We start from the raw sequence: 44474 nt of genomic DNA, 5'->3' as shown, positions 1-44474 counted from the left end.
CGCCGAGCCCGGGCGCGGCCGCATCGCCGGTCAGAGGTGTGCGTTCCATTCGTCCAAGACTGCCCAGAGCGCTCGGTCATAGCGTTGTCGCATGACAACAACACGAACTTCCCCCGGACGCGCGGAAGCTGACCAGCTCCTGGCCGTTCTCGACGAGTGGCAGGTGGCGATCGTCGCCAACGACGCGGACCAAATCGGTTCCTACATGGCCGACGAGTGGATCATGGTCTCCGAGAACGGCATAACCACCGCCGAACAGTTCCTGGCCTTCGTCCGGTCGGGCGATCTCACGCACTCGGCGATGGAGCGCGTCGGCGAGCCCCGAATCCGCTACCACGGCGAACTCGCCCTCCTGAGTACCCGGGTCACCAATACCGCCCATTACCAAGGCATTCGATTCGACGCCGACGAATGGACCACCGACGCCTTCATCCACACCGACGGCCGGTGGCGCTGTCTGCTGACCCAGATCACCGCCACCAAGAAGTAGTGTTCGCGCGGGAGATCAGGCGGGCGGGGTGGCCATGAGGGCTCGGACGTGGCCGAGGACGTCGGGGTATCTGCGCAGGTGCGCGCCGCCGTTGAGGTCGATGGTCGAGCCGGTCATCCAGGTGGCCTTGTCCGATGCGAGGAAGGCGGCCATGTCGGCGATCTCCTCGGGACGGCCGCTGCGGCCGAGCGGGGTGTTCTCCAGATAGTCCTCGGTCAGGCCGGGGACGAAGGCGATGCCGGCAACCAGGGGAGTGTCGACGAGGCCGGGGGAGATGGCGTTCACGCGGACCCGGCGATCGGCCAGCTCCAGCGCCGCGACCTCCACCAGCATCAGCACGCCTGCCTTCGCGGCGCAGTACGCGGCCATGCCGGTGCCGGGCTGGCGTCCGTTGAGCGAGGCGATGCAGGTGATGCTGCCGCCGTCGGCGATGCGGCGGGCCGCGTGCTTGAGCACGAGAAAGGTTCCGGTCAGGCAGACGTCGAGGGTGAGCTGCCAGTTCGCGAGCTCGAGGTCTGTGATCGGGCCGGTCATCGACAGGCCCGCGCAGCTGACCACGGCGTGCACGTCGTCCAGGTCCGCGACTCCGGCCGCGACGGACGCTTCGTCGGTGACGTCCATCCGGATGCTGGAGGCGGACCCGCCGATGGCTGTCGCGGCCTCGGCGGCCGCACTGTCGTCGATGTCGGCGACGATCACCCGGAAACCGTCGGCGGTGAGGGCGTGCGCGGTGGCCAGGCCGATGCCCGACGCGCCACCGATCACGATGGCGGTGCGCTGGTCTGTGGTCATGGTGCTCCTCGCGGCTGCGGACCTGCCCAGTAGACAGATTCTGGAAACTGTCCAGCGATCGTAGACACATTCTCGAAGATGTCTACTCCGTTGGTAGGATCCGTCCGTACCAGGACTGATCAGCCGTTCGGGAGGTGGGCCACGTGGTCGAAACGCAGGCGGTGACCGTCGGGGACAGGCTGATCGATGCGGCCCAGAAGATGCTGGCTCGCAAAGGGATTCGATCCACGACGATGATCGAGATCGCCGAGGAAGCGGGGGTGTCGCGCGCCTGGCTCTACCGGCACTTTCCCGACAAGACCGCGCTGCTCGGCGCCGCGATCGTTCGGCTCAACGACGCGCTGTGGACCGGGTCCCGCGCCGAACTCGACGTTCTCGGCACCTTCGGCGAACAACTCGCGGCAGGCGTGCGCATCGGCCGGGGCGCCTACGACGCCCCCGGTGCGCTGATCATGCGTCTGCGGCGCGACGAACCAGACGAATTCGCGCTGTGCACCGGTGCCGGCGTTTCGGGCCTCGTCCCCGATCTGGCCGACTTCTGGCTGCCCTACGTCGAAGCGGCCCTCGCGCGCGGCGAGATCCATCCCGGCCACGACCGCACCGAGGTCGCCGAATGGGTTGCGCGTGTACTGATCAGCCTCGGGACCGTCCCCGGTGAAACCGTCGACGTCGACGACAACGCCGCGGTTCTGCGCTACCTCCGTCGCTACCTACTCCCTGGTCTGACCGCCGATCCGATTGCGGGATAAGCCGTTTCACGCGCGTCGATGGCGCTCAGGCTCGGTCGGGGGTTCCAGGTGGAGACGGCCCAGATGACGATGAGGTCGATGACGATGATGATCACCGACCACCACGGGTAGTACGGCAGCGACAGGAAATTGGCGATGATCGACAGGACGGCCAGGCAGTAGGCGAAGATTCGGGCCCAGGTCGCGGTCAGCATCATGCCGATGGCTACCGCCACGAGGAATACCCCCAGCGCCAGGTGGATCCAGCCCCAGCTGCTGACGTCGAGCTCGTAGCTGTATTCGCTCGGGATCAGGAACAGCTCGTCCTTGGTGACGCCGGCGATACCGCGCAGGATGCTCAGCGTGCCTGCCACCAGGAGCATGATCGCCGCGAGCATGGTGATGCCTGCCGCGAGACCCTGGCGGACGGGATGCGAGGTGATCGTCATGGATTCGACGGTAGGGTTGTCGGGGACGATCCGGATCCCCCGTTCTGGGTGAGGTCGAGCGGCTCGGACGGATTCACCCGATTCGGATGATGTGGACGGCCGGGGTTCTTCGCGACCATGGCGGCAAGGGTCGAACCGTGACCGCCGCCCGGTGGACACGCATCACAGAAGTGAGGGTCGAATCATGTCGTCGGTGTGGGACGTTCTCTGGGTCATCATTGTGAGCTTCTGCTTTGTCGCCTACCTGATGTTGATGTTCTACCTGCTCACCGATCTTTTCCGCGACCGGTCCACCTCGGGCTGGGTGAAAGCGGTGTGGGTGGTGTGTTTGATCCTGTTCCCGCTGCTCACCGGACTGGTGTATCTGATCTTCCGCGGTAGCGGCATGGCGGAACGGACCGCCGAAGCGCAGAAGCAGGCGCGCACGGAGGCCGACGATTACATCAGGCAGGCCGCGGGCACCAACTCCGCCGCCCAGATCGCCGACGGGAAGAAGCTGCTCGACGCCGGGGCCATCACCGAGGCGGAATTCCAGCAACTCAAGGCCAAGGCCCTCGCCTGACATCCGCGCACGACTGCGCGATCCGGCGTCGCTCACAGACAGGAACACCATCTGATGACCAGTCAGCAGGAAGCCTCGGCCAGCGTCGAAGCCGACAACGAGACGTTGCTGGGCTCGCTACCGTTCGATGACACCCAGGATTTCGCCGATGCCGAGCGCGGGTTCGTCGCGGCGCTGACGCCGGGGGTGGTGAAGAACGCCGCGGGCAAGGTGGTGTGGGACATCGACGCCTACTCGTTCCTCGACGGCGAGTGCCCGCCCACGGTGAACCCGAGTCTGTGGCGGCAGTCGCAACTGTGTGTGAAGCAAGGCCTGTACGAGGTCACCGACGGCATCTTCCAGATCCGCGCATTCGATCTGTCCAACATGACGCTGGTCGAAGGTGACGCCGGCGTGATCGTGATCGATCCCCTGATCTCGGAGGAGACCGCCGCCGCCGGACTCGCGCTGTACCGCGAGCATCGTGGCGACCGCCCGGTGGCCGGGGTGATCTATTCGCATTCCCACATCGACCATTTCGGCGGCGTGAAAGGGGTGACCACCGAAGCAGAGGTCGCGGCGGGGCGTTGCCCGATCATCGCGCCGGTCGGCTTCACCGAACACGCGGTCGAGGAGAACGTGTACGCGGGCACCGCGATGGCGCGCCGCTCGGCGTACATGTACGGCGCCGCGCTTCCTCGTGGGCCGAAGGGGGCGGTCGGTGCCGGTCTCGGGCCGACCAATTCGCTCGGCACCCCGACCTTGATCTCGCCGACGGTCTACATCGACCACACCGGGCAGACCGTGACGGTGGACGGGGTGAGCATCGAATTCCAGATGACGCCGGGCACGGAGGCGCCCTCGGAGATGAACTTCTACTTCCCCGATCGGCGGGCGCTGTGCATGGCCGAGAACGCCACCCACACCCTGCACAATCTGCTGACATTGCGTGGTGCGCTGGTTCGCGATCCGCACGTGTGGTCGAAATACCTCACACAGGCGATCAACCGATACGCCGCCCGCACCGATGTCGTGTTCGCCTCGCACCATTGGCCGACCTGGGGAACCGACCGGCTGACCGAGTTCCTCTCGGTCCAGCGTGATCTCTACGGCTACCTCCACGACCAGACGTTGCGGGCATTGAACAAGGGCTCCACCGGCATCGAGATCGCCGAGGACCTGCCCTTGCCGCCGGCCGTCGTGAACTCGTGGTCGACCCACGGCTATTACGGGTCGGTGAGCCACAATGTCAAAGCGATCTACCAGCGATACATGGGCTGGTTCGACGGCAATCCCGCCACGCTGTGGCAGCATCCGCCGGTCGCGAACGCCCGCCGCCATGTCGAATTCATGGGCGGTGCCGACGAAGCCGTCGCCAAGGCGCGAAAGTCCTACGACGAGGGCGACTTCCGCTGGGTGGCCCAGGTGCTCAACTACGTCATCTTCGCCGACCCCGACAATGCCGAGGCGAAAGCGCTACAGGCCGACACGCTCGAACAGCTCGGCTTCGGCGCGGAGAACGGCACCTGGCGCAACTTCTTCCTGATGGGCGCCTACGAATTACGCAACGGCAATGTCGGTACTCCGCTGGCGACGTCCTCGGCCGACATTTCCGCGGCCCTGTCCGTGGAGCAGGTGTTCGACGCGATGGCGCTGCGCGTCGACGGCCCGCGCGCGTGGGATGCGACGATCGTCATCGACTGGCGCACCACCGATTCCGGTACGGTGCACCGCACCGAACTGCGCAACGGACTGCTCGTGCACTTCGACGTCGAAGGCGAGCCCCCGCCCGCCCAGGCGACGTTCACGCTTACCGAAGCGGACCTGCGCGCGGCACTGCTCGGTGGCCAGGATCTGGCGACGATGATCGGCGACGGTCGCGTCACCGCCGAGGGTGATCCCGCCAAGCTGGCCGAACTGGTCGGCTACCTCGACGCCCCCGACCCGGATTTCGCGATCGTAACCCCCTGATCCACCGGTCCGCCGTCGAAGGAGCCGCGCACCGAGAGCGGAGGTCGTGACGTATGCCTGCCATGCTGAGCTTTCTTGTCCCGCAGGAGCAACGTCGATCGCTGGACGAGCTGACCGACAAACTGGATCTGTCGGTGGGCCAGGTCGCGTCGAAGCGGTCGGCGTTCTGGATCATGCTGGTGATGTCGGCGGTGATCGCCATTTCGGGCGTCATCGGCGATTCCACCGCGACGGTGATCGGCGCGATGATCGTCGCGCCGCTGTCGATACCGATCCTGGGTGTCGCGTTGGGCGTGGTGACCGGTCGCGGGCCGTTGCTCGGCCGGAGTCTGCTGCTGGTCCTGTCGGGGATCGTGGTGGTGGTCGCGCTGGGGTTCCTTTTCGCGCAGGTGCTGCCCAATCCGGTGAATGTGCTGTCCAACGCCCAGGTCGTCGGGCGGACCTCGCCGAAATTGATGGACCTGACCGCGGCGATAGCGACCGGCATCGTCGCGGCGATCGCGATCACCCGGCGTGACGTGGGCGATGTGCTGCCCGGGGTGGCGATCGCGATCTCGCTGGTGCCGCCGCTCGGGGTGGTGGGGGTGTGCCTGGGATCGCATGCGCCCGCGCTCGCCGGTGGCGCGTTCGTGCTGTTCGCGTCGAATGTGGTCGCGATGATCATCACGTCGACGATCGTGCTGCTCATCGCCGGGTACGCGGGCGAGGCCGATCCGGCGACGATGCGGCGGGGCCGGGCCTACCTGGTGCTCGGCGCGGCGCTGGTGCTGGTGGCGATCCCGATGATGCTCAACTCGCTGTCGACTCTGTGGGCCGGTCAGATCGCCGACGCGGCCGGTGACTGGCTCCGGGACACACCGGACGCACAGGTCATGGACGTCACCCTGCACAGCGATGTCGCGACCGTCTCGGTGCTCGGCCCCGCGCAGTTGCCGCCGCGCGAGGAGCTGCAGCGCAAGGTGGACGAGCTCGTGCCGTGGGACCCGAAGCTGGTCATCATCCACACGGTGGGCGGTCGCGTGCAGTGAGCACAGCGCGACGCCCCCGGCACCGTGGCCGGGGGCGTCGTTCACCGGAAACTCAGCTGAGCAGTTTGGCTTTCGCGGCGGCGAATTCGGCGTCCGACAACGCGCCCGCGGAATGCAGCTCGGCCAATTTGCTGAGCTGGGCGACGGTGTCGTTGCCCGCACTCGGCGCGGGGGGCGGCGGGGGAGCCTGTTGCTGCGGCGGAGGCGGCGCCTGCTGTTGGGCGTAGGCCTGTTGTTCGGCGGCCCGTTGCGCGCCGCGCCGGTTCATCGCGTTCGAGGTGGCGGTCGCGGTTCCCGCGACGACCGCGGTTCTGGCGATGGTGCCGATCAGTCCCGGTCGCCCGACGCGACCCCTGCGAAGTGGCATATCGATTCCTTCCTAGGCGAGGGCGAGCGCGGCGTCGACGGCATCGCGCGGTACCTGCACGTGCAGCGCGACCTCGCCGTCGGCCGCGCGCACGGCGCTTGCCAGGCGCAGTGCCCACGTTTCCTCGAAAACGATGACGACAGCGGTCGTTCCCGGTTCCATCGACGCGCGGACCACATCGAGGTCGTCGTCGCTGACGAGGTCGATGTCGGCGGCCGTCAGACCCGTCAGACCCACCGCGGCGATGTCGTCGTCGATCTCGCGTTCGGTGATCGCGCCCGCCTCGTCCATGGACAGCACGATCAAATCGAGCAGCGTGACCGTGCCTTTCGCGACGATCTCGGCCAGTGCCGCGGACACGGATTCGTCGATCTCGGTGCCGGGAAAAGTGAGCACGAGGAATTCGACCGGTCCGAGCGTTGCTGGTGATCCCATGGGGCGAATCATGCCGTCGGTGAGCGCCCGGCTGCTTCACCCGAATCGGATGAAAACAGGCGCGCGCAGTTCACCCGGAAAGTGTGAGGCGCGCCGGGACCGGCCCGCTTAGCGTCGTGGCATGGGCTCAGTAATCGGCGGTCTTCTGCCACTGGCGGTGGGTGTGGCGGTTTCGCCGATCCCGATCATCGCCGCCATTCTGATGATCTTGTCGAAGAACGCGGGCGGTGCCGCGAAGGGCTTCGCCGTGGGGTGGGTGGCCGGCATCCTCGTCGTGACCGGCGTGATGACCTTGCTCGCCGGGACACTGGGCGGCACGGACAGCGAACCGTCGACCGGCGCCTCGATCGTGAAGATCATTCTCGGCGTCGCGCTGGTGGTCCTGGCGGTGATCCAGTGGCAGGAACGGTCGCAGACCGAGGTGCCCGGCTGGATGAAGGCGATCGACACGCTCACGCCGGTGAAGGCGCTGGGGCTGGGGGCGCTGCTGTCGGGCGTCAATCCGAAGAATCTGCTGCTGTGTGTGTCGGCGGGTGTCGCGATCGGGGCAGGCGGTCTGAGCGCGGGGGGCGACCTGGTCGCGATCGTGGTGTTCACCTTGCTCGCCTCGGTCACCGTGCTGGCGGTGGTCGTGGGGTACATGCTCGCGGCCGACAAACTCGGTCCGATGCTCGACAGCCTGCGGGAGTGGTTGCAGCTCAACAACCATGCGGTGATGGCGATCGTGCTGTTGATCATGGGCTCCGTGGTCGTCGGCAAGGGCATCGGCGGGCTGTAGCGAGGAGGAATCGTGGCGCTGTCGATACCGGTGTTCGAGTCACTGCACGGCTATCGGCGGGCCTGGCTGCGACCGGATGTGATCGCCGGTCTCACGGTGTGGGCGGTGCTCGTGCCCGAAGCGCTGGCCTACGCGTCGATCGCCGGGGTGCCGCCGGTGGTCGGGCTCTACGCGGCGGTGCCGTCACTGGTGCTCTACGCGCTGGCAGGCAGTTCGCGGCACCTGGTGGTCGGCCCGATGTCGGCGACCGCGGCACTGTCGGCGGCGATCATCGCCCCGCTCGCGGGTGCCGACAACGGCCGCTACATCGCGTTGACGGCCGCACTCGCCATCGCGACCGGCCTGGTCGGTCTGCTCGCCGGTCTCATCCGGCTCGGCTTCATCGCCGCGTTCATCTCCGAACCGGTGCTCAAGGGCTTCATCGTCGGACTCGCCCTGGTCATCATCATCGGGCAGGTGCCCAAGTTACTCGGCGTCGACAAACACGACGGCAACTTCTTCCGGCAGGCGTGGGGCATCATCACCGAGCTGGGCCATGCCCAGTGGCGCACTGTGACGGTCGGCCTGATCAGCCTCGCGCTGGTGCTCGCATTGCGCCGCTGGCTGCCGTTCGTTCCCGGCGCGCTGGTGGCTGTGGGGTTCGGCATCGTGGTCGTGACCTTGTTCGGACTCGACGACAAGGGTGTCTCGATCGTCGGTCATATCGACTCGGGACTGCCCGCGTTCGGCCTGCCGTCGGGGGTGTCGTTCGGTGACTACCTCGATCTGCTCGGACCCGCCGTCGGGGTATTGCTGATCGGCTTCGCCGAGGGCCTCGGCGCCGCGAAAACCTATGCGGCCAAAGCGGGTTACACCATCGACCCGAATCGGGAGCTGCTCGGATTCGGTGTCGCCAATCTCGGCTCGGGGCTGAGTTCGGGGATGGTCGTCAACGGCAGCCTGTCGAAGACGGCGGTCAATGGCGGCGCCGGCGCGAAGACCCAGCTCAGCGGGCTTGTCGTGGCCGGGCTCACCATCGTCACCCTGCTGTTGCTCACCGGGCTGTTCGAGAAACTGCCGGAGGCCACGTTGGCGGCGGTCGTGATCGCGGCCGTGATCGAGCTGGTCGATATCGCCGCCCTGCGCCGCCTCTACCGGGTCTGGACCCACATGCTCGGCAGCATCTACGGAAAGGCGGCGCGCGTCGACTTCCTCGGCGCGATGGCCGCGATGCTGGGTGTGCTGGTCTTCGATACGCTGCCGGGCCTGCTCATCGGCATCGGCGTGTCGATGCTGCTGCTGGTGTACCGAGCCTCGCAACCGCATGTGGCCGAGCTCGGCAAGGAAGGGTCGTTGTGGGTGGCCGCCATCCGGCACCCGGACGCGGCGACGCGACCCGATCTGCTGGTCGTCCGGGTCGAATCGGGGTTGTTTTTCGCCAACTCCGATTATGTGAAGGATCAGATCGAAGGGCTGTGCACCGACCGCACCCGGATGGTCGTCCTCGACGCGGAGACCTCGCCCTCGGTCGACGTGACCGCCGCGACGATGCTGCTCGCCCTGCGAGACACGCTGGCCTCCCGGCGCATCGGGTTCGCCGTCGCGCGACCGATCGCCCAGTTCGGTGACGCACTCGGCTCGGCCGAGCACGGTGACGTCCCGGTCCCGATCTATCCCACCGTCGCCGCCGCGACCGCCGCACTGTCCGGGTCGTGATCGTGCTCGCCCGTCGAAAGGAACGCAGATGAACGGCATTCTGGTCGCCCTCGTCGGAGCGCTGTTGTGCTTCTACGGGATTCGCTCGGTCCACTTGGGCCTGCTCGCGATCGGGTTCGGTCTCGGCTGGCTGATCGCCGACCTGTTCAACGCCAGCTTCTGGTGGCTGTTGCTGGCCGCGCTGATCGGCGCGGTGTCGGTCTGGGCGGTCACCTCGCTGGTGTTCCGTTTCGCCTCCTATTTCATCGGCGGTCTCACCGGCGTGATGATCGGCACTAAGCTGGCGACGGTGTTGCAGCCCGGTGACAAGAACGTCGCCTTGAGCATGATCGTCGCGCTCGCGGTGGGTGTGTCGGGCGCGTTCCTGGCGCAGAAGTTCCATGCTCGCGCACTGCTGTGGTTGACCTCGATCGGTGGCGCGAGCATGGTGTGCAGCGGTGTCGCGCTGTTCAGCGACTCGCTGTCGTTCCTGCGCGACCCCGAGCCAGGCTGGCAGCAGGTCACCGCCACCCTGGCCTGGGTGGGTCTGTCGATCCTCGGCTGGATCACCCAGCGCCACTTGTTCGCCGAGCAGCTCGGCATCCAGCACCTGGTCGGTGACGACGACGAGCCGGACATGCGAGACCGCAACGGCGGCTGGCCGACGAAGTGACCAGCCGGCGGTCGACACCGCCGGCTGGTCAGTTTCGGATCAGTGGGCGGTGCCGCCCGTGGCCGGGGTGCGGCCGTGCTTCATCACCAGGGCGAGGGTGAGGGCGACGGCCGAGGCCACCGCGCAGACCCAGAAGCCCAGTTGGTACCCACGATCACCGAACAGGTCGGGCAGCGGGGTGGTCGGTTGGTCCTGGCCGCCGACGCTCACCAGGGCGCTCATGCCGTTGCTGTGCAGGAACGCGGTGACGATCGCGAGACCGATCGCGACACCCATGGACTGCATCACACCGAGCATGCCCATGCTGACGCCCTGCTGTTCCTGCGGAACCGCCTCCACCAGCAGGATCGGCATACAGGCGTAGTACATGCCGAAGCCGATGCTGAAGATCGAGTTCACGATCAGGAAGTTGGTGGTGGTCAGTGGCAGGACCGCGAAGGCGACGGCCGCGGTGGCGAAGATGACAAGTGCCGCGACGAGCGGCAACCGGGCACCGACCCGCCTGGCGAGCAGACCGGCGACCGCGCCGAAGATCATCGTGATCACCGAACCGAGCAGTGCGATCCGGACGGCGAACTCGAGCAGGGTGTATCCGCTGCCGTAGGTGTAGCCGGGATCGAGCGTGACCTGCACGGCCTCGATCGGCAGTGCCTGACCTGTCAGCTGCTGGATCTGGGCCAGGGTGCCCTGCGCAACACCGTCGACGACGGTCGACTCCGGCGGGGTCTGGGACATGTAGGCGATGGCGTAGGACACGATGCCGATCTGCAGGGACGCGAAGAGCGCACCGGCCAGCACCAGCGCCACGCGGGGGTGGAACAGCAGCTGCATGTCCATGATCGGTGTGGTGGCCCGCTTCTCGACGAGGACGAACAGCACGAGCAGCACCAGGCCCGCGATCAGCCAGGCCAGCGTGGTCGGCTTCGACCAACCCCAGTCGTGGCCCTTGTCGACATAGATCAGGGTGAGTGCGGCACCACCAGCGAGCAGCGCGGCGCCGACGATGTCGATGCGCTCGGTGACCCGCAGCTTGGACTCGGGCACGATGAACCACACCAGCGGCAACATCACCACAGTGAACGCCCCCAGTACCCAGAAGATGGCACGCCAGCTGTGGTTGTCGACGAGGTAGCCGCCGAGCAGGGGGCCCGCGATGGAGGCGACGCCGAAGCCGGTCGCGGTGAGACCGAGGGCGAGCGGAACCATCTTGCGCGGCATCAGATCCCGGATGAGACCGTAGGCGATCACCGCAGTCGCGATGGCGGTGGCTTGCAGGCAGCGACCGAACAGGAACACACCCCAGTTCGAGGTGGTCGCGTCGAGTACGCAGCCGATCACGAACAGGGCGCCGCAGATGAGGAACATCCGCTTCTTGCCCCAGACATCACTCATCTTGCCGATCAACGGAGACGCGGCCGCGCCGATCAAACCGAAAACGATGATGGCCCAGTTGATGTTGGCCCCGACGCCGGGGAAGCTCGGTGCGATCTTCTGTAGGGCCGCCGCGACGATCGTGTACTGCATCGGGGCGATCTCGGAGAAGAGCACGATCACGGCTAGGACCGTGAAAATTCTTGCGCGCGACGCGCCTTCGAGTCTTCCGGTGTCATTGGTGTCGTCTGGCTTGATGGTACTGGTGGACATGGCCACGCTCCGTTGTTCGAGCTGATAGAAATTTCGAGCTAGTAGATGTAGGCGGTGTGGGGAAGGTCGGTGACGGAAGTTCCGGCCCGCACGATGAATTCGCCGGGTTCGCTCTCCCAGCCGCTCGTGCCCCAGTGCTGGAAGGCGCGAGCGGGTAGGTCGATCGACACCGTGTGAGTCTCGCCGGGGGCGAGGCTGATGGTGGTGAAACCGGCGAGCCAGCGAACCGGACGGTCGATTGCGCTGTCCGGGCGCGAGAGATACACCTGGACAACCTGTTTGCCGGTTCGCTCACCGGTATTGGTCACCGTCAGCGCGACGGTGCGGCCCTCGACGGTGAGATCGCTGGTCTCCCAGGTGGTGTAGCCCAGACCGTGACCGAACGGGTAGGCGGGTTCGATGTCTGCCTTCAGCCACGCGCGGTAGCCGATGTGGATGCCCTCGGCGTAGTCGAGCACGCCGTCGACGGGGGTGGTGTCGAGCACGGGGACGTCGGCCATGGTCTTCGGCCACGTGGTCGGCAGCCGGCCGCCGGGTTCGACGGAGCCGGTGAGGACATCGGCCAGCGCCGCGCCGAACTCCTGGCCGGGGAACCAGGCGAGCAGCACGGCGGCGACCTCGTCGCGCCACGGCATCTCCACCGGCGCACCGGAGTTCACCACGACCACCGTGCGGGGGTTCACGGTGGCGATCGCCGAGACCAGCTCGTCCTGACGGCCGGGCAGCCGCAGCGAGGTGCGATCGACGCCTTCGCTCTCGATCTGCTCGGTGGTGCCGACCACGACAACGGCCACCTCGGCGGCCGCAGCCTGTGCGACCGCGGCCGCGAACTCCTCGTCGTCGGCGCGCTGGGGACGGCGGATACCGAGCGTCGCGCCGAGGATGATGCCGAGGCCGGGCATCGCTTCCTCGATGCTGGTCACCACCCGGACATCGATCTCCTCGCCGACGGCGAGCGTGCGCGTGACGTGGCGTTGCGGCGGGTTGAGCAGTGCGGCGGCCGGGTCGCCACCGTCGAGCACCATGTTCTCGTCGAGGACGGTCTCGCCGTCGAGGTCCAGCCGGATATGACCGACCCCGCCGAAACCGATCTGCCATTCTCCGGCCATGTCGGCGCGCAGGCGCGTGTGCAGCTCGATCGTGTTCGACCGCGCCGCGAGCTCATCGCCGAGTAGGACGAGTCGGCTCGTGGTCCGGTGTTGGGTACCGAGCTCGGTCTCGTCCTTGAAATAGCGGGCCGACAAGCCGGGCTCGCCGGATTCGGGGTCGGTCATGAGGGCGAGCGGGGCCGGGATCAGCGCCTCGGACAGGTGGACGCCCGCGGTGTGTGTCAGCGGTCGTCGGCCGGTGAGACCTTCGACGGGCGTCGTCGTATGACCCGGGATGACGGTGGCGCTACCGCCGCCGAGGAACCGGGGTTCCCCCGCCGACGGGCCGAGCAGGGCGACCGTGGTTTCCGGTGCGAGCGGGAGGATTCCGTCGTTGCGCACCAGGACCATCGCCTCGGCGGCGACCCGGCGAACCAGGTCCTGTGCTTGCTCGTCCCTGAAAACCGCTGTGGGCTGGGGTGTTCCGTCGAGCGCGCCGACGCGATGTGCGAATCGCAGGATGCGATGGACTTTGTCGTCGATCACGGATTCGGCGATCTCGCCTGAGCGAACCTTCTCGGCCAGCGGCTCACCCCACAGGTACCAGGGCCCCGGCATACACAGATCGGTGCCGTTGGCCGCGCTCTCGGTGCTGCGGACCGCGGTCCAGTCCGAGACGACGACACCGTCGAATCCCCACGCGCCCTTGAGCGGTTCGTCGAGCAGCGGGTTCTCGGTCATGGTCGTGCCGTTGACCGAGTTGTAGGCGTCCATGAGCATCCACGCGCCCGCTGCCACGGTGCGTTCGAAGGGGTAGAGGTACAGCTCGTGCAGCGCGCGGTCGCCGACCCGCACGTCGACGGTGAAGCGGTCGGTCTCGGAGTCGTTGGCCACGTAGTGCTTCGGGCACGCGCTGACCCCGTGCGCCTGCACGGACCGCACATAGGCCTCGGCCATCTCGGCGGTGAGCAGCGGGTCCTCGGAAAAGCACTCGAAATGCCTGCCGCCCAACGGCGAACGATGCAGGTTCATCGTCGGGCCGAGGACCGCGTAGACGTCCTTGCGGCGCGCTTCGGCGGCGATGAGGGCCCCGATCTCGGTGAGGAGTCCGGGATCCCAGGTCGCGGCGACCGCGGTACCGGAAGGCAGGCTGACCGAGGGGTCGCGTTCGTCCCAGTTCTCGCCGCGCACCCCGGAGGGACCGTCGGACACCGGCATCTCGGCGAGTCCGATCGCGGGGTCACCGGCCATCCGGAACAGGCCCGCGCCGGAGATCAGCCGGAGCTTGCCGTCCAGATCCAGCTCGGCGAGTAGCTCCTTGATGCGGTCTTCCATGAAGAGGCAGCCTTTCTTCGATCAGCGGGTGAGGGTGCTGGCCTGCTCGGACCAGTACGGGTTGTGCAGGAATTCGCCGGTGCCCGCGACGAATGCGCCACGGGCGGCCGGATCGTCGCGCAATTGGCCACGGAACCACGCCGCCAAGTAGCCGAGGTAGCGATAGACGCCTTCGGTGCAGCTGTAGTTGGTGCAGTCGGGCTGGCCCTGGATGTCGTTGTGCTGGGCGCCGATCAGCGCGGCGCGGGCCTTGGGCACCTGCGCGGGCAGGGCGTCGTAGTACGCCTGCATGGACTGCTGGCCGATCAGCGCGGGTGGCAGCTGCTGGGTCCCCGGCGAGATGCCGTCGGCCGAACCGTTGACCAGCAGCACCGAGCCCGAGGTGATCGCACTGGTGTCGACACAGGCGCTCTGGCCGTCGACCGTCGGCAGCGACGAACACACCGCGGCCAGCGGCATCTCGAGCGTCACGGCGGTGTCGACCAGGCCGGACCCACGCGCGAGCGCGTTCAGCGCACCCAGACCGCCTTGAGAATGACCCGCCGCGCCCACCGCATCGAGATCGATCTTGCCGTGAAAGACGCTGCTCGGGTCGTTGTTCTGCTCGGCGAGGTAGCGCACGGCGTCGAGCATCTGCACGCCGGTTCCGGTGTCGGTCCGGTCGGCGGCGATCACGACGAATCCCCACGACGCGAGGTGTGCGAGCAGGTACGCGTATTCGCGTGGGTGCGCCATCGTGCCGTTGCCCCAGGTGATGACCGGGTGGGCGCCCGCGTCGAGATCCGCCGGGTACCAGATGTCGTAGGTATCGCCGGTCGAGGTGCAGCAGTCGGCACCGGATCGTTCGGCCACCGCCCATGGCCCCAGGCCGTAGTAGGTCGCCTCGACCGGCGCGGCCGGTTGGTAGGACGGTGCGGCCGAGACCGGTGCCGTCGAGACGGCCGCGGTCAGCGCGACGGCGGCCAGGGCGATGCGGGCGCCTCGATGCACCCGCTGGACAGTTCTGTTGCTCACGATCTCCGACGTTAAGCAGGTGAACAGGCATAGAGGCCTCGCCACGTCGTCTTGCAGACATGTTGCAGACACCCACGCGCGGGGCTGCCCGCGACGTATTCTCGAACTGATGAACGAGTCGACCCGCACCGGCGCGGACCTCGGATGACCGAGGTCGGCTCGGCCCTGCGCGCGGCCCGAACAGCGGCGGGTATCAGCCTGCAGGGCATGTCCGCGCGCACGAACTATTCGAAGCCGTATCTGGGTCAGCTCGAGACCGGCGCCCGGATGGTGCGCGCCGAGCACGTGGCCGCGTACGCGTCGGCGCTGCACACTCCGCTGGATCATCTGCGCGACCGGCTCACCGTCGATTCGGTCAGCGAACTCGACGATCTGCCCACGCAGCTTTCGTCGCTGCTGCTGCCGCCCATCGCGCACTCGCGCGGCGATCACCCCACCTTCGCCGCGACGGAGCTGGCGGACGCCGAGCAGCTCGCCACCTGGGCGCGCGCCCGGCAGTGGGACGACGGACCGGCGCCGCGCCGCGCGGTGACGGCCTGGCTGTCGGTGAATCTGCCGCGTTTGCAGCAGCTCTCGGCCGGGGGCGGGCATGGGCGCGCCTTCCGGGCCGGTGCCGAGCTGGCCGATATCGCGGCCGCCATGAGCTGGGACGTGGAAGACGTTGTCGCCGGTCGCCGGTACTCGGTCGCCGCGGCACGGCTGTCGCATGCCGCGGGCGAGGAGGTGCTCACCGCCGCGATCCTCGCCGAGGCATCCTGGCAGCTCCTCGACAGTGGTAGGCCGGCCGAAGGGCTCGAGGTGGCCCAGCTCGCCCAGTATCTGGCGCGGCGCACCGCGACGCCCGTGCTGCGGGTCGCCCTGGCCGAATTGGAGGCCTACGCGCACGGAATTCTCGGCGAACACGCCGCCTTCCAGCGAGCGATCGTGGTCGCTGCCGAGTGCCGGAGCGAAGCCGCCGAGACCGCGTCGAGCAGGGCCGAAGCCACCGAGACGGCCACCGGGGACCGCGCCGCCGACCGGACTCTGACCGCGGTCACCATGAGCATGCTCCTCGGACCGCGCAGGGATTGGCCGGGGCCGGGGCAGCAGTCGCGGCTGCTCGGCAAGAGCTACCGCCACCTCATCGCCACCCGCCCCGACCTGGCTCGCATCGCCTTCGATGACATGCACGCGCCGCTGCCGGCGGAATTCGTCACGCCGGCGATGGCCGCCATCTCCTCGGCTCGCCTGCAGTTGATGCTCGGCGAGCCCGAGCAGGCCGCCGAACAGGTCGGTCAGGCGTTGTCGTTGGACGGTGGCCCGACCGGGCGCACCGCCGCCCGACTGTCGGATTTCTGGCACGAGTCGGTCGAATTCGCCGCGGTCCCGGCGGTCGGCGAGGTGCGCGCCACGATCGGCGAGCTGGTCGGGCACCCCGACTTCAGACCCGAGTCCGTCATCGAGCTGTAGGACCGAGGTCGTCGACCATGCGGAAGCGCTCGGTGCACGTGCGCTTGCGCCGTCCGGTCCTCAGCCGGTCGTGGCGCGCTGGGACATCAGCAAGCCGATGATCCCGGACTCCTGGCTCTGCGTGCTCACCATGTCACGGGCCGCCTGTTCGACCGGCCCGCCCTCGGACAGCTCGTCGAACGCTTGAGCCATGGCGACCCCGCCCTGGTGATGGCGATACATCAGCCGCAGGAACATCGTCTCCGCGTCGGCGCCGTGTGCCTGCGCGAGCGCGTCGAGGTCGGCGCGAGTGGCCATGCCGGGCATGGTCATCGACGAGGACGCGGCGGTGTGGTGACCGGTGGGCATCCACGACATCGGGTGCGGGTTGGTCGGGGTCGCCGCGGCCAGCCGGAGCCAGCCGAGCATCATGCCGATCTCGAGGCGCTGGGCATCGGCGATCTGGTCGGCCAGCCGCCGCACGGTGGGATCGGCATCGACGGCCAGGCGCTCGACCATGATGAGCGCCTGCTGATGGTGACCCGTCATGTCCTGCACGAAGCCGATCTCGGTAGGCGTCAATACCGGTGTGACGGTGTCGGTCTCGGAGAAGAAGAGCGGTCGGACGGCCGCGCCGACCACCAGCAGCAGCAGTACCGTCGCCGCACCCGCGGCGCCGAGCAGCACCCGCCGGGTCATGAGCCGACCGTCGACCGCTGATCGGTGGGCGGGGTGTACACCTCGGGCGACAGCTCCAAGGTGAGCAACCCGTTGTCGGCGCAGGCGGCCCAGAGCTGGTTGCCGCGCCACTCGGGAGCGGAGAAGCACCAGTCGGTGGAGAGGTCACCGAAGGCCACGTCACCGGTGCGCGAACTCCGCGCCTGCTCGGGATCGAGAACGCCCGCGTCGACGGCCTGCATCACCGATTGCACGCTGAGCAGCGGCACTCCGATGATCGAGGCGAGCGCGTGCGGGGAGTTCCACAGTTCGCTGTTCTGACCGGTGCGCGCGGGCGGGTTGTAGTAGGCGATCTCGCGTACCCGGAGCGGGTCGCGGACGTCGAAAACCCGGATGCCGGAGGCGATCCAGCCACATGCGAGCGCGGTGGGATTCACCGGGCGATCGGCGGAGCAGTAGTGGGCGTCGTAGGTGAAGATCGACCCACCCATCCCGGAGGCGAGCGCGCTGTCGCGATGTTGCTGCAGGTTGATCTCCAACTTGATGGAGTTCACGATGCGCGGGTTGGTGTCGTCGGAGATGTCGATGAGTTTGACGCCGCCGGATCCGGCCTCGTCGGCGGTGAACAGGTAGGGCACGCCGTTGTAGGTGACGGGCACGTTCTGCTGCGTCGCCCAGCCATCGGTCCAGGTCAGCTGGGAGATGATCGGCACCTGCGGGTCGGGGTCGCGCCGCTGCACCGCACTGGTGTCGAGGATGGTGAGCCCGCCCATGTTGTTGGCCAGGTAGAGGCGGTTGCCGTCGGCGCGCAGGCCCATGCCGTGCATGGACTGCCCCGGCATGCCCTGCCAGATCACGCGGGGGTCGGCCGGATCGGTCAGGTCGACGGCGCTGACGATGCCGGGGATGACCCCTGATGCCCAGTACGTGCGGCCGTCGGGGGAGAAGCCGCCCTCGTGCGCCGTGATCGGGACCGGCAGGCTCACGTCGGTGCCGGGTCCCGGGTTGAGCAGGCGCGGGTGCGCGCAGTCGGAGATGTCGTAGATCGAGATCAGTCCCGCACCGGTGAACGCGGGAGCTCCGGTGCCGACCAGCAGCTTTCGCGCGGCGTTGACCTTGAGGCTCTCCCAGGTACCCGCCAGCATCGCGGGTTCGGTGAGCGTGGCGGTGAGCACCGGGTTCGCCGGATCGGCGACATCGATCACCTGCACGCCCTGCGCGGGATTGAGCAGGTTGCCGGGAAAGAAGCTGCCGAGGTAGACGCAGTGATCGAACTGCGTCGAGGTGATGCCGGCGCCGCGGCCCGCGTATCCGCCGATGCGGCTGATGTTGCAGCGGTAGCCCTGGGTGCTGCGGCCGCTGTCGCGTTCGGCGGCGGGTACGTCGCCCTGGAGGCCTGGTTCGGGGATCGCGTCGCCCGCACAGTTCGCGCGGGCGACGGCGGTATCGGCGAGGCCGCGGTCCTCCTGAACGACGGCGGGTGAGTCCGGTTGCGCGGTGCCGACGGCGTTGGGGACCACGAGCACGGCCGCGACGGCGATCAACAAACAGTAACGCGTTCTCATGGCTGACTCTCGTGCTCGGTGGCCAGGGTGACCAGTGCCGCCGCGGTCTGACGGCAGAAGCGCTCGCCGTCCTCATCACCGCGGGTGAGCGCGCGCAAGAGGGTTGCGCCGCGCAGGAATTCGAAGATCAGGTCGGGATCGCAGGCGGGTTTGACCTGTCCGTTCGCGATCGCCGCGTCGATGGTCGCGCGGATGGCGACCCTGGCCAGGCCTTCGCCGCGTTCCCGCAGGCGCTGGTAGCTCTGTTCGTCGTCGTGGTAGGCCGAGAGCAGACCGGGGATGCCGGAGCGGGCCGCGGGATGGGTGGCCGCGGCGAAGAACAGTTGTGTCCAGGCCAGCAGGTCAGCGGCGATATCGCCGGTCGGCCGCGGGATGGCACCGGTGTCGAGGGCGAAGATCGCGTCCTCGACGAGGTGGATCTTGTTGGGCCACCGACGGTAGATCGAGGTGGCGACCACCCCGGCTCGGCGCGCCACACCCTGGATGGTCGTGGCCTGGAAACCCTGCTCCACCAACAACTCCTGAGTGGCTCGCAGCACCTGCTCGTCCAGCTGTGGGTCGCGCGGTCGGCCGGGCCCCTGTCGGGCCTCGCTCTTGTCGGTCACCGGTTGATTCCTCCTTCGACGTGGGCTGAGCGTAGCCGAGGTCGAGCATTTTTCAAAAACGCTTCATGGTGTATTCAAATTAGCTAATTTGAAACGTGTTCTACACCCTCTCTCGAAGGAAAAGTCCATGCTGACTCCCCAGGACGAACTGCTCTGCCACCAACTGCCGACGACCTTCGACCACGTCGCCCAGAGCGATCTGCGCTGGACCGAACGCATCGTGCTCTACGGCTTCGACACCACCGGCCGGGTCAGCGTCATGACCGGCATGGCGCGCTACCCCAACCGCAATGTGATGGACGCCTACGCGATGGTCACCATCGACGGCACGGCGCACGTGGCACGGCTCTCGCGCGAGATCAGCGGCAAGTACGACGATCTCGGCGCCTGGCAGATCGGTCCCTACCGCTACGAGATCACCGAGCCCCTGCGCGGCGTGCGCGCGACCCTCGGCGACAACGACCACGGCCTGCGCCTGGAACTGAACTTCGCCGGCCAGTTCCCCGCCTACGAGCAGGAACCCGCCTTCTTCCGCACCCGCGGCCGGGTGCGCGAGGACGCCCGCCGCTACTACCAGAACGGCGAGATCTCCGGGTGGCTCGAGGTCGACGGCGAACGCATCGAGATCGATCCCAGCACGTGGTGGTTCGGCCGCGACCACTCGTGGGGCACTCGTCACGGCGGCGGTGGCGGCAGCCTCGGTGAGGGCGGCGGCCTGCAGCCCTCGGAGATCCCCGACGGCGTGCTGTACTTCATGGGCATCTTCCAGTTCGACGACGAGCTGGTGCATTTCGCGCAGCGCGAGACCGCCGACGGGCAGCGCTGGCACTTCGAAGGGTCGATCCAGCGCCCGATCGAGGCGGAAGTACCGACCGTGCCGATCGTCAGCGTGACCCATGACCTGAAGTTCCGTAACGACTTCCGGATCGTGTCGGAGGGCTCGTTCACCACCGACGCCGCCGACGGCAGCGTGCGCACCTTCGCCGTCACCGCGCTGCACGATTTCTGGCCCGGTCTGGCCGGCTACGACATGTATCGCGGCTACGCGTCGGGGATCTGGAAGGGCGAGTCCTACAGCGACGGCTACACCGTGGATCTGTCCGACACCGCCGAACTGCGCCCGGTGAGCATGCTCACCGAGACTTTCGTCAAGGTCGAGTCCAGCGACGGCAAGGTGGGCTACGGCCTGGTCGAGATGGTGTTCATGGGCCGCAATGCCCGGTACGGGTACGAGGGGTACTGATGACTACTCGCCCCACCGCCGAGGACCTGCCGAGCGCTGTCGTTCCCGTGTTGCGCCATGGTTTTCCCGACGCCGAGTCCGCGCGGGTGACGAACTGGTCCGCCAGCCCGCGCGGTCTCGCCACCGAGACCTTCCTGTTCGACCTCGAACGCGAGGACACCGAGCCGGTCTCTCTGGTGCTGCGCCGCCCGCCCGAGGTGGCGCTGTTCCCCGACTACGACCTGCTGCGTCAGGTCCTGGTCATGCGCCGCCTGGCCGATACTCCGATCGCCGTTCCGGCGGTGCGGTGGCTCGAACGCGACGACACGACGCTGGGTAGCCCGTACTTCGTCATGGACCGCATCGACGGCTCCGCCCCGGGCGACCTGCCGTCCTACCACTCGGCGGGTCTGTACTTCGAGGCCGAACCCGCCGATCGCGCCAAGATGTGGTGGGGCTGCGTCGACACCATCGCCGAGATCCACCAACTCGACTGGCGCACGCTGAACTTGGACTTCCTGTCCTTCCCGAAGTTCGGCGCGGCACCGCTGGAGCAGATGATCGGCTACGTCGATTCGGCGTTGGCCTGGGCGACCACCACCCAGCCGCCCGCGCTGCGGCGGGCCGTCGAATGGCTGCGCGCCAACCTCTACGAACCCGAACACGTCACCCTCTGCTGGGGCGACGCGCGTATGTCGAACATCCTCTACGACACAGAATTCCGTGTCGCGGGCGTGCTCGACTGGGAGATCGCCTACATCGGCGACCACGAGGCGGGCCTCGCCTGGATGCTGTTCCTGGACTGGGCCTGCTCGGAATTCCAGGGAACCGAACGGCTTCCGGGTACTCCCACCCGTGAGGAGTCGATCGCCCGCTACGAGGAACGCAGCGGCATGAAGGTCCGCAACCTGCGCTACAACGAGGTGCTGGCCGCCGTCCTGCTCAGTATTCCGTTGCTGCGCATGGCCCACCGCCTGAACTTGCCGTCGGACATCGACATCACCGCATTCTGCACACAGCGGGTAGCGGAGTTGCTCGGCGACGAGTAGAAACGGTGCCGACTCGAACACGGGTCCGCACGATTCGTGTTCGAGCGTCGGTCAGGTGAGCACGCGCTGGTGGCGGTCCTGGTCGAAGGTGGGCAGGGGAGCGCCGGTGCGCAGCACGCGGGCGATCGCGGGCTCGGCGAGATGCAGGCGGCCGATGGCCACCGACGCGCTGTCCACGTGAATTATGTAACAGGTTACTATGTAATGATGCCCTCGGAAATCTCGCCCCGCCCCGGCAGGCCCCGCGACGCCGACAAGGACCTCGCGGTACTCATCGCCGCCAGGCAGCTGCTCGCCGAGGTCGGCTACGCGCAGGCGACGGTCGTCGCGATCGCCAAGCGCGCCGGGGTCAACACCCCCGCCATCTATCGCCGGTGGCCGACTCGGCAAGCGCTGCTCGAAGAGGCTGTTCACGGCCCCGGTGGGCACTCGCTGCCGGAGCCGACCGGCGATCTCCGGGCCGATCTGGCGACCTGGGTGCACATCTTCCTGGCTCGCGCCGACAGTCCCGCCGCCCGTGCGGGCGTGCCGGGCCTGCTCGCCGATTCGCAGACCGAGGAGGCTCGCCGCAGGTTGCTCGCGATCGGCACTCCCGTGCGTGAGGCCTTCGCCGAGTTGCTGGGTAGCGCGGTCGACGACGGCCGGATCGCCCCCGGCGCCGATGTGGCCCTGATCTTCGAGATCCTCTCGGGTACCACGACATTCCATGCGCTGCTGCGTGACGCCGAGGAGGGGGAAGCCTTCGTCGCGCGCCTGGCCGACGCACTGTATGTCCTGGCGTCCGCGGGGCGCTGAGGCGGCTGATCGTCGTTACTCAGGCCACGTTTCCAATAACGTTACATGCTAGTATGTAATTGTGAGTCGGAAGCCCCGTGGAGTGCGCGCATGAAGGTCGACCTGCAGTTGGACGCGCGCCCGGAGCAGGTGATCGCGCGGTCCGCCGAGCTGATCGCCTGTGGAGTCGACGGCCTGTTCACCTTCGAAGGCGCCCACGATGTCTTCCTCCCGCTGACCCTGGCCGCCGCGGGCCCCGAGCCGGTCGACCTGATGACGAACGTCGCCATCGCCCTTCCGCGTAGCCCGGTCCACCTGGCGCACGCCGCCTACGACCTGCATCTGCTCAGCGGTGGCCGGTTCCGCCTCGGGCTCGGTTCGCAGACCCGCGCGCACATCGAAAAGCGGTACGGCGGTGAGTGGTCGCGCCCGGCCGCGCGCATGCGGGACATGGTGCTCGCCATCAAAGCCGTGCTCGGCTCCTGGCAGGAGGGCACCCCGCTGCGCTACGACGGCCAGTTCACCCGGCACACCCTGATGCCGCCGACCTTCGATCCCGGCCCGAATCCCTGTGGGCTGCCGCAGATCTGCCTCGGCGCGCTCGGCCCGATCTTGACCAGGACCGCGGCCGAAGTGGCCGACGGGCTGCTGGTCATGCCGTTCAGCAGCGCCCGGCATTTCACCGAACACACCATGCCCGCCATCGAGGAGGGGCTCGACCGCGCCAGGCGCGATGCCGCCGATCTGCACATCTATCCACAGGTGATCGTCGCGATGGGCCGCACGCCGGGTGAGCTGGCGGCCGCGGCCGTCGGTGCGCGTCGGCTGCTCGGCTTCTACGGGTCGACGCCCGCGTACCGCGCGGTCCTCGACGCCGAGGGCTGGGGTGAGCTGCAACCGGAATTGAACGCGCTGTCCAAGCGCGGCGAGGTCGCGGCGATGACCGACCTCATCGATCAGACGATGCTCGACACCTTGGCTGTGCACGGGACACCGGAGCAGTGCGCCGCGGCGATCATCGAACGCTTCGGTGCGTACGGCGACCGGATCTGTTGCTATTTCCCGGGTTACGACGTGTCCGACGAGTACATCAAGGACCTCGTCACCGCATTGCAGGTGCCGTGAGCATCCGGATCGAGGTCACCGACGGTGTCGCGGTGCTGACGCTGGATCGGCCAGAACGCCGCAACGCCTTCACGGGCGCGATGGGCCGGGCGATCGGCACGGCCTACCGCGACCTGGACGCCGACGACGCGGTGCGCGTCATCGTGCTCACCGGCGCGCCCCCGGCATTCTGCGCCGGCGCGGACATCGGTCGGGGTGACGGAACCTTCGACAAGCCCGACAGCGCGACGTTTTCCGCGTCTCCCGTCGACCCACCCGCCTTCGCCCTGCGCAAACCGGTGATCGCCGCGGTGAACGGGCATGCGATCGGCATCGGCCTGACCATCGCCATGCAGGCCGACATTCGCATCGTCGCCGAGGACGCGCGCTACGCCATTCCCCAAGTGCGGCTGGGTGTTCTGCCCGACGCGATGGCCCATTGGACGGTGGCCAAGGTCGCTGGAATGTCGGTCGCGGCCGACATCCTCCTGTCGGGTCGTACCTTCGACGGTCACGAAGCGGCCCGGCTCGGGCTCGCCGGCCGCTGTCTCCCGGCGGCCGAAGTATTGCCCGCGGCCCTCGCGATGGCACGCGATATGGCGGTGAATGTGGCGCCGATGTCTGCCGCTCTCAGTAAGAGGCTGTTGTGGGACACCGCGATCCACGGCTACGAACCCGCCCGGGTCGCCGAACTGGAAACCGAGGCGCACCTGCGTGTCATGGGTGGACCCGATGCGGGCGAGGGCATGCGTGCCCGCGCCGATCGGCGCCAACCGGTCTGGTCGGCGCGGTTGTCGCGCGATTGGCGGGGATTCCGACCATCGATGTGGTAGCTGCCTTCGCCCGTGAATCGTCGCGCGGCGGGTGCTGAGCCTGTTTCGCGAGTTGGTCGATTGCGGTGGCACCGCAATCGGTTTCAGCGCCGGGTGTCGGCCTCGCGTTGCCGCCACCGGCGGGGTCTGGTCAAAGGGATGAGCGGGGCGATGGACCTGGTCCACGGCGCCCGCCGCGTGCTCGTGGTGATGACCCACACCGACAAGGCGGGCACCCCGAAATCGTGCCGACCTGTACCTTGCCGCTCACCGGGGCGGGCGTCTTGCATCGGATCATCACCGCTTTGGCTGTCATCGACGTCGAGCCGACGGGTCTGATCCTGCGCGAATGCGCACCGGGCGTGCGGGAGGAACACGTCCGCGCCGTTACCGCGGCACCGCTCACGTCGGGCTGATCACCTTCTTGCGCAGGTGCCCGTAGACGACCGAGGTGCGGACGTTGGCGAGTTCCGGACGCGTTGTCAGCTTGTCCAGGACGACCCCGTGCAGATGATCGGTGTCGCGGACGGCCACGTGCACGAGGAAATCGTCGTTGCCGGTGAGCACGAACAGCGAGATCACCTCGGGCATCTGCTCCAGGAACGCCTGGAAGCCCTCGATCACCGCGCGGGTCGGCGGGTGGACGCGCACGGCGATCACCGCCTGCAACCCGCGCCCGATCGCCGCGAGGTCCGCCTCCGCGTGGAACCCGGTCAGGATGCCGCGTTCGCGCAGCGATCTGATCCGCTCCAGACAGGTCGAGGGGGCGATGTCGAGCGCTTGGGCCATGTCGCGATTGGTGCGCCGACCATCCTGTTGGAGCATCCGTACCAACGCCGAATCTAGTTCGTCCACGCTCGCCTCTCTCTAGGAATTTCCGAATCTAGTTCGGAGTGTACGCATCGTTGCTGACTATGTTGCTAGCGTCTCGCCGGTCAGCTGATTTTCGTTCGGCTGCGATACTTCGGAGAGAGGTGCCTTCCGGTGCGTGAACGAGGGCCGAGCGTGGGGGCAGTGGGCGCGGTGGTGGCGGCCGCACTGTTGTGGAGCAGTTCCTACGCGGTGACGAAAGTGCTGTTGGCCGACCTCGGCCCGCTCAGTATCGGGGCCGTCCGATTCACCGTGGCGGCGTTGCTGCTCGCCGCGATGGTGCGACTGGACCGCCACCGCGGCGACCGGCCCGATGCCAGGCAGCGACGCCGGCTCTACCTGTGCGGATTGCTCGGCATCACCGTGTATTTCGTCCTCGAGAACGTCGGCGTGGATCTGTCCACAGCCTCCGACGCGGCTCTCATCGTGGCCACATACCCGCTGATGACGATGCTGCTGGAGCTGGCCGTCCTGCGCGTACGGCTGCCGCCGCTGCGGGTGGCGGGTGTACTGCTGGCCACCGCCGGCGCGGTTCTCGTTGTCCACGACGGTGCCCGGATCGGCGGCAGCGCACGGTGGCTCGGCGACATCATCCTGCTGCTCGGCGGACTGGCCTGGGCGGGCTACAACGTGCTCGGCAAGCGGGCGAGCGCCGGACACAGCGCCCTGACCGTCACCTTTTACCAGACCATGGCAGGGGCAGGCGGATTCCTCCTGATCGCGCTCCTGGAAGCCGACAGCTGGCGCATGCCGGACGTGACCACGTCGTCGCTGCTCGTCTACCTGGCCGTGGCGTGCTCGGTCGGCGGGTTCCTGCTCTACAACTACGGCCTGCGCAGGATGGCGCCGAGCGTCGCGGTGAACATCCTCAACCTGGTCCCGGTCTTCGGTGTGCTCAGCGCCGTGATCATCAACGGCGAACCGTTCCGGCTCGCCCAGGTGGCGGGCGGCGCGGTCATCGTCGCCGGCGTCGCACTGGGTTTGATCGAACGGCAATCGTCCTCCCCGGCCGAGCGGCCGAGCGAACTCACCGCGAGTCGTTGACAGTGGATGGCGGTACTGCGGTTACCTGGAAGGGCCGTCACTCCCGCGAGCGCGGGAGTCGGCGTGTACTGGAAACAGAGGCCAGGCGAGAACCGAATCAGACAGGAGACTGCTCATGCGAGCGACCTACATGTACGGCCCCGGCGATGTCCGCGTCATCGAGGTCGCCGACCCGGTGATCGTCGACCCGACGGACGCGGTGGTTCGGATCGTCCGCAGCTGCATCTGTGGTTCGGACCTGCATCCGTATCACTCCATGGCGCCGTCGTCACAGGGCAGCCCGATGGGTCACGAATGCGTCGGTGTCGTCGAAGACGTCGGGCGTGAAGTGCGCACGGTCAAGAAGGGGGACCTGGTGATCACGCCGTTCGCGTGGTCGGACGGCACCTGCGAGTTCTGTCGTGAGGGCTTGCAGACTTCGTGCAAGCACGGCGGTTTCTGGGGTGGCGGAAAAGTCGGTGGGTTGCAGGCCGAAGCGGTGCGCGTGCCCCTGGCCGACGGCACGCTCGTGGCGGTGCCGGTGGAGGAGACCTCGCCGCTGATCCCGTCGCTGCTGACGCTGTCCGATGTCTACGGCACCGGCCATCACGCCGCGGTCAAGGCCCGCGTCACCTCGGACACCACGGTCACCGTCATCGGGGACGGGGCTGTCGGGCTGATGGCCGTGTTGTCCGCCCGTCGGCTCGGCGCCGAGCGGATCATTCTGATGGGCAGGCACAAGCAGCGCACCGACCTGGGGCGCGAGTTCGGCGCGACCGAGGTCGTGGCCGAACGTGGTGACGACGGCATCGCCGCGGTGCGCGAACTGACCGGCGGCGACGGTACGCACGTCGTCATCGAGGCGGTCGGCCACATGCCCGCCTATGAGCAGGCCATCGGTGTGGTGCGGCCGGGTGGCGTGATCAGCCGTGTCGGTGTTCCCCAGTATTCGAAGGCTCCCATCGGATTCGGTACCTTGTTCGGCCCGAACATCACCCTCACCGGTGGCCCGGCCCCGGCCCGCGCCTACATCGACACCCTGCTGCCGGGTGTCCTCGACGGCAGTGTCGATCCGGGCAAGGTGTTCGACCGCGAGATCGGCCTCGACGAGGTTCCCTCGGGCTACCGCGCGATGGACAACCGCGAAGCTCTCAAAGTCCTGGTCCGCCCCTGACCTCGTGAAACCCCGGTCAGCGGAGGTCGTCGGGGTGCGGGCCGGTGCCGAACGGGTTCGGCTCGTCCTCGGCGAGGATGCCCACAAAGGGTTCGCCCTCGTCGGCGAAGGTGTACGCGCCGCCTTCGATGCGGTCGATCAGGCCGTGCGTCCAGGCTGCTTCGCTGTCGGCGGAGTGCACCCACATGTTCATGATCTCGCCGATGTGGCCGAGCTGCCCCGGACCCTGCTCCGGTGTGTAGTACTCGGTGACCGAGGCGCGCCACTGCTCGAGGCCGATCATTCGTTGCTTCAGGAGTGCGACGGCCTCGGCACGCGGTAGGTCGACGATGAAACCGATGGCGGCCGAGATCATGTCCATCTGCTGGTCGTAGGAGGTCAGGGCCTCGCGGAGCAGCGTGAGGAACTCCTCGGTGCCCTTGTCGGTGATCTCGTACTCGACGCGGGGCGGACCGCCGACGGTGCTCGGGGCGATCTCGTGCGCGAGGAGCAGTCCCTGCTTGGCCATCTGCTTGAGCGCGTGGTAGATCGAGCCGGGCTTGGCGTTGGACCATTCGTGCGCGCCCCAGAATTCCAGGTCGTTGCGCACCTGATAACCGTGCGCTCGTCCGTGCTGACGGACCGCGCCGAGGACCAGCAGCCGGATCGCTGACATGGACGTCTCCCTTCCGAGCGAGTGCGATCAAAATAGCAGTATTCAAGTTTGACTAACCGAACCGGGCCCGGTACCTTGGCCATCTAGTCAAATTTGATCACTGGTGATGGAGGGTGTTTTGACTGACCACGATCTCTCGATCGTCGTCGAAGGCCTGCGCAAGAAATACGGGGCGAAGCAGGCCCTCGACGGACTCGATCTCGCTGTTCGAGCCGGGACCGTACACGCGGTACTCGGCCCGAACGGCGCGGGAAAGACCACGGCCGTGCGCATCATGTCCACATTGCTCCGGCCGGAGGCAGGGCGAGTCGAGGTGGCGGGCATCGACGTGCGCACGCGAGCCGACGAGGTGCGTTCGCGCATCGGCCTGCTCGGCCAGAGCGCGGCTGTCGACGAGGAACTCAGCGGTCGGCAGAACCTGGAGATGTTCGGGCGTCTCTACCATCTGGGCGCGCGGCGCGCGGGTGTCAGGGCCGACGAACTCCTCGCGCGATTCGGTCTCGCGGACACCGGCAAGAAGGCGGTCAAGCAGTACAGCGGCGGTATGCGGCGCCGGCTCGACCTCGCGGCGTCCCTCATCTCCCAACCGCAGGTGCTGTTCCTGGACGAACCCACGACCGGGCTCGATCCCCGTGGCCGCGCCGAGGTGTGGAGTTCGGTGCGTTCCCTGGTCGACGGCGGCACCACCGTGCTGCTGACCACGCAATACCTGGAGGAGGCCGATCAATTGGCCGATCAGATCTCGGTGATCGACCACGGGAAGGTCATCGCGGAGGGCACCGCCGACCAGCTGAAATCCAAGACCGGCGGCGACCGCATCGACGTGGTCCTGCACGACTCCACCCAACTGGCGCTCGCGGCCGCGCTCATCCCCGGCGAGGCGGTGGTGGACGAGGACCGGCGGATGGTCAGTGCCGCGGTCGGTGACCGGATGGCGGCGCTCACCGAGACGGTCCGGGCGCTGGAGACCAACGGCATCGAGGCCGAGGACATCGCGATCAGACGGCCGACGCTCGACGAAGTCTTCATGCAGCTGACCAAGGAGGACGCGGCGTGAGCGCGACATATTCGACGAACCGGACCCTGGGCACGGCGCTCACCGATTCCTGGACGATGACCAGACGCGAGCTGGCGCACTGGGCCCGCCAGCCCGTTCAGGTGGTCGTCGGTCTGGTGTTCCCGGTGATGCTGTTGCTGATGTTCAGCTACCTGATCGGCGGCGGGCGCGGCATCGACGGTGACTTCAAGGACTACCTGGTCCCCGGAATCCTCACCATGACCATGGCTTTCGGCCTCGAGGCGACCATGCTCGCGGTGACCCAGGACCTCGGCAAAGGGGTCATCGATCGATTCCGCTCGATGCCGATGAACTCGGCCGCGGTCCTGGTGGGTCGCAGTGTCGCCGACATGCTGCAGTCGGCGGTCGGGCTGATCGTGATGATCGCGGTCGGGTACGCGATCGGCTGGCGATGGCACGACGGTGCCGCGTCGTTCCTGGCGGCGGTGGGGCTGTTGTTGCTGTTCCGGTTCGCGATGTTGTGGATCGGCATCTACCTGGCGATGGTCGCGGGCAAGCCTGAACTGGTGCAGGCGGTGCAGATCCTGGTCTGGCCGATCAGCTTCCTCTCCAATGCCATCGCCTCGCCCGAGTCGATGCCGTCCTGGCTGGGTGCGGTCGTCGAGTGGAACCCGATGTCGGCGACGGCCACGGCGGTGCGCGGTCTGCTGGGCAATCCGGGTGCGGTCGGCGACTCCTGGGCCGGGGCACACGCCGAGATGCTGGCGGTGGCGTGGCCGCTCGGTTTGATCGCGGTGTTCTTCCCGCTGGCGGTGAAGCGGTTCCGAGATCTGAGTCGCTAGCTCAGCGCAGCATCTCGGTGCTGACCACGGAGAGCAACCGCAACCTCTCGTAGCTCTCGGTGCCGGGTGTCGCGGTGTAGACCAGCAGCAGATGGGACTGTTCGGGGTCGAGCAGGGTGTGGCAGTTCAGGTCCATGGCGCCGACCTCGGGATGCAGGAAACGCTTCACATCCCGGGGCCGGACGCCGATCTCGTGGGTCTGCCACAGGGTTCGGAACTCCTCGCAATCGGCCAGGAGCAGGGTCGCGTAGTGCGCGGCGCGGGAATCGGGACCGTGCCTGGTCACGGCTTCGCGGAGTCCGGAGACGAACATCCGGGACAGGAACGGGTGGTCGTCGGGTGCGTAACGGTCGCGTTCGGCGGGGTCGGTGAACCAGCGGTAGCCGATGCTGCGAGCGGGGCCGGTGTAGCGGGTGGTGTCGCCGGTGAGGGCTGTCCCGAGCGGAGTCTGGCGCAGCGTCTCGCCGATCTCGGTGACGATCTCGGCGGGCGTGTCGTAGAGGCGGTCGAGGATCCGCAGCAGACCGGGACTGATGTGCTCGCTGATCGCGCCGCGCAGGGGCGGGCTGTGGCCCGCGAGGCGGAACACGTGGTCGCGTTCGTCGAGGGACAGGTGTAGTCCCTGGGCGATGGAGGCGATCATCTGTTCCGATGGGTGCGGTCCGCGTTCCTGCTCCAGCCGGGCGTAATAGTCGGTCGACATGTGACACAGGACGGCGACCTCTTCGCGCCGCAACCCGGTCGTCCTGCGCCGCCGCCCGCGCGCCAGACCGACGTCCTCGGGTTGCAACGACTCCCGGCGTCGTCGGAGGAACTCCGCCAGCCCCGCACGATCGATCACCAGAGATCTCCTTCGGTGTGACTGATTCGGTTCTACCGCCGAGGCCCGCGGGTATCCACTGATCGACAGTCCCTGGATGTCACCACTCGATCCGGCGATCGTGGATATCGACACCACCAGCTCAGCACACCGAGACACAGGAGACGCGACATGCCACGTCGGCAACCCGACATCACTGTTCCTGACCTCACCGGTCACCGCGCTGTCGTCACCGGCGCCAGCGATGGCATGGGCGTCGGGATCGCGTCGCGCCTGGCGGCGGCCGGAGCCGAAGTCGTTCTCCCGGTACGCAATCAGGCCAAAGGCGAGGTAGCGCTCGCCACCGTCCGGCAGACGAGCCGTGATGCGAAGGTCTCGCTGCGCGAACTCGACCTGTCCTCCTTGGCATCGGTGGCGGCGCTCGGCAAGACCTTGCTGGCGGAGGACCGCCCGATCCATCTGCTGATCAACAACGCGGGCGTGATGACCCCACCGGATCGTCAGGTCACCGCCGACGGTGTCGAATTGCAGTTCGGCACCAACCACCTCGGGCACTTCGCACTGGTCGGACACCTCATGCCCCTGCTCCGCGCGGGGCGTGCGCGCGTCACCTCCCAGGTCAGCGTCGCGGCCAACCAGAACCGGATCAACTGGGACGACCTGAACTGGGAACGCTCCTACCACGGCAGGGCCGCCTACAGTCAGTCCAAGATCGCGCTCGGTCTCTTCGGGCTCGAACTCGGCAGACGTAGCCGCGCACACGGATGGGGCATCACCAGCAATCTCGCCCACCCCGGCGTCGCACCGACGAATCTGCTCGCCGCCCGGCCCGAGGTCGGGCGCACCGAGGACACCACGGGGGTCAAGCTCATCCGGTGGCTGTCGGCCCGCGGCATCCTGCTCGGCACCGTCGAGTCGGCGAAACTTCCCGCCCTCTACGCCGCCACCTCGCCCGATGCCGAGACCGAACGCTTCTACGGACCCAGCGGACCGGGACATCTCGGCGGCCCACCGGCCGAGCAGAAGCTCTACAGCCGGCTGCGCGACCACGACGACGCCCAGCGCATCTGGCAGATCTCCGAAGAGCTCACCGACGTCCGGGTGTCGGCCTGACGGGTTCGGGCGCCTACGGACGAGCCGGGTAGCCCCATTCTCGGCACGCCGACCTCAGCGCGTCCGGGATCGTCTCGTCGGCGGGCAGTAGCCGGGCAGGCTGGATGGCGCCGGAGCGGATGGTGTCGCTCCAGTCGCCGATGCCGCGAACGTAGCTGCCGTGGTCGAAACGGCCGTAGTCCAGCATCGAGGGTTGCCACTCGACGTCGAGGAACTGGCACAGGCCGCGCACGGTTTCCTCGGGGCGGTGGGTCAGGTCCTCGTAGCGGATCTCGTGGCCGTCCAGGGCCGCCCTTGCCTCGTTCATCGCCGCGACGAACTCCAGCGTCCGCCGCACCGGGTCGATCTCCCGGCGATCCGCCCAGGCGCGGCCCAGGGAGTCGGCGATCTGCACCGGGTGGCGCAACAGGAACACGTAGCGGGCGTCGGGCCAGCACGCGGCGATCCGTGGCCAGGTCAGCACGCTGCTCGTCGTCTTGTTGACCATCCGGTCCTTCCCGCTGCGTTCCAGCTCGTGGTGCAGGAGGCGGTCCCAGAGGAGATGTTCGAGCTCGCGGATCGTCAGGCCGAGCGCGTCCAGCGAGATGCTCGCGTAGCGCTCGGTGATGTCGTCGGCGGCCCAGTCGAGTTCCTGGACGGTGAGCAGGTTCAGGTGTAGTTCGTGCGGGGCGTGGATGCGTGCGTGGCTGTCGAGGACCGACCGCAGCAGGGTCGACCCGGATCGGGGCGCGGACAGGATGAAGATCGGCGCGGGCACGAGGCGGTTCGCGGTCGCCTGCTTCACGGTCGTGGGCTCGGCAGCGCAGCGGTGATCAGGCCCCGGCGGAGGAGGAGATCGACGACGTGAGCGGCGGATTCGGCGACCGGCTCGGCGGTGGTGTCTATCCGCAGAGCGGGGAGCAGCGGTTCCTCGTAGGCCGCGTCGACCCCGGTGAGCTGGGTGAGTTCGCCTCGGGACCGGCGCCCGTACAGGCCCTTGACGTCGCGTTGTGCGCAGGTCGAGAGCGCGGTAGCGACGTGGACTTCGGCGAAGTCGAGGCCGGCGTCTTCGTGGCGCACCCGCATCAGCGCGCGATCGGCGGCGTACGGCGCGATGGCTGCCACGAGAACGAGCACGCCGTGCCCGGCCAGCATCAGCGCGAGGGTGGTGATCCGGCCGAGATTCTGTGTGCGGTCGTCGGGGGACAGGCCGAGTTCGGGCCACAGCCGCCCGCGCACGTCGTCGCCGTCGAGTACCTCGACCCGATGCCCGGCGGCCGCCACCCGATGCCGGGTGGCGGCGGCGATGGTGGATTTTCCCGAACTGGGCAGCCCGGTCAGCAGAACTGTCCCGCCCGGTCTGCCGGGCCCGTCATTCATCAGACATTTCTGACAGGGCGAAATTATGCGGGGGTATCGATTGTGCGATCGACGCGTAAACGACTGCTGCCCAAAAGAATTCGTCCTGGCGCGATAAGGGAAACGGTGCCACTGATAATGATTCGGCGCATCTCTCGCCTAGTTTCCGAAGACGAGACTGCGCAGAACCAGGAACCGCAAACCGCCGACGGCGGCCATGACGGCGATCACCGCACCCGCCTGCGCGACCTCCCCGAGATCCGGCGCCAGGAAATCCAGCCCGGCCAGCGCCGCCGTGCTGATGGCGAGGCCGAGCAGCGCCAGCCCGCCACCCTCCCATTGCGCGGTGAATCCGCCGACCCTGCTTCCCGCCCGGAAGGTGAGCTGACGGTGCAATTCGTTGGCGATCACGGTGCTCACGATCGATCCGGCGACATTGGCGACCAGTGGACCGCTGTCGTGCATGGTCATGAACAGCAGCACATAGGCGATGTTGCTGGCGCCGCCGACCAGGGCGAACCGGATGAGCTGAGCGAGGGCGTGGTCGCCGCGCAGGAATCGCAGCACGCCCGCGGGATCGATGTGCGACGCAGAGCCGACCCACGGTGCGTAGGTGCTGGTGGGCAGCATTCCCGGGCGGGTGATCTGCGAGACGGTCATGTTCGTTCCGATCGAGCGTGCGGACCCGGCGGTGCTGCCGGACAACGCTTGTGACTATACGTAGAAGTATACGTATAAACAAGTGTCGCGGCGGCACGGCAACCGTCATCGGCGAGATCGGCATTGGCACCCGCGGCGCAGTGGGCGGACACTGGAGGAATGGTTGACAGGGAGCAACGCACACCCTTCTACGGGGTGGTGCTGATTCTCGCAGCGTTGGGCGCGTCGATGGCGGTCAGTTACTACGGGCCGACCTGGTTTCGCGTCACCGTCTACATCCTCACGGTGGTGGTAGTCCTGGTCGGCGGTGTCATGACCTTCCGCGACTACTCGCACTGACGCAGCGAATTCGCGCGTCGCGCCCTGGCCTGTCAGGGGGCGCGATGGGTTGTGCTGGTGCAGTATGGGTCCCGGCCAGCTCGCCGGGCTGCACCCGGCCGTACCCGCTGAGGAGTTCGCCGTGGCATACATCGTGGATTTCGCGACCGTTTCGGCCCAGGGATTGGAGTCGTCGCCGGTCGCGGACGCGCTCGCGGGATTGCGGGCGAACGAGGCCAGGTATTTCAAGAACAAATACGACCACGTCTTCACCGTGGAGCCCGCCGACGAGGCTAAGCAGGCCGTCGACTGGGTGAGCCGGATACTCGCGGAAGAACGTGACATCGTCATCGCCTCGCGCCCGCTCGAAGCTACCGCTTTCCAGGTCGAGAACATTCGTATGGCCTATGTCTTCTACGAAAGCGGCCTGTCGATCAACGTGATGTACTCGATCGACGATGCGAAGAAACGGGCGGTCGGGTTCAAGCTGAGCGACGGAATGGAAGTACCCGCGGAGCTCGACTCGTTCAAGTTCGCACGGCAGAAGTCGAAGCTCGCGGGCACTATTCGCGGTTCCTACTTCGTCATCAAGGGCGAGTACTGACCGCTCCGGTGCTGGATTCATCGTGCGGCAAACCCTGTTGGGAGTGCGGCCGTAGCGAGGACCCTGTGGTGGTTCGAGTATTCCCGCTCGCTGCCCCAAGGAGACTCTCATGACCGTCGAAGCCAATACCCGACTCAACAACGTGGATATCGACGCCGTCGGTGGTCTCGTGGCGGCTGTCGGAGCCGATCCGGCCAAGGGGCAGACAACCTGGGCGGCGCATGTCGGGTGGAAGGGCGGGTTCGCCTCGGAGGCGCGCGTCCGCAAGTTCGCGGCGATCCCGTCGGACGAACCGTCGGCTCTCGGCGGCGCCGACACCGCCCCCAACCCCGTCGAACAACTTCTCGCGGCCCTCGGCAACTGCCTCGCGGTCGGCTACGCGGCCAACGCCACGATCGCCGGTATCCGAATCGACGATCTGCGCATCGATGTGAAGGGCGACCTCGACCTGCACGTGTTCCTCGGGCTCGCCCAGGGACACGCGGGCTTCGAATCCATCACCGCGACGGTGTCGATCGATTCGGACGCCACCCGGGAGCAGCTCGAGGACCTGCACACGAAGGTGCAGTCCAGCTCGCCGGTAGGGCACACATTGCGCACCGCGGTGCCCGTCGACATCACTCTTGCCTAGGCGAGGGTCTCCCCACGGCGACGTCGTTCGAATGCGTTGCATTGCCGAGAAAATCGGCCGTGAACAGAACAGTCCCCGGTAGTCTCCATCGAATCCGTGAGCTCAGTCGTCGCTGACGACTCCGGTGTTCGATTGGCTTGCCGGGGGCTTAGCCAGATCCTGAAATGACGTCACTACAGTCGACGAACGTCTTCATCGGCAGTGCGGCTCATTCCGGTGTTCCGGTATGTGTCCAGTCTTCTCCGGATCTGCTCGATGTCAATACCTTCGCGCTGTCGAATATTGCCTGATTTCGACCGTCGTGCCGAGAATTCATCGCATTGTGTGGATGGCCTTTTCGGAGGACAGTGGATATGTCCGGTGGCGCCCACCGGGGCGCCGCCCTTCCTGGAGTAGGAGGTGGCCCGTGTACGCACGTTCCAGCACATTCGCTGCCCAGCGGTCGTCGATCGACCGTGGTATCGCATACCTCCACAATGCGGTGATGCCGAACATGCCCGAAATCGATGGGTGGGTCGGCATGTCACTGATGGTGGACAGGGCGACAGGCCGATGCATCGCCACGACCGCGTGGGAATCCGAGGACGCCCTGCACGACAGCAGGATGCGCGTCCGATCGCTGCGCGACGGCTTGGCCGAAGCGCTCAACGGTCAGGTCGAGCACATCGAGGAATGGGAAGTCGCGGTCATGCACCGCGATCACCTGGCCGGCGCGAGTGCCTGCACCCGATGCACCTGGATCCAGGTCGACCCGACGGCAGTCGACTTGGCGATTCACACGTTCAAGTCCAGCTTGCTGCCGGAATTCGAGAAGATCGAAGGATTCCGCAGCGCCAGCCTGTTCGTCGACCGCGACACCGGCCGAGGGGTGGGATCCACGGTCTGGGCAAGCCGAGAGGAATTGGACAACAGCCGCCCCCTGGTGGATCGCATGCGAGCCGAAGCGGTCCGCACCATGGGAGCCGAAGTCCTCGAGGTGGCGGAGTTCAGACTCGGCTTCGCCCATCTGCGCGTTCCCGAGTTGGTCTGAACGACGAGACATCCGGCCGTGGAGCGGCAACTCCCGGCCGGCCTTCGGGCTGTAACGAAGGAGCATTGTGAATGCCTCAATCGGAGCCGGCGAGCCACTCGACGCGGCTGAGCGTGCGGAACTACAGCGCCTGCGACAGGAGCTGACCGAACTTCGTAGCGCCCGTGGCGCGGAATCGCCGAACGCCGCTCCGGTCGACGGCACACGTTCCTCCGGTCACCGGAAATTGCGCTGGACGGGTGCGGCGGTCCTGCTCGTGCTGGTCGCCGTCCTGTCCTTTTCCGCGGTCCTCGCCCGCTACGCCCACAACGAGGTCCTCGACACCGACCGCTATGTCCGGACGATGGCGTCGCTGGGGTCGGACCCGGTGCTGCAGGGCGAACTCACCGATCAGATCACCGAGGAGGTGATGACGCGCCTCGATGTCGAGGCGATCACCGCCGACGCGCTGCGGTCGATCACCGACGACGCTCCCCGCGTGCCACCCGCCGTGGTCGGGCTCGCGCCGGTGATCGCCGATCAGGCCGAGTCGTTCGTGCACCGGACAGTCGAATCGTTCGTCGCCTCCGACCAGTTCGAAGCCCTGTGGATCCAGGCCAACGAGCAGGCGCATCAGGCGCTGGTCGCTGTACTCACCGGGCAGACCCGGCCCGGCGTCGATGTCAGCGATCAGGGCGTTGTCAGCATCTCGCTGGCCCCGATCGTCGACCGGGTCCGCGCCGCGCTGATCGATCGGGGGTTCGCGTTCGCGGACAAGGTCCCCACGGTCGACAAGTCGTTCGTGCTGTTCGAATCGTCCGAACTCGTCAAGGCGCAGCGGGCGACCTCGGCGTTGGACAAGGCCTCCGCGGTGCTGCCCTGGCTGACCCTGCTGGTCGCCGTCGGTGCCGTGTGGGTGGCGCCGAACGGCGCACGCCGACGCGCCGTTGCGCTGGTCGGAGTCAGCATCGCGATCGCGATGGCGCTGCTGGCCGTGGCGATCGCTCTCGGCCGGTCGTGGTATCTGGGGGCGGTCCCGGCGGACGTGCTGTCCGCGCAGGCGGCCACGGTGCTGATCGACACCGTGCTGGTTCCGCTGCGCACCGCCTTGCGGGCGGTGTTCGTGCTGGCCGTGGTGATCGCGGTCGTGGGATACCTCACCGGATCATCGGGGTCCGCGGCCGCGGTTCGTGGCGCGGGTGCTCGGGCGCTGGACGCGCTGCGCGTGCCCGCGGACGGGCGGGCCCCGTATCCGATCGAGTCCGCGGTCGCGCGGTTCCGCATCCCGCTGCGGGTGGTCATCATCGTGATCGCGGTGACGACCCTGGTGTTCTGGCCGTATCCGTCGGGCGTGGTCGTGGTGGTGACCGTGCTGGTCGCGGTGGCCGCCCTGCTGGTAGTGGAACTGGTGGCCCGGCCCGCGTTGGTCGAACGCGACGCACCTGTCTGACAACGATCTACCAGGAGTACGCCACGACTGCCGGGACGGTGGGTTTCGATGAGCAACGATTCGGCGGGGCAGATCGGCGGCACTCGACGACTGCTGGCGGTGCTGCTGGCGATGGCGATGTTCGTGCTCGTCGTCGATACATCGCTGATGAACGTGTCGATCTCGGCGGTGGTTCGCGATCTCGAGACGACCGTCAGTGGGGTCCAAGCGGCAATCGCGCTGGAGGCGCTGGTTTCGGCCGCGTTCATCCTGATCGGGGGAAAGGTAGGTGATCTGATCGGACGCAAGCGGGCCTATGCGCTCGGTCTGATCGGCTACGCGGTCGGGGCGTCGGCGATGGCGTTCGCGCAGAGCCTGATCGCGATCGTCGTCTTCTGGGCCGTGCTCGGCGGGATCGGCGCGGCGCTGCTGCTGCCCGCGATGCAATCGCTGATCCACGGCAACTTCGAAGGAGCGGCGCAGAAGAAGGTCTATGCCCTGGTCGGCGCGGCGGCTGCGATCGCCGCCGCGGTCGGCCCACTGCTCGGCGGATTCATCACCACCTACCTGTCGTGGCGCGTCGGGTTCGTGTTGGAGGTGGTCGTCATCGCGATCGTGCTGTCCGGGATGGGCATCGTCCGCGATGTGTCCTACACCGGCCCCCGCGGCGTCGATCTGGTCGGGGCGGCGCTGTCGGTTCTCGGCATGGGCGGAATCGTGCTGGGCATCCTGGTGTGGCAGGAGGGCGGCGAAGCGGTCGGTGCGCTCCTGGCTGTCGGCGCCGTCGCGCTGGCCGGTCTGGCCTATTGGCTGGTCCGGCGCAAGCGCGCGGGAAAGTCGACACTGCTCGACCCGGACCTGTTCCGGTCCAAGATCTTCCGGCTGGGCATCTCGGGACAGATGCTGCAGCAGATCGCCCTCGGCGGCACGATGATCGCCCTGCCGATCTATCTACAGATGGTGCTCGAGTACAACGCGATGCAAGCCGGGCTGTCCATCGCGCCCCTGTCGTTGAGCATGTTCGCCGTGGCGGTGCTCGCGGGCAAATACGCGGGGGATCGGCCGGCGAGCACCATCATCCGGTGGGGATTCGTGCTCCTCACCCTCGGGACGGTGGTACTCATCCCGATCGTGCCCAGAGCGGAATTCGGCTGGGGGCTCATCGTTCCCCTCATCATCGCGGGATCGGGGTTGGGTCTGCTGGTCTCTCAGCTCAACGACTACACACTGGCCCCGATCGAAGAGGAGCGGATCAGCGAAGCCGCCGGCGTCAATTCGGCGGCCGGGTCGTTCGGGTTGTCCTTCGGGCTGGCGTTCGCCGGAGCCATCATGCTGGCGACCTTGTCGATCACCTTCACGAGCATGACGGAATCGAGCACGGTGCTCCCGCAGGCACAGCAACAGCAGGTGTCGCAGGTGCTGGAGGACGACGCCGAGATCATGAGCAACACCCAGCTCGAGCAACTGCTCGTCGACCAACCTCCGCAGATCCGCGACGAGATCGTTCGTATCAACACCGAGGCTCGGCCCTTCGCCCTGCAGGTGGCGCTGCTGGTTCCGCTCCTGGCCGGTCTCGTCGGGTTGTTCAACTCGTTCCGGATGAGGCGCGTCCCGGAAGCCGTGCCGAAGCCGTCCTGATCCAGGTCGCGATATCGGAAGGTGGCCATCAGCCACACCTGGGGTCCCTGGTGTGGCGCGCCGATCCGGACGATGGTTTACCTATGAGCGGCATGAAGTCGACCACCGAGGTGTGGCGGGAGAAGATCCCCGACTTGCGTCTGCGTTGCCCGGCATGGATGTCTCGACCATGCTGATCTGGCTGGCAATTCCGGTCTTCATTGTCGCCGTCGCGGCGGAGTTCGGGTACATCAAGCGTCACGGCAAGCCGTACGACTACCGTGACTCGGCTACCTCCATCGCCGCCGGTGTGGGGTACCAGCTCCTCAACATTCCATGGGCGCTGGCGGAGCTCGCGATCTTCGCGTCTGTTTCCTCGCTGGTGCCGTGGCACCTCGAGGGCTGGGTCGCGTGGGCTGTCGCACTGGTCGGGGTCGACTTCGCCTACTACTGGTTTCATCGCGCGCACCACGAAATCCGGGTGTTCTGGTCGGTTCACCTCGTGCATCACTCGAGCGAGAATTTCAACCTCACCACGGCACTACGGACGCCCTGGCTGGTGGTCACGTCCCTGCCGTTCCTTGCTCCACTGGCACTGTCGGGAATCGACGGCAGGATCATCGCCGCCTCCTACGCGATCAACCTGCTGTACCAGTTCGGCATCCACACCGAGGCCATCGACAAACTCTGGGCGCCTGTCGAATTCGTGTTCAACACGCCGAGCCACCACCGCGTGCACCACGGCTCCAACACTGAATATCTCGACCGTAACTACGGTGGCGTGCTCATCATCTGGGACCGCATCTTCGGTTCCTTCGAACCGGAGGGCGAGCAGGCGGTCTACGGCCTCACCAAGAACGTCGACACCTACAACATCGCAAAGATCAATGCCCGCGAGATAGTCGCGATCTGGCAGGACGTCGAGAACGCGGCGAAATTCTCGGACAAGCTCGGCTTCCTGTTCCGACGTCCCGGTTGGCAGCCACAGCCGACCTGACTCCACCGAGCGACCTCGGTGAGGCAGGCCCTTCCCGATGTCGGCGTCCTGGCCGCTATTCCGTGCAGTCGACCTTGGTGCCGTCGAGGGCCGAGGGACCGTGCGGTTCCTCGACGAACCCGGCACATGCTGCTGTGCACCGACCGCACGCGAGAGGGCAAGTCGTCGTCGACCTGTGATCGCCGATACCGAGGCGCGAGCCGCGCGCCTCGGTGACGGAACGTGTGGCCACCGGTCATCTCGCGTACGAGAACCAGTCTGCCCTGCCGACACGACATCGCTGGCGAATATCACCCATAACGTGTGACGCGCGGTACCAGATGCCCGGCCTAGCGTGAGCCGTATGGGCTCAGTCCTCGGTGATCTGCTTCCGCTGGCGGTGGGTGTGGCGATCTCGCCGATCCCATTGTCGCGGCCGTCCTCGTGATCCTGTCGAAGAACGCCGGCGGCGACAAATCTGTCGCATCCCAAAGACTACGAACACCCGATATTCCGTGACAACAGGAGGCGAGTATGGCGAATCCGTCGCTGCCGGGTCGTTTGGCGCGGGTGAGCATGGACGGTGAGCTACCGGCACGTGCCGATCTTCCGCTGATCTTCGATGAACTGGACTATCAGCTGGCCTGTCAGGTCTACCTGTGGGCGTTGCCGCTGGTGTCCTATGCGCAGTGGCAGACACAGCATCGAGAGGTGTTCGGCGCCGGTGACTTCGACCTGGTGCATTACGTGTCCTATCGTGACCGCCTCGGGTTGATCACCGCGAACGGCACCACCCCGTACATCCTGAACTTCATCGATCTCGGAAGCACTGGTCCGTTGGTGATCGAGGTACCGCCGGGCCATACCGCGGGGGGATTCTCGGACTTCTGGCAGCGGGAGTTCGGCATTCTCGGTGAGATGGGGCCCGATCAAGGCCGTGGCGGCAAACATCTGATCGTTCCGCCCGGCCACGACGATCCCGACCTCGACGGCGACTACTTCGTTCATCACGCGACGGGCCGCAACATCATGTTCGGCTTCCGGACCTTGGATCCGAACCCGGACAAGGCGCGCAGCCTGGTCGAGCAAGTGCGTATCCAGCCGCTCGACGGCACTGCCTCGCAGACCCGGCTGATTTCGCCGCAGGGGCGTCCGTGGACCGGGGACCAGCCGCGTGGCCTCGACTATTGGGTTCGCCTGCACGACATCTATCAACGCGAGATCGTCGACGAACGCGACCGGTTCTACCTGGCCATGCTGAAGCAATTGGGGATCGAGAAGGACAAGCCGTTCGAGCCCGATGAGCGGATGGCAGCGATCCTGGCCGACGCCACCGCTGCCGGAGAGCTGATGGCGCAGGCGAATACGTTCGCCAAGCGTTTCCCCGGCGCGAAGTACTGGCCCGACCGGCAGTGGGATCTGGTCGTGCAGCTCGATCATTCCGATCAGCGTGGGCCGTACTACGACCAGCTGCTCGAACGCGCCGCGTGGTTCTACGAGGCGGTCAGCTTCTCCGAAGCGATGAAGAGCCAGACCCCGGGGGTGGGCCAGGCCTATCTCGGCGCGTATACCGATGCCGAGGGGGACTGGCTCGACGGCGCCAAGTCCTACACGCTGCACATTCCCGCGGACCCACCGGCGAAACTGTTCTGGTCGGTCACCGTGTACGACACCTGGACTCGCTGCCTCGTCGACAACGAGCAGCAGCGCGGCGATCGAGGCTCGCGCGACCCCGACCTCGTCGTGAACGACGACGGTTCGGTCGATGTGTTCTTCGGTCCGACACCGCCGAGGAGCGGAACGGCCAATTGGATCCAGACGATCCCCGGCAAGCACTGGTTCTCCTACTTCCGGTTATACGGGCCGCTCGAGCCGTATTTCGATCGCAGCTGGGAACTCGGCGACATCGTCGCGGTGACGACCTGACCCGGCTCGGGTTCGCTCGGAACTACTCGAAAGAGGCGCGGTATGACCTCGCTGGTGCTTTCGCTGATACCTGTCGCACTCGGCATCGTCATGAGCCCACTCGCTGTGATCGCCGTGGTGGCCGTGCTGTTTTCGCAGCACGCCCGTGCCAACAGCGTGGCCTATCTGGCCGGGTGGGTCGCCGGAATCGTGGTCGCTACCGGCGGCGCCTACGCAGTTCTCGCGGCGCTGCATGTCACGGATCGGATCGACCCGCCGCTGTGGTTGTCGATCCTGCATCTGGTGCTCGCCGCGGAGCTGCTGATCGGCGCGTGGTACGTCTACGCCAGAGGAAGAAAACGCCTGCACGCGATGGCGGCAGCCCACAAGCCCGGCCAAATCGCCGATGCCGCACCGCAATTGCCGAAGATGCTGCAATCTGTCGAACACTTCACCGCGGCCCGCTCGATGCTGCTCGGCTTCGCTCTGTTCGTGTTCAACCCGATCGATGTCTCCTGTGCGATCGTCGCGGCGCTGACGTTGCGGTTGAGCGGGACGTCGTCGTCGGTGCAGCTCGGTGTCGCCGTGGTGTTCGTCGTGATTGCCGCGAGCTCGGTCGCGGGACCGGTCGGATTGCTGGTGGTGATGCCGGATCGGGCCGAAGCGCCGTTGCGGGCGTTGCGACAGTGGATCGCCACCAATACGAAGCTACTCAACGCCGGCTTGCTGGTCCTCATCGCCGTCATGCAGCTCAACAAAGGTATTCAGGGTCTCTGAACGGACACGTCGCGATCACCGAGGAGGGTTCTTGTGAATAACGCCTTGAAAGATCTGGCCACCCAGGCATGGGTGTACGGGTTTCCGATCGTCTTCAACCTCGACCAGGTCCGTCGCTACGTGAGCACCGGGGTCGGGGCCAATCGAGCCGCCCCGTTCAATACTTTCAGCCATGCCGAGACGCTGGCCGGCCCGCAGGACACCTTTGTCTCCATCAACAACGACACCGTGTACTCGATGGCCCAACTCGACCTGACGAACGGACCGCTGCTGCTCGAGGTCCCCGATACCGCCGGTGCCTATTACGTGCTGCAATTCGTGGACGCCTGGACCGACAACTTCGCTTATATCGGCAAGCGCGCCACCGGCACCGAACCCGGCCGGTACCTGCTCACCCCACCCGAATGGGCGGGACCGACACCTGCCGGTGCCACGCACGTCCGGTTCCCCACTCGTATCGCGTCGATCGTGGGCCGTTGGGCGTGTGACGGTGCGGCGGATCTGCCTCGTGTTCGTCGGCTCCAAGAGCAGGTGACATTGACCCCGGTCGGCGCGCCGGACCCTGCGCCTGGCCTGCCGGTCGCCGATGCGCGAGTGTCGGACGAGCTGATGTTCTGGGAGAAAATGCGGCTGTACCTGCAGGCGTATCCGCCTGCGACACAAGATCTTGCGCGGCAGTCGACCTTCGAGCCCCTTGGTCTGCTGCAATCGGGAACTTCACCGTATTCGGCCGCCGACCCGGAATTGGTGAGCGCACTCGTGGCGGGCGCGAAGGCCGGACATGCCGAACTGGTGGCTGCGCTGCGGTCCGGTGCGGGCGACACGATCGTCAACGGGTGGCATCAGCCGTTCCACATCTTCGATTACAACGACGACTTCTTCGAGGTCGGCACGATCAATACGGCCGAATGGCGGATGGCCGACCGGGACAAGGCCATCGGGCTGCGAGCGGCCGCGGCGATGGGCGGCCTCTGGGGCAACCACGGATATGAAGCCGCCTACGCGCCGGTCTACCTCGACGCGGACGGCGACGAACTCGACGGCGGTCGGTCGTACACGCTGACCTTCGACCAGACGCCGCCGGTGGACGCGTTCTGGTCGATCACGATGTACGACCTGCCGGAGTTCTATCTGGTGGCCAATGCCATCGACCGCTATTCGATCGGTGACCGCACCCCTGGCCTGGTGTACGCCGACGACGGGTCGCTGACCATCACCCTCAGCGCCGACGAACCGAGCGATCCGGTTGCCCGTGCGAACTGGCTACCGACCCCGCATGCGGGCTTCCGACCGTTGTTGCGCATGTACAGCCCCAGACCGGAGATCTTCAGCGGCACCTACGAGATCCCGGCGATCAGGAAGATTGACCGCTGACACCTCGCCATACGGGTGGGAAACCGCGCCTTCTCACGGGGCTTGCTGGTGCGCGGACAGGACCGTTCGCATGATGC

Annotated in this window: 47 protein-coding genes and 2 pseudogenes (1 of these 49 cut by a window edge); 31 read left to right on the top strand and 18 right to left on the bottom strand. The window is 67.1% G+C overall.

The features are described from left to right. The first annotated feature begins 91 nt into the window (after positions 1 to 91). Positions 92 to 490, top strand: a complete 399-nt coding sequence (locus tag ACFULV_RS22660; protein ID WP_378659695.1) for a nuclear transport factor 2 family protein — start codon at positions 92 to 94, stop codon at positions 488 to 490. 15 nt (positions 491 to 505) lie between these two features. Here the strand turns inward: ACFULV_RS22660 and ACFULV_RS22655 are convergent, their stop codons facing one another. After that, positions 506 to 1282 carry an SDR family NAD(P)-dependent oxidoreductase gene (locus ACFULV_RS22655; protein ID WP_378659693.1) on the bottom strand — a complete coding sequence of 259 codons (777 nt, stop codon included), beginning with the start codon at positions 1280 to 1282 and terminating at the stop codon, positions 506 to 508. A 143-nt stretch (positions 1283 to 1425) separates the two neighbouring features. On the opposite strand from ACFULV_RS22655, the gene ACFULV_RS22650 reads away from it, so the two are divergent. Beyond that, positions 1426 to 2031, top strand: a complete 606-nt coding sequence (locus tag ACFULV_RS22650) for a TetR/AcrR family transcriptional regulator (RefSeq protein ID WP_378659691.1) — start codon at positions 1426 to 1428, stop codon at positions 2029 to 2031. Here ACFULV_RS22650 and ACFULV_RS22645 read toward each other — a convergent pair. Then, positions 1989 to 2459 carry a hypothetical protein gene (locus ACFULV_RS22645; RefSeq protein ID WP_378659689.1) on the bottom strand — a complete coding sequence of 157 codons (471 nt, stop codon included), beginning with the start codon at positions 2457 to 2459 and terminating at the stop codon, positions 1989 to 1991. The two genes, ACFULV_RS22650 and ACFULV_RS22645, sit on opposite strands and share 43 nt — an antisense overlap. A gap of 184 nt (positions 2460 to 2643) precedes the next feature. Between ACFULV_RS22645 and ACFULV_RS22640 the strand changes: the two genes are divergently transcribed. The 3 genes from ACFULV_RS22640 to ACFULV_RS22630 are packed head-to-tail and all read left to right on the top strand — an operon-like array spanning position 2644 to position 5999. Next, complete coding sequence (locus tag ACFULV_RS22640) at positions 2644 to 3021, top strand: SHOCT domain-containing protein (protein ID WP_378629635.1); 378 nt, start codon at positions 2644 to 2646, stop codon at positions 3019 to 3021. A 54-nt stretch (positions 3022 to 3075) separates the two neighbouring features. Then, on the top strand, positions 3076 to 4971 hold the full coding sequence (locus ACFULV_RS22635) for an alkyl/aryl-sulfatase (protein WP_378659687.1): 1896 nt from the start codon (positions 3076 to 3078) through the stop codon (positions 4969 to 4971). Positions 4972 to 5024: 53 nt separating this feature from the next. Then, the gene (locus ACFULV_RS22630) at positions 5025 to 5999 is read left to right on the top strand and encodes a DUF389 domain-containing protein (RefSeq protein WP_378659685.1); all 975 of its coding nucleotides are present in this window, start codon (positions 5025 to 5027) and stop codon (positions 5997 to 5999) included. A gap of 52 nt (positions 6000 to 6051) precedes the next feature. Here ACFULV_RS22630 and ACFULV_RS22625 read toward each other — a convergent pair whose 3' ends face one another. Beyond that, the gene (locus ACFULV_RS22625) at positions 6052 to 6366 is read right to left on the bottom strand and encodes an SHOCT domain-containing protein (protein WP_378659681.1); all 315 of its coding nucleotides are present in this window, start codon (positions 6364 to 6366) and stop codon (positions 6052 to 6054) included. A gap of 12 nt (positions 6367 to 6378) precedes the next feature. Beyond that, entirely contained in the window at positions 6379 to 6801 is a 423-nt protein-coding gene (locus ACFULV_RS22620) for a DUF6325 family protein (RefSeq protein ID WP_378659678.1), read from the bottom strand. A gap of 121 nt (positions 6802 to 6922) precedes the next feature. Between ACFULV_RS22620 and ACFULV_RS22615 the strand changes: the two genes are divergently transcribed. From ACFULV_RS22615 to ACFULV_RS22605, 3 genes are read left to right on the top strand one after another with little or no spacing between them, the layout of a single operon-like run. Then, on the top strand, positions 6923 to 7579 hold the full coding sequence (locus ACFULV_RS22615; protein WP_378659675.1) for a GAP family protein: 657 nt from the start codon (positions 6923 to 6925) through the stop codon (positions 7577 to 7579). A gap of 12 nt (positions 7580 to 7591) precedes the next feature. Next, the gene (locus ACFULV_RS22610; protein ID WP_378659673.1) at positions 7592 to 9274 is read left to right on the top strand and encodes a SulP family inorganic anion transporter; all 1683 of its coding nucleotides are present in this window, start codon (positions 7592 to 7594) and stop codon (positions 9272 to 9274) included. A 28-nt stretch (positions 9275 to 9302) separates the two neighbouring features. Beyond that, a complete protein-coding gene (locus ACFULV_RS22605; protein ID WP_378659670.1) occupies positions 9303 to 9926 on the top strand; it encodes a DUF4203 domain-containing protein in 624 nt (207 codons plus the stop codon). A 39-nt stretch (positions 9927 to 9965) separates the two neighbouring features. Here ACFULV_RS22605 and ACFULV_RS22600 read toward each other — a convergent pair whose 3' ends face one another. The 3 genes from ACFULV_RS22600 to ACFULV_RS22590 are packed head-to-tail and all read right to left on the bottom strand — an operon-like array spanning position 9966 to position 15007. After that, a complete protein-coding gene (locus tag ACFULV_RS22600; RefSeq protein ID WP_378659667.1) occupies positions 9966 to 11570 on the bottom strand; it encodes an MFS transporter in 1605 nt (534 codons plus the stop codon). A 38-nt stretch (positions 11571 to 11608) separates the two neighbouring features. Continuing rightward, on the bottom strand, positions 11609 to 13993 hold the full coding sequence (locus ACFULV_RS22595) for a beta-glucosidase (protein WP_378659664.1): 2385 nt from the start codon (positions 13991 to 13993) through the stop codon (positions 11609 to 11611). A 21-nt stretch (positions 13994 to 14014) separates the two neighbouring features. Next, positions 14015 to 15007 carry a hypothetical protein gene (locus tag ACFULV_RS22590; protein ID WP_378659661.1) on the bottom strand — a complete coding sequence of 331 codons (993 nt, stop codon included), beginning with the start codon at positions 15005 to 15007 and terminating at the stop codon, positions 14015 to 14017. A gap of 144 nt (positions 15008 to 15151) precedes the next feature. On the opposite strand from ACFULV_RS22590, the gene ACFULV_RS22585 reads away from it, so the two are divergent. After that, positions 15152 to 16456, top strand: coding sequence for a helix-turn-helix domain-containing protein (locus ACFULV_RS22585; protein ID WP_378659659.1), 1305 nt, complete (start codon positions 15152 to 15154; stop codon positions 16454 to 16456). Positions 16457 to 16516: 60 nt separating this feature from the next. Here the strand turns inward: ACFULV_RS22585 and ACFULV_RS22580 are convergent, their stop codons facing one another. From ACFULV_RS22580 to ACFULV_RS22570, 3 genes are read right to left on the bottom strand one after another with little or no spacing between them, the layout of a single operon-like run. Further along, complete coding sequence (locus ACFULV_RS22580; protein WP_378659656.1) at positions 16517 to 17134, bottom strand: DUF305 domain-containing protein; 618 nt, start codon at positions 17132 to 17134, stop codon at positions 16517 to 16519. Then, a complete protein-coding gene (locus ACFULV_RS22575; protein ID WP_378659653.1) occupies positions 17131 to 18678 on the bottom strand; it encodes an LVIVD repeat-containing protein in 1548 nt (515 codons plus the stop codon). Before ACFULV_RS22575 ends, ACFULV_RS22580 begins: the two co-directional genes overlap by 4 nt. Then, the gene (locus tag ACFULV_RS22570; RefSeq protein ID WP_378659651.1) at positions 18675 to 19283 is read right to left on the bottom strand and encodes a TetR/AcrR family transcriptional regulator; all 609 of its coding nucleotides are present in this window, start codon (positions 19281 to 19283) and stop codon (positions 18675 to 18677) included. Before ACFULV_RS22570 ends, ACFULV_RS22575 begins: the two co-directional genes overlap by 4 nt. A 127-nt stretch (positions 19284 to 19410) precedes the next feature. Between ACFULV_RS22570 and ACFULV_RS22565 the strand changes: the two genes are divergently transcribed. Next, positions 19411 to 20526, top strand: coding sequence for a hypothetical protein (locus ACFULV_RS22565; protein WP_378659648.1), 1116 nt, complete (start codon positions 19411 to 19413; stop codon positions 20524 to 20526). Further along, positions 20526 to 21554, top strand: a complete 1029-nt coding sequence (locus ACFULV_RS22560; protein ID WP_378659645.1) for a phosphotransferase family protein — start codon at positions 20526 to 20528, stop codon at positions 21552 to 21554. The genes ACFULV_RS22565 and ACFULV_RS22560 overlap by 1 nt, the downstream gene beginning before the upstream one ends. Positions 21555 to 21605: 51 nt before the next feature. Here the strand turns inward: ACFULV_RS22560 and ACFULV_RS22555 are convergent, their stop codons facing one another. After that, positions 21606 to 21731 carry a hypothetical protein gene (locus tag ACFULV_RS22555; protein WP_378659643.1) on the bottom strand — a complete coding sequence of 42 codons (126 nt, stop codon included), beginning with the start codon at positions 21729 to 21731 and terminating at the stop codon, positions 21606 to 21608. A gap of 30 nt (positions 21732 to 21761) precedes the next feature. Between ACFULV_RS22555 and ACFULV_RS22550 the strand changes: the two genes are divergently transcribed. From ACFULV_RS22550 to ACFULV_RS22535, 4 genes and pseudogenes are all read left to right on the top strand, one after another. Continuing rightward, positions 21762 to 22349 (top strand): TetR/AcrR family transcriptional regulator, encoded by a 588-nt coding sequence (locus tag ACFULV_RS22550; RefSeq protein ID WP_378659641.1) that lies wholly within the window; start codon positions 21762 to 21764, stop codon positions 22347 to 22349. Between the two features lie 90 nt (positions 22350 to 22439). Further along, on the top strand, positions 22440 to 23453 hold the full coding sequence (locus tag ACFULV_RS22545) for a TIGR03617 family F420-dependent LLM class oxidoreductase (protein ID WP_378659640.1): 1014 nt from the start codon (positions 22440 to 22442) through the stop codon (positions 23451 to 23453). Further along, positions 23450 to 24265: an enoyl-CoA hydratase/isomerase family protein gene (locus ACFULV_RS22540; protein WP_378659638.1), complete on the top strand. Its 816-nt coding sequence runs from the start codon at positions 23450 to 23452 to the stop codon at positions 24263 to 24265. Before ACFULV_RS22545 ends, ACFULV_RS22540 begins: the two co-directional genes overlap by 4 nt. 126 nt (positions 24266 to 24391) lie before the next feature. Next, positions 24392 to 24660: pseudogene (locus ACFULV_RS22535) on the top strand (CoA-transferase); the annotation flags it as partial. Here ACFULV_RS22535 and ACFULV_RS22530 read toward each other — a convergent pair. Next, positions 24647 to 25099 (bottom strand): Lrp/AsnC family transcriptional regulator, encoded by a 453-nt coding sequence (locus ACFULV_RS22530; protein WP_378629686.1) that lies wholly within the window; start codon positions 25097 to 25099, stop codon positions 24647 to 24649. The pseudogene ACFULV_RS22535 and the gene ACFULV_RS22530 overlap by 14 nt on opposite strands. Before the next feature lie 129 nt (positions 25100 to 25228). Between ACFULV_RS22530 and ACFULV_RS22525 the strand changes: the two genes are divergently transcribed. Both ACFULV_RS22525 and ACFULV_RS22520 read left to right on the top strand, forming a co-directional pair. Beyond that, a complete protein-coding gene (locus ACFULV_RS22525; protein WP_378659635.1) occupies positions 25229 to 26158 on the top strand; it encodes a DMT family transporter in 930 nt (309 codons plus the stop codon). A 115-nt stretch (positions 26159 to 26273) separates the two neighbouring features. After that, positions 26274 to 27311, top strand: coding sequence for a zinc-binding dehydrogenase (locus ACFULV_RS22520; protein ID WP_378659632.1), 1038 nt, complete (start codon positions 26274 to 26276; stop codon positions 27309 to 27311). A gap of 16 nt (positions 27312 to 27327) precedes the next feature. On the opposite strand, the gene ACFULV_RS22515 is transcribed toward ACFULV_RS22520, so the two are convergent. After that, entirely contained in the window at positions 27328 to 27966 is a 639-nt protein-coding gene (locus tag ACFULV_RS22515; RefSeq protein ID WP_378659629.1) for a PadR family transcriptional regulator, read from the bottom strand. 118 nt (positions 27967 to 28084) lie between these two features. On the opposite strand from ACFULV_RS22515, the gene ACFULV_RS22510 reads away from it, so the two are divergent. Together ACFULV_RS22510 and ACFULV_RS22505 are read left to right on the top strand one after the other, a co-directional pair. Next, positions 28085 to 29023: an ATP-binding cassette domain-containing protein gene (locus ACFULV_RS22510; protein ID WP_378629694.1), complete on the top strand. Its 939-nt coding sequence runs from the start codon at positions 28085 to 28087 to the stop codon at positions 29021 to 29023. Continuing rightward, complete coding sequence (locus tag ACFULV_RS22505) at positions 29020 to 29826, top strand: ABC transporter permease (RefSeq protein ID WP_378659627.1); 807 nt, start codon at positions 29020 to 29022, stop codon at positions 29824 to 29826. Before ACFULV_RS22510 ends, ACFULV_RS22505 begins: the two co-directional genes overlap by 4 nt. Before the next feature lies 1 nt (position 29827). Here ACFULV_RS22505 and ACFULV_RS22500 read toward each other — a convergent pair whose 3' ends face one another. Beyond that, entirely contained in the window at positions 29828 to 30667 is an 840-nt protein-coding gene (locus ACFULV_RS22500) for a helix-turn-helix transcriptional regulator (protein ID WP_378659624.1), read from the bottom strand. 150 nt (positions 30668 to 30817) lie between these two features. On the opposite strand from ACFULV_RS22500, the gene ACFULV_RS22495 reads away from it, so the two are divergent. After that, entirely contained in the window at positions 30818 to 31759 is a 942-nt protein-coding gene (locus ACFULV_RS22495) for an SDR family oxidoreductase (RefSeq protein WP_378659621.1), read from the top strand. Between the two features lie 13 nt (positions 31760 to 31772). Here the strand turns inward: ACFULV_RS22495 and ACFULV_RS22490 are convergent, their stop codons facing one another. The 3 genes from ACFULV_RS22490 to ACFULV_RS22480 form a co-directional block, all read right to left on the bottom strand. Further along, the gene (locus ACFULV_RS22490) at positions 31773 to 32543 is read right to left on the bottom strand and encodes a sulfotransferase family protein (RefSeq protein WP_378659619.1); all 771 of its coding nucleotides are present in this window, start codon (positions 32541 to 32543) and stop codon (positions 31773 to 31775) included. Next, positions 32540 to 33118, bottom strand: coding sequence for an adenylyl-sulfate kinase (cysC, locus tag ACFULV_RS22485; protein WP_378659616.1), 579 nt, complete (start codon positions 33116 to 33118; stop codon positions 32540 to 32542). Before cysC ends, ACFULV_RS22490 begins: the two co-directional genes overlap by 4 nt. A gap of 138 nt (positions 33119 to 33256) precedes the next feature. Then, entirely contained in the window at positions 33257 to 33757 is a 501-nt protein-coding gene (locus ACFULV_RS22480) for a GtrA family protein (protein WP_378659613.1), read from the bottom strand. A gap of 159 nt (positions 33758 to 33916) precedes the next feature. Between ACFULV_RS22480 and ACFULV_RS22475 the strand changes: the two genes are divergently transcribed. From ACFULV_RS22475 to ACFULV_RS22425, 11 genes and pseudogenes are all read left to right on the top strand, one after another. Next, the gene (locus tag ACFULV_RS22475) at positions 33917 to 34096 is read left to right on the top strand and encodes a hypothetical protein (RefSeq protein ID WP_101464077.1); all 180 of its coding nucleotides are present in this window, start codon (positions 33917 to 33919) and stop codon (positions 34094 to 34096) included. Between the two features lie 121 nt (positions 34097 to 34217). Next, entirely contained in the window at positions 34218 to 34679 is a 462-nt protein-coding gene (locus tag ACFULV_RS22470) for a phage tail protein (protein WP_378659610.1), read from the top strand. Positions 34680 to 34788: 109 nt separating this feature from the next. Beyond that, the gene (locus ACFULV_RS22465) at positions 34789 to 35310 is read left to right on the top strand and encodes an OsmC family protein (protein ID WP_378659607.1); all 522 of its coding nucleotides are present in this window, start codon (positions 34789 to 34791) and stop codon (positions 35308 to 35310) included. A gap of 493 nt (positions 35311 to 35803) precedes the next feature. Continuing rightward, entirely contained in the window at positions 35804 to 36340 is a 537-nt protein-coding gene (locus ACFULV_RS22460; protein ID WP_378659604.1) for a hypothetical protein, read from the top strand. Between the two features lie 67 nt (positions 36341 to 36407). Continuing rightward, positions 36408 to 37769 carry a hypothetical protein gene (locus ACFULV_RS22455; protein ID WP_378659601.1) on the top strand — a complete coding sequence of 454 codons (1362 nt, stop codon included), beginning with the start codon at positions 36408 to 36410 and terminating at the stop codon, positions 37767 to 37769. Positions 37770 to 37817: 48 nt separating this feature from the next. Beyond that, positions 37818 to 39386, top strand: coding sequence for an MFS transporter (locus tag ACFULV_RS22450; protein WP_378659599.1), 1569 nt, complete (start codon positions 37818 to 37820; stop codon positions 39384 to 39386). A 154-nt stretch (positions 39387 to 39540) separates the two neighbouring features. After that, entirely contained in the window at positions 39541 to 40362 is an 822-nt protein-coding gene (locus ACFULV_RS22445; RefSeq protein WP_378659596.1) for a sterol desaturase family protein, read from the top strand. A 343-nt stretch (positions 40363 to 40705) separates the two neighbouring features. Continuing rightward, positions 40706 to 40812, top strand: a pseudogene (locus ACFULV_RS22440) (GAP family protein); the annotation flags it as partial. Positions 40813 to 40875: 63 nt separating this feature from the next. Then, on the top strand, positions 40876 to 42267 hold the full coding sequence (locus tag ACFULV_RS22435; protein ID WP_378659594.1) for a DUF1254 domain-containing protein: 1392 nt from the start codon (positions 40876 to 40878) through the stop codon (positions 42265 to 42267). Between the two features lie 42 nt (positions 42268 to 42309). Further along, positions 42310 to 43023 (top strand): GAP family protein, encoded by a 714-nt coding sequence (locus ACFULV_RS22430; RefSeq protein WP_378659591.1) that lies wholly within the window; start codon positions 42310 to 42312, stop codon positions 43021 to 43023. 33 nt (positions 43024 to 43056) lie between these two features. Next, complete coding sequence (locus ACFULV_RS22425) at positions 43057 to 44397, top strand: DUF1254 domain-containing protein (protein ID WP_378659588.1); 1341 nt, start codon at positions 43057 to 43059, stop codon at positions 44395 to 44397. Between the two features lie 33 nt (positions 44398 to 44430). Here ACFULV_RS22425 and ACFULV_RS22420 read toward each other — a convergent pair whose 3' ends face one another. Next, a protein-coding gene (locus ACFULV_RS22420; protein ID WP_378659585.1) for a QsdR family transcriptional regulator crosses the window boundary here: on the bottom strand, positions 44431 to 44474 show its end. Its footprint extends 544 nt past the window's final position; only the last 44 of its 588 coding nucleotides appear in the window; the start codon falls outside the window, past its right edge; its stop codon occupies positions 44431 to 44433.

Origin of the sequence: Nocardia sp. NPDC057272, assembly GCF_042668615.1 — a bacterium.
Taxonomy (GTDB): domain Bacteria; phylum Actinomycetota; class Actinomycetes; order Mycobacteriales; family Mycobacteriaceae; genus Nocardia.
The sequence above is the reverse complement of the archived record's forward strand: the minus strand, read 5'-3'. Positions and strand labels throughout refer to the sequence as shown.

Bases quoted from the DNA above. Each gene is read 5' to 3' on its own strand.
- ACFULV_RS22660 (WP_378659695.1), top strand. From the start codon at position 92: ATGACAACAACACGAACTTCCCCCGGACGCGCGGAAGCTGACCAGCTC.
- ACFULV_RS22655 (WP_378659693.1), bottom strand. From the start codon at position 1,282: ATGACCACAGACCAGCGCACCGCCATCGTGATCGGTGGCGCGTCGGGC.
- ACFULV_RS22645 (WP_378659689.1), bottom strand. From the start codon at position 2,459: ATGACGATCACCTCGCATCCCGTCCGCCAGGGTCTCGCGGCAGGCATC.
- ACFULV_RS22640 (WP_378629635.1), top strand. From the start codon at position 2,644: ATGTCGTCGGTGTGGGACGTTCTCTGGGTCATCATTGTGAGCTTCTGC.
- ACFULV_RS22635 (WP_378659687.1), top strand. From the start codon at position 3,076: ATGACCAGTCAGCAGGAAGCCTCGGCCAGCGTCGAAGCCGACAACGAG.
- ACFULV_RS22630 (WP_378659685.1), top strand. From the start codon at position 5,025: ATGCCTGCCATGCTGAGCTTTCTTGTCCCGCAGGAGCAACGTCGATCG.
- ACFULV_RS22625 (WP_378659681.1), bottom strand. From the start codon at position 6,366: ATGCCACTTCGCAGGGGTCGCGTCGGGCGACCGGGACTGATCGGCACC.
- ACFULV_RS22620 (WP_378659678.1), bottom strand. From the start codon at position 6,801: ATGGGATCACCAGCAACGCTCGGACCGGTCGAATTCCTCGTGCTCACT.
- ACFULV_RS22615 (WP_378659675.1), top strand. From the start codon at position 6,923: ATGGGCTCAGTAATCGGCGGTCTTCTGCCACTGGCGGTGGGTGTGGCG.
- ACFULV_RS22605 (WP_378659670.1), top strand. From the start codon at position 9,303: ATGAACGGCATTCTGGTCGCCCTCGTCGGAGCGCTGTTGTGCTTCTAC.
- ACFULV_RS22600 (WP_378659667.1), bottom strand. From the start codon at position 11,570: ATGTCCACCAGTACCATCAAGCCAGACGACACCAATGACACCGGAAGA.
- ACFULV_RS22595 (WP_378659664.1), bottom strand. From the start codon at position 13,993: ATGGAAGACCGCATCAAGGAGCTACTCGCCGAGCTGGATCTGGACGGC.
- ACFULV_RS22585 (WP_378659659.1), top strand. From the start codon at position 15,152: ATGACCGAGGTCGGCTCGGCCCTGCGCGCGGCCCGAACAGCGGCGGGT.
- ACFULV_RS22580 (WP_378659656.1), bottom strand. From the start codon at position 17,134: ATGACCCGGCGGGTGCTGCTCGGCGCCGCGGGTGCGGCGACGGTACTG.
- ACFULV_RS22575 (WP_378659653.1), bottom strand. From the start codon at position 18,678: ATGAGAACGCGTTACTGTTTGTTGATCGCCGTCGCGGCCGTGCTCGTG.
- ACFULV_RS22565 (WP_378659648.1), top strand. From the start codon at position 19,411: ATGCTGACTCCCCAGGACGAACTGCTCTGCCACCAACTGCCGACGACC.
- ACFULV_RS22560 (WP_378659645.1), top strand. From the start codon at position 20,526: ATGACTACTCGCCCCACCGCCGAGGACCTGCCGAGCGCTGTCGTTCCC.
- ACFULV_RS22550 (WP_378659641.1), top strand. From the start codon at position 21,762: ATGCCCTCGGAAATCTCGCCCCGCCCCGGCAGGCCCCGCGACGCCGAC.
- ACFULV_RS22545 (WP_378659640.1), top strand. From the start codon at position 22,440: ATGAAGGTCGACCTGCAGTTGGACGCGCGCCCGGAGCAGGTGATCGCG.
- ACFULV_RS22520 (WP_378659632.1), top strand. From the start codon at position 26,274: ATGCGAGCGACCTACATGTACGGCCCCGGCGATGTCCGCGTCATCGAG.
- ACFULV_RS22515 (WP_378659629.1), bottom strand. From the start codon at position 27,966: ATGTCAGCGATCCGGCTGCTGGTCCTCGGCGCGGTCCGTCAGCACGGA.
- ACFULV_RS22495 (WP_378659621.1), top strand. From the start codon at position 30,818: ATGCCACGTCGGCAACCCGACATCACTGTTCCTGACCTCACCGGTCAC.
- cysC (WP_378659616.1), bottom strand. From the start codon at position 33,118: ATGAATGACGGGCCCGGCAGACCGGGCGGGACAGTTCTGCTGACCGGG.
- ACFULV_RS22480 (WP_378659613.1), bottom strand. From the start codon at position 33,757: ATGACCGTCTCGCAGATCACCCGCCCGGGAATGCTGCCCACCAGCACC.
- ACFULV_RS22475 (WP_101464077.1), top strand. From the start codon at position 33,917: ATGGTTGACAGGGAGCAACGCACACCCTTCTACGGGGTGGTGCTGATT.
- ACFULV_RS22465 (WP_378659607.1), top strand. From the start codon at position 34,789: ATGACCGTCGAAGCCAATACCCGACTCAACAACGTGGATATCGACGCC.
- ACFULV_RS22460 (WP_378659604.1), top strand. From the start codon at position 35,804: ATGCCCGAAATCGATGGGTGGGTCGGCATGTCACTGATGGTGGACAGG.
- ACFULV_RS22450 (WP_378659599.1), top strand. From the start codon at position 37,818: ATGAGCAACGATTCGGCGGGGCAGATCGGCGGCACTCGACGACTGCTG.
- ACFULV_RS22445 (WP_378659596.1), top strand. From the start codon at position 39,541: ATGGATGTCTCGACCATGCTGATCTGGCTGGCAATTCCGGTCTTCATT.
- ACFULV_RS22435 (WP_378659594.1), top strand. From the start codon at position 40,876: ATGGCGAATCCGTCGCTGCCGGGTCGTTTGGCGCGGGTGAGCATGGAC.
- ACFULV_RS22430 (WP_378659591.1), top strand. From the start codon at position 42,310: ATGACCTCGCTGGTGCTTTCGCTGATACCTGTCGCACTCGGCATCGTC.